General features: G+C 26.2%; 56 protein-coding genes (2 of these 56 only partly in view). 22 read left to right on the forward strand and 34 right to left on the reverse strand.

What is annotated here, in order from left to right; all coding sequences use genetic code 11:
- Positions 1–1909 carry the 3' portion of a mechanosensitive ion channel family protein gene (locus tag D3Z07_RS06220; RefSeq protein ID WP_122893358.1) on the forward strand. 17 nt of this gene lie to the left of the window's left edge, so 1909 of the gene's 1926 nt are visible here — the last part of the coding sequence; its start codon lies off the left edge, out of view; the stop codon is at positions 1907–1909.
- A 10-nt stretch (positions 1910–1919) separates the two neighbouring features.
- On the opposite strand, the gene D3Z07_RS06225 is transcribed toward D3Z07_RS06220, so the two are convergent.
- Both D3Z07_RS06225 and D3Z07_RS06230 read right to left on the reverse strand, forming a co-directional pair.
- Positions 1920–2333, reverse strand: coding sequence for a hypothetical protein (locus D3Z07_RS06225; protein WP_122893359.1), 414 nt, complete (start codon positions 2331–2333; stop codon positions 1920–1922).
- A gap of 9 nt (positions 2334–2342) precedes the next feature.
- Entirely contained in the window at positions 2343–2624 is a 282-nt protein-coding gene (locus D3Z07_RS06230; protein WP_076084537.1) for a hypothetical protein, read from the reverse strand.
- 176 nt (positions 2625–2800) lie between these two features.
- On the opposite strand from D3Z07_RS06230, the gene D3Z07_RS06235 reads away from it, so the two are divergent.
- Together D3Z07_RS06235 and D3Z07_RS06240 are read left to right on the forward strand one after the other, a co-directional pair.
- Positions 2801–3268 (forward strand): DUF3015 family protein, encoded by a 468-nt coding sequence (locus D3Z07_RS06235; protein WP_122893360.1) that lies wholly within the window; start codon positions 2801–2803, stop codon positions 3266–3268.
- A 55-nt stretch (positions 3269–3323) separates the two neighbouring features.
- Positions 3324–5165, forward strand: a complete 1842-nt coding sequence (locus D3Z07_RS06240) for an Lnb N-terminal periplasmic domain-containing protein (protein WP_122893361.1) — start codon at positions 3324–3326, stop codon at positions 5163–5165.
- On the opposite strand, the gene D3Z07_RS06245 is transcribed toward D3Z07_RS06240, so the two are convergent.
- The 6 genes from D3Z07_RS06245 to D3Z07_RS06270 form a co-directional block, all read right to left on the reverse strand.
- Positions 5166–6440 (reverse strand): Y-family DNA polymerase, encoded by a 1275-nt coding sequence (locus D3Z07_RS06245; RefSeq protein WP_122893362.1) that lies wholly within the window; start codon positions 6438–6440, stop codon positions 5166–5168.
- 100 nt (positions 6441–6540) lie between these two features.
- A complete protein-coding gene (locus D3Z07_RS06250) occupies positions 6541–9195 on the reverse strand; it encodes a cache domain-containing protein (RefSeq protein ID WP_122893363.1) in 2655 nt (884 codons plus the stop codon).
- Positions 9196–9463: 268 nt separating this feature from the next.
- Positions 9464–10003, reverse strand: coding sequence for a rhomboid family intramembrane serine protease (locus D3Z07_RS06255; protein WP_076084522.1), 540 nt, complete (start codon positions 10001–10003; stop codon positions 9464–9466).
- Complete coding sequence (locus D3Z07_RS06260) at positions 9984–10595, reverse strand: hypothetical protein (protein ID WP_122893364.1); 612 nt, start codon at positions 10593–10595, stop codon at positions 9984–9986. Before D3Z07_RS06260 ends, D3Z07_RS06255 begins: the two co-directional genes overlap by 20 nt.
- 9 nt (positions 10596–10604) lie before the next feature.
- A complete protein-coding gene (gene lon, locus D3Z07_RS06265; RefSeq protein ID WP_122893365.1) occupies positions 10605–13022 on the reverse strand; it encodes an endopeptidase La in 2418 nt (805 codons plus the stop codon).
- A 29-nt stretch (positions 13023–13051) separates the two neighbouring features.
- Complete coding sequence (locus D3Z07_RS06270; protein ID WP_122893366.1) at positions 13052–13708, reverse strand: outer membrane protein assembly factor BamD; 657 nt, start codon at positions 13706–13708, stop codon at positions 13052–13054.
- A 95-nt stretch (positions 13709–13803) separates the two neighbouring features.
- Here D3Z07_RS06270 and D3Z07_RS06275 point away from each other — a divergent pair, with 95 nt between their 5' ends.
- From D3Z07_RS06275 to D3Z07_RS06290, 4 genes are read left to right on the forward strand one after another with little or no spacing between them, the layout of a single operon-like run.
- A complete protein-coding gene (locus D3Z07_RS06275; protein ID WP_076084510.1) occupies positions 13804–14568 on the forward strand; it encodes a pyrroline-5-carboxylate reductase in 765 nt (254 codons plus the stop codon).
- Positions 14555–14842, forward strand: coding sequence for a hypothetical protein (locus D3Z07_RS06280; protein WP_076084507.1), 288 nt, complete (start codon positions 14555–14557; stop codon positions 14840–14842). Before D3Z07_RS06275 ends, D3Z07_RS06280 begins: the two co-directional genes overlap by 14 nt.
- On the forward strand, positions 14832–15176 hold the full coding sequence (locus D3Z07_RS06285; RefSeq protein ID WP_076084504.1) for a hypothetical protein: 345 nt from the start codon (positions 14832–14834) through the stop codon (positions 15174–15176). Before D3Z07_RS06280 ends, D3Z07_RS06285 begins: the two co-directional genes overlap by 11 nt.
- Positions 15173–15505, forward strand: a complete 333-nt coding sequence (locus tag D3Z07_RS06290) for a hypothetical protein (RefSeq protein WP_076084501.1) — start codon at positions 15173–15175, stop codon at positions 15503–15505. Before D3Z07_RS06285 ends, D3Z07_RS06290 begins: the two co-directional genes overlap by 4 nt.
- On the opposite strand, the gene D3Z07_RS06295 is transcribed toward D3Z07_RS06290, so the two are convergent.
- Positions 15498–16097, reverse strand: a complete 600-nt coding sequence (locus D3Z07_RS06295) for a non-canonical purine NTP pyrophosphatase (protein ID WP_076084498.1) — start codon at positions 16095–16097, stop codon at positions 15498–15500. The two genes, D3Z07_RS06290 and D3Z07_RS06295, sit on opposite strands and share 8 nt — an antisense overlap.
- A gap of 74 nt (positions 16098–16171) precedes the next feature.
- On the opposite strand from D3Z07_RS06295, the gene D3Z07_RS06300 reads away from it, so the two are divergent.
- The 3 genes from D3Z07_RS06300 to D3Z07_RS06310 all read left to right on the forward strand — a co-directional run bounded on the left by D3Z07_RS06300 (position 16172) and on the right by D3Z07_RS06310 (position 20416).
- The gene (locus D3Z07_RS06300) at positions 16172–17485 is read left to right on the forward strand and encodes an MFS transporter (protein WP_076084495.1); all 1314 of its coding nucleotides are present in this window, start codon (positions 16172–16174) and stop codon (positions 17483–17485) included.
- 67 nt (positions 17486–17552) lie between these two features.
- Positions 17553–18194 (forward strand): transglutaminase-like cysteine peptidase, encoded by a 642-nt coding sequence (locus D3Z07_RS06305; protein ID WP_076084492.1) that lies wholly within the window; start codon positions 17553–17555, stop codon positions 18192–18194.
- A gap of 11 nt (positions 18195–18205) precedes the next feature.
- On the forward strand, positions 18206–20416 hold the full coding sequence (locus D3Z07_RS06310) for an EAL domain-containing protein (RefSeq protein WP_122893367.1): 2211 nt from the start codon (positions 18206–18208) through the stop codon (positions 20414–20416).
- Here D3Z07_RS06310 and D3Z07_RS06315 read toward each other — a convergent pair whose 3' ends face one another.
- Positions 20417–21214 (reverse strand): ABC transporter ATP-binding protein, encoded by a 798-nt coding sequence (locus D3Z07_RS06315; protein WP_076084486.1) that lies wholly within the window; start codon positions 21212–21214, stop codon positions 20417–20419.
- Positions 21215–21575: 361 nt separating this feature from the next.
- On the opposite strand from D3Z07_RS06315, the gene D3Z07_RS06320 reads away from it, so the two are divergent.
- The 3 genes from D3Z07_RS06320 to D3Z07_RS06330 all read left to right on the forward strand — a co-directional run bounded on the left by D3Z07_RS06320 (position 21576) and on the right by D3Z07_RS06330 (position 22560).
- The gene (locus tag D3Z07_RS06320; RefSeq protein WP_076084483.1) at positions 21576–21824 is read left to right on the forward strand and encodes a hypothetical protein; all 249 of its coding nucleotides are present in this window, start codon (positions 21576–21578) and stop codon (positions 21822–21824) included.
- A 71-nt stretch (positions 21825–21895) separates the two neighbouring features.
- On the forward strand, positions 21896–22150 hold the full coding sequence (locus D3Z07_RS06325; protein ID WP_076084481.1) for a hypothetical protein: 255 nt from the start codon (positions 21896–21898) through the stop codon (positions 22148–22150).
- The gene (locus D3Z07_RS06330) at positions 22147–22560 is read left to right on the forward strand and encodes an ester cyclase (protein ID WP_076084479.1); all 414 of its coding nucleotides are present in this window, start codon (positions 22147–22149) and stop codon (positions 22558–22560) included. Before D3Z07_RS06325 ends, D3Z07_RS06330 begins: the two co-directional genes overlap by 4 nt.
- A gap of 79 nt (positions 22561–22639) precedes the next feature.
- On the opposite strand, the gene D3Z07_RS06335 is transcribed toward D3Z07_RS06330, so the two are convergent.
- Positions 22640–22996: a hypothetical protein gene (locus D3Z07_RS06335; protein ID WP_076084477.1), complete on the reverse strand. Its 357-nt coding sequence runs from the start codon at positions 22994–22996 to the stop codon at positions 22640–22642.
- A gap of 157 nt (positions 22997–23153) precedes the next feature.
- Between D3Z07_RS06335 and D3Z07_RS06340 the strand changes: the two genes are divergently transcribed.
- Positions 23154–26240: an efflux RND transporter permease subunit gene (locus D3Z07_RS06340; protein ID WP_076084475.1), complete on the forward strand. Its 3087-nt coding sequence runs from the start codon at positions 23154–23156 to the stop codon at positions 26238–26240.
- 25 nt (positions 26241–26265) lie between these two features.
- Here D3Z07_RS06340 and D3Z07_RS06345 read toward each other — a convergent pair whose 3' ends face one another.
- Positions 26266–27027 carry a hypothetical protein gene (locus D3Z07_RS06345; RefSeq protein ID WP_076084473.1) on the reverse strand — a complete coding sequence of 254 codons (762 nt, stop codon included), beginning with the start codon at positions 27025–27027 and terminating at the stop codon, positions 26266–26268.
- Positions 27028–27051: 24 nt separating this feature from the next.
- A complete protein-coding gene (locus D3Z07_RS06350) occupies positions 27052–29667 on the reverse strand; it encodes a valine--tRNA ligase (protein ID WP_076084471.1) in 2616 nt (871 codons plus the stop codon).
- A gap of 146 nt (positions 29668–29813) precedes the next feature.
- Here D3Z07_RS06350 and D3Z07_RS06355 point away from each other — a divergent pair, with 146 nt between their 5' ends.
- Entirely contained in the window at positions 29814–31292 is a 1479-nt protein-coding gene (locus D3Z07_RS06355) for a sensor domain-containing diguanylate cyclase (RefSeq protein ID WP_076084469.1), read from the forward strand.
- A gap of 7 nt (positions 31293–31299) precedes the next feature.
- Here the strand turns inward: D3Z07_RS06355 and D3Z07_RS06360 are convergent, their stop codons facing one another.
- The 6 genes from D3Z07_RS06360 to D3Z07_RS06385 form a co-directional block, all read right to left on the reverse strand.
- Positions 31300–33351 carry an ATP-dependent helicase gene (locus tag D3Z07_RS06360; RefSeq protein WP_076084467.1) on the reverse strand — a complete coding sequence of 684 codons (2052 nt, stop codon included), beginning with the start codon at positions 33349–33351 and terminating at the stop codon, positions 31300–31302.
- A 268-nt stretch (positions 33352–33619) separates the two neighbouring features.
- Positions 33620–34183, reverse strand: coding sequence for a protein-methionine-sulfoxide reductase heme-binding subunit MsrQ (locus D3Z07_RS06365; protein WP_076084465.1), 564 nt, complete (start codon positions 34181–34183; stop codon positions 33620–33622).
- Positions 34183–35142 carry a protein-methionine-sulfoxide reductase catalytic subunit MsrP gene (gene msrP, locus D3Z07_RS06370; protein WP_076084463.1) on the reverse strand — a complete coding sequence of 320 codons (960 nt, stop codon included), beginning with the start codon at positions 35140–35142 and terminating at the stop codon, positions 34183–34185. Before msrP ends, D3Z07_RS06365 begins: the two co-directional genes overlap by 1 nt.
- 80 nt (positions 35143–35222) lie before the next feature.
- The gene (locus tag D3Z07_RS06375; protein WP_122893368.1) at positions 35223–36416 is read right to left on the reverse strand and encodes an NnrS family protein; all 1194 of its coding nucleotides are present in this window, start codon (positions 36414–36416) and stop codon (positions 35223–35225) included.
- An 86-nt stretch (positions 36417–36502) separates the two neighbouring features.
- Positions 36503–37039 (reverse strand): thiol peroxidase Prx-SUH, encoded by a 537-nt coding sequence (prx-suh, locus tag D3Z07_RS06380; RefSeq protein ID WP_076084457.1) that lies wholly within the window; start codon positions 37037–37039, stop codon positions 36503–36505.
- Between the two features lie 91 nt (positions 37040–37130).
- Positions 37131–37955, reverse strand: coding sequence for a CvfB family protein (locus tag D3Z07_RS06385; protein ID WP_076089198.1), 825 nt, complete (start codon positions 37953–37955; stop codon positions 37131–37133).
- Between the two features lie 215 nt (positions 37956–38170).
- Between D3Z07_RS06385 and D3Z07_RS06390 the strand changes: the two genes are divergently transcribed.
- On the forward strand, positions 38171–40243 hold the full coding sequence (locus D3Z07_RS06390) for a PLAT/LH2 domain-containing protein (RefSeq protein WP_076084454.1): 2073 nt from the start codon (positions 38171–38173) through the stop codon (positions 40241–40243).
- 31 nt (positions 40244–40274) lie between these two features.
- Here the strand turns inward: D3Z07_RS06390 and D3Z07_RS06395 are convergent, their stop codons facing one another.
- The 7 genes from D3Z07_RS06395 to D3Z07_RS06425 are packed head-to-tail and all read right to left on the reverse strand — an operon-like array spanning position 40275 to position 45468.
- Positions 40275–41072: a metal ABC transporter permease gene (locus D3Z07_RS06395; RefSeq protein WP_076084451.1), complete on the reverse strand. Its 798-nt coding sequence runs from the start codon at positions 41070–41072 to the stop codon at positions 40275–40277.
- Between the two features lie 8 nt (positions 41073–41080).
- Positions 41081–41827 carry a metal ABC transporter ATP-binding protein gene (locus tag D3Z07_RS06400; protein ID WP_076084448.1) on the reverse strand — a complete coding sequence of 249 codons (747 nt, stop codon included), beginning with the start codon at positions 41825–41827 and terminating at the stop codon, positions 41081–41083.
- A gap of 35 nt (positions 41828–41862) precedes the next feature.
- Complete coding sequence (locus D3Z07_RS06405) at positions 41863–42606, reverse strand: ElyC/SanA/YdcF family protein (RefSeq protein ID WP_122893369.1); 744 nt, start codon at positions 42604–42606, stop codon at positions 41863–41865.
- Complete coding sequence (gene amrB, locus D3Z07_RS06410) at positions 42607–43398, reverse strand: AmmeMemoRadiSam system protein B (RefSeq protein WP_076084443.1); 792 nt, start codon at positions 43396–43398, stop codon at positions 42607–42609. It abuts the gene before it with no gap.
- Entirely contained in the window at positions 43399–43944 is a 546-nt protein-coding gene (gene amrA / locus D3Z07_RS06415) for an AmmeMemoRadiSam system protein A (protein ID WP_122893370.1), read from the reverse strand.
- An 8-nt stretch (positions 43945–43952) separates the two neighbouring features.
- Positions 43953–44879: a ferrochelatase gene (gene hemH / locus D3Z07_RS06420; protein ID WP_083657090.1), complete on the reverse strand. Its 927-nt coding sequence runs from the start codon at positions 44877–44879 to the stop codon at positions 43953–43955.
- Complete coding sequence (locus D3Z07_RS06425) at positions 44866–45468, reverse strand: ATP-binding cassette domain-containing protein (RefSeq protein WP_122893371.1); 603 nt, start codon at positions 45466–45468, stop codon at positions 44866–44868. Before D3Z07_RS06425 ends, hemH begins: the two co-directional genes overlap by 14 nt.
- Positions 45469–45658: 190 nt before the next feature.
- Here D3Z07_RS06425 and D3Z07_RS06430 point away from each other — a divergent pair, with 190 nt between their 5' ends.
- Positions 45659–45946: a c-type cytochrome gene (locus D3Z07_RS06430; protein ID WP_122893372.1), complete on the forward strand. Its 288-nt coding sequence runs from the start codon at positions 45659–45661 to the stop codon at positions 45944–45946.
- A 29-nt stretch (positions 45947–45975) separates the two neighbouring features.
- On the opposite strand, the gene ccoS is transcribed toward D3Z07_RS06430, so the two are convergent.
- Positions 45976–46212: a cbb3-type cytochrome oxidase assembly protein CcoS gene (ccoS, locus tag D3Z07_RS06435; RefSeq protein WP_122893373.1), complete on the reverse strand. Its 237-nt coding sequence runs from the start codon at positions 46210–46212 to the stop codon at positions 45976–45978.
- 8 nt (positions 46213–46220) lie between these two features.
- Entirely contained in the window at positions 46221–48659 is a 2439-nt protein-coding gene (locus D3Z07_RS06440; protein WP_122893374.1) for a heavy metal translocating P-type ATPase, read from the reverse strand.
- Between the two features lie 100 nt (positions 48660–48759).
- On the opposite strand from D3Z07_RS06440, the gene D3Z07_RS06445 reads away from it, so the two are divergent.
- Positions 48760–50382 carry an EAL domain-containing response regulator gene (locus tag D3Z07_RS06445; protein ID WP_122893375.1) on the forward strand — a complete coding sequence of 541 codons (1623 nt, stop codon included), beginning with the start codon at positions 48760–48762 and terminating at the stop codon, positions 50380–50382.
- 3 nt (positions 50383–50385) lie between these two features.
- On the opposite strand, the gene gmk is transcribed toward D3Z07_RS06445, so the two are convergent.
- The 6 genes from gmk to D3Z07_RS06475 form a co-directional block, all read right to left on the reverse strand.
- Positions 50386–51000, reverse strand: a complete 615-nt coding sequence (gmk, locus tag D3Z07_RS06450; protein WP_076089196.1) for a guanylate kinase — start codon at positions 50998–51000, stop codon at positions 50386–50388.
- Entirely contained in the window at positions 51000–51818 is an 819-nt protein-coding gene (locus D3Z07_RS06455; RefSeq protein WP_122893376.1) for a hypothetical protein, read from the reverse strand. The genes gmk and D3Z07_RS06455 overlap by 1 nt, the downstream gene beginning before the upstream one ends.
- The gene (locus tag D3Z07_RS06460) at positions 51815–52498 is read right to left on the reverse strand and encodes an ABC transporter ATP-binding protein (protein WP_122893377.1); all 684 of its coding nucleotides are present in this window, start codon (positions 52496–52498) and stop codon (positions 51815–51817) included. The genes D3Z07_RS06455 and D3Z07_RS06460 overlap by 4 nt, the downstream gene beginning before the upstream one ends.
- A gap of 38 nt (positions 52499–52536) precedes the next feature.
- Entirely contained in the window at positions 52537–53580 is a 1044-nt protein-coding gene (tsf, locus tag D3Z07_RS06465; RefSeq protein WP_076084422.1) for a translation elongation factor Ts, read from the reverse strand.
- A 2-nt stretch (positions 53581–53582) separates the two neighbouring features.
- A complete protein-coding gene (gene rpsB / locus D3Z07_RS06470; RefSeq protein WP_076084419.1) occupies positions 53583–54368 on the reverse strand; it encodes a 30S ribosomal protein S2 in 786 nt (261 codons plus the stop codon).
- Between the two features lie 167 nt (positions 54369–54535).
- Positions 54536–55249: an NYN domain-containing protein gene (locus D3Z07_RS06475; RefSeq protein WP_122893378.1), complete on the reverse strand. Its 714-nt coding sequence runs from the start codon at positions 55247–55249 to the stop codon at positions 54536–54538.
- A gap of 118 nt (positions 55250–55367) precedes the next feature.
- Here D3Z07_RS06475 and D3Z07_RS06480 point away from each other — a divergent pair, with 118 nt between their 5' ends.
- The 4 genes in view from D3Z07_RS06480 to D3Z07_RS06495 are tightly spaced (at most 3 nt apart) and all read left to right on the forward strand, a layout consistent with a single transcriptional unit that may run on beyond the window.
- A complete protein-coding gene (locus D3Z07_RS06480) occupies positions 55368–56321 on the forward strand; it encodes an AAA family ATPase (protein WP_122893379.1) in 954 nt (317 codons plus the stop codon).
- Positions 56322–56324: 3 nt separating this feature from the next.
- On the forward strand, positions 56325–57158 hold the full coding sequence (locus tag D3Z07_RS06485; protein ID WP_083657088.1) for a DUF58 domain-containing protein: 834 nt from the start codon (positions 56325–56327) through the stop codon (positions 57156–57158).
- Positions 57158–57553: a hypothetical protein gene (locus tag D3Z07_RS06490; protein ID WP_076084410.1), complete on the forward strand. Its 396-nt coding sequence runs from the start codon at positions 57158–57160 to the stop codon at positions 57551–57553. Before D3Z07_RS06485 ends, D3Z07_RS06490 begins: the two co-directional genes overlap by 1 nt.
- Positions 57546–57671 carry the 5' end (the start) of a VWA domain-containing protein gene (locus D3Z07_RS06495; protein WP_076084407.1) on the forward strand. The gene runs 780 nt beyond the window's last position, so only the first 126 of its 906 coding nucleotides appear in the window; it begins with the start codon at positions 57546–57548; its stop codon lies off the right edge, out of view. The genes D3Z07_RS06490 and D3Z07_RS06495 overlap by 8 nt, the downstream gene beginning before the upstream one ends.

The following is a 57671-nucleotide window of genomic DNA, read 5'->3' on the forward strand; positions in this document are numbered from 1 at the left end:
TTACAAAATATTTTTTACATTAATACTACCTATTTTAATGTATTCAGAAGATATTCAAAAAGAACCTATAAAGCTAATCACACCTGATACAAAAGTAGAAGTTAAAAAAGAAGAAATAAAAAATGATACAAAAGAAACAACAACAGTTGAAGCAATTGCCACAGTTGCAAAAAGTTCAATAGAAAAGCAAATAGAAGAACAAAATAAACTTTTAAATTCTGTTATAGAAAATATCAAAAATGAAACATATTTAAATGATGCAATAGATGAAAAAGAGTACAAAGAGCAAATAGACTTCTTAACAAAGAAAATAAATATAAACAAAATCGAGAAAAATACACTTGCAGTTAAAAGAGATGAACTAAGAAGAGAAACTCTAAAGCAAGAATATAAATATGAAAATACTTTAAAAAATATAATAATTGCAAAACAAGAATACAAAGATAAAAAGTATTTTGAAAATATTTTAAAAGAAAATATAAAGTATTTAAATACTTTATTTTATGAAAAGTATACTACTATTTATGAAACAGAATCTAAAAATAAAAACACTATTTCAATTGCATTTACACAAAACTATATTGAGCTTTATAATCAGACTCATTTACAAACTTATGTTTTAACTTATCTGCTTGAAAATATGTCTTTATATAGAACTACAAACTTTTTTATTGATGAATTTAACTTACAATATCTAGTGAACCAAATCGACTCATTTTATGGGATATCATTTGTTTCTGGTCTTACATCATACTATTTAAAGTTTTCTATTGGTGAAATAGCTGTTGTAATACTAATTATGTTAGTTCTAAGATTATTAAACCTTAAAATAATTAGTTTAATTGCATCCTTAATAGCTAGATTTTTTGTAAAAATTGAAGATGCCGATAGTGAAGTAATTAGACAATATTTAAGAATGTCAATTGACGCTCCTTTAAAATATGGTTTATATTTATTAGGAATTCAAATTTCAGTTTATATCTTAATAAATGATCAAGAGCTTATTGCAAAAATTATGCCATGGATTTACACAACATATATGGCACTTCTTACATGGGGATTATATGCAATTTTAAATAATAGTATAAATATTTATGCACATACACTTTTAGAAAAATATCCTAATGTTAGAAAAGAGATGATTGTATTTATTTTAAGAATTATTAAAATTATTCTTATTTTATTAGTTATTCTATTTTTATTTACACAATTAGGTATTGATATAAAAGCTATTGCTGCATCACTTGGAGTTGGTGGTATCGCCATTGCTCTTGCATCTAAAGATACACTTGCAAACTTTTTTGGTTCTTTAAATATCATGACTGATAATTCATTTTCACAAGGAGATTGGATTAGAACTAGTTCTGTTGAGGGAACTGTAGTTGATATTAGAATGAGAACAACAAGAATTAGAACATTTGATAATGCAATGATTACCGTTCCAAATACAGAACTTGCCAATACTTCTATTATGAACTGGTCAAAAAGAAAAATTGGTAGAAGAATTAAAATGAATCTAGGTGTTACTTATCAAAGTAAAATGGAAGATGTTGTGCAATTAAAAAATGATATTTTTGAAATGCTGGATAATCATCCTCATATTGCATCAGTTAAAAATTCACAAGTTAGTCACTCAAGAAGATTTGAAGCTATTAAAAAAGAAGACTTAGATGGTGTGAAAAGAACTCTTTTAGTCTACATAGATGCTTATGGTGCTTCTTCTATTGATATTATGATTTACTGTTTTTCAAGAAGTCCAAATTGGGAAGATTGGTTAGCAACTAAAGAAGATGTATTGATTAAATTAGATGAACTTGTTAAAAAGAATAATTGTGATTTTGCATATCCTACACAAACTATTATGTTAAAGAATGATGATGACGAGTTAAGTATGAATACAGATAAATAGAAATTAATTTCTATTTATCTAATAAAACATCTGCTTTAGTTTTTAACTTTTTTTTATGTAAAAACTGTTTTTCCCGTTCTGTGAATTTTTCATTTGAAGAGAAAATATCTTTTTTCTCTTTCTCTTTTTCTTTTGTTTTTACTTCTTTCTTTTTAGATACTTTTTCTTTTTCATCTTCTTTATTAAACATCGTTAAAAGTAAATAAATAGAAAAAACTATATTAAATATTATAATAACCCATTTAGAAATCAATACTATTTCTAAAAACTCTAGCTTCTTTTTTAGTGTTAAATATTGAACAACATCAGCATATATTGAGTTTGCAAACAGTGCAATAATAAGAAGCAATACTATTAAAACTATTCTTTTTCTAAACTTGATTAAGTAGTACCAAAAAAGTGCAGATTTTACTTGTTTAAACATAATAGCCTACTATACAAAAAAGTTTAAACCTAAAGCAGCAAGTGCAACTACTAAAGATTTTGTCTTTAAATCATCAATTATTTTTCGCTCTTCATCAGCAATAATAACCTCTAACTGCTCATCATTATAATCATCAAATGTTTTATGGTTTTCCATTAATCTAGCTTTAGTAGCAAGAACTGCTTTTTCTCGTATTTTAGAATTTACAGCATCTTTTAATTTTTGGCTTTTTAGTTTTGGATAATCAAATGCTTTATTAGCATTTTCTTTTATAATTTGTTTCAAACTCATTTATTTTTCCAATTAATTTGTTTTCGTCATTATATCATTTCAGTATTAATGAAAGGATAACTCTTATTATAATAATTAAAATGTATTTTATTATTTTATAATAATTGATTAAGGAACTTACAACTATAATATTTGTGTTAAAAATAATTTTTAATAAATCATCACTAAGGATACAAATGTTTACAAAAACAATAAAATTATCATTAGCTGCAATTACTGCATTAATGTTATCAACTGCGCAAGACTCTCAAGCTAGAGAATTTGCTGATATATATACTGAATGTGGATTAGGTGCAATGATTGCACCAAGAAACGAAGCTGTAGCTGCTGTTACTAATGTTACTTGGGATTTAGGAACAACTGCAATTTCTTCAAATATCTCTTCTGAAGATACTTGTAAAGGTGGTCAAGCAAAAGTTGCATCGTTTATTAACGATAGTTATGAAAATATTGAAAAAGATTTAGCAAGTGGAAATGGTGAGTATTTAAATACACTTGCTTCACTAGCAAAAAAAGACACTCAATCAAATGAAGAGTTTATTTCTACATTAAGAGCAAACTTTTCATCAATTGTTGCTAGCAATGATTATAGTGAAATGACTACATACCAAAAATCACAAAAGTTATATAATACTATTTATTAGTAGCTTTTAATTAGTTAATATCTAGGTTTTACTAGATATTAGCTAGAATTATTTTATGACAAAAATCAAACTCTTATTCTTATTTCCTTTTTTTTATTATTACTGTTTTGCAAATAATATTACAATTAATCAAAATGAACTAAATTTAATTTCAAATGATAAAATGTGGCAAAAATTACTTCATATTAAAAATAAAAAAAGTGAAATAATATCTAATGACTTTTTTATAAGTAAAGAAAAAAATCATTTATATAAAAAAGAATTAATAGAAACAATCAATGCCTATACTTCAAATAATCTAAAAAAAGACAATACACATCCTTTATGTAAATACCCTGCAAGGTACCATTGGTTATCAAAAAAACTTGATTTTATTAATTATGAAGTTCCAAATTATTGTACTCATCTTAAGAAATGGTCTGTATATAAAAATACTCAATCAATATCATTAATGCTGGTTAGTGGATATTTAGGAAACCCTGCTTCAACATTTGGGCATTCTTTTATAAAACTAAATTCAAAAGAAGCACAAAATACAAATAATTTGTTTGATTTATCTCTAAATTTTGGTGCTTTAGTTCCTGATAATGAAGCAATAATAAAATATATATTCAAAGGAATTTTTGGTGGTTATGAAGCAGGTTTCTCAGATAAGTACTTTTATACTCAAGATTTAATATATTCGCATAATGAATTTAGAGATATTTGGGATTATGAATTAAATTTAAATACTTTTGAAAAACAATTAATAGTATTTCATTTGTGGGAAATTGTAGGTAAGAAATTTAAGTACTATTTCTTAGATAAAAACTGTGCCTATAGAGTAAGTGAAATAATAGAATTAATAAAAGAAGAACCAATAATCCAAAATGCTAAATATTGGTATGCTCCTGTTGAAACATTTCATAAATTAGAAGAAATAAATAAAAAGACACCTATTTTAAAAAAAGTTAAATATATTCCTTCTTCACAAAAAGTAATTTATACTAAATATTCAATGCTTGAAAAAATTGAGAAAAAATTTATTATAAAAGCAATTAAAACAAATTATAAAGATTTAGAGATTCACCTGCAAAAGTTAGAAAAAGATGAGCAAATAAATATTCTAGATTTTCTATTATCATATGAAAAATATCTTTTAATAAAAAATCCAGAAGTAAAAGATAAAAAAATATTAAAAAATAAACTTTTATATTTAAGATTATTACTTCCAATAAAAGAAAATAAAAAGATAAAAATTAAAGAAAAAAAATCACCAGCTATGGGAAATAAACCTATGATTTTAGGTTCGTCTTTTACAAGCTTATCAAAAATAGGTTCTTATCCTACTTTAGATTTTTCAATATTTGCAATTGAATCATTAGGTCAAAATAGTCTTAATTTCAATGAATTGATAGTAGGTAATACATCAATTGCTTATAAACCTAATTCTAAAGAGAATTTATTTATAAATGAATTCTCTTTAATAAAAATTAAAAAACTAAATAGAACAGCTTTAGATTGGGAAGAAAGTTTTAATCCATCGTGGAGACTTAATATAGGAAGTAAACTAATTGAAAAGAATTCTAAAACAACAAATGATATTTTTATAAATGCAGGAATAGGAAAAACATTTGAAATATCAGAAAATATAACTTCTTATTATATACTTGATGCAAGTGTACACTCAAAATTTCCATATATTACAGTTAAACCAAATATAAATTTTGATTTTGATTTTAATAAATTAAAAAATAGTTTGGAATTTGGATATGAAGTAAACCCTTATAATAAAAATACAAATGAATACTTAAAAGTTTCAGCACAATATAAAGTATTAGATAATTTTTCAATTGCCATCTCACATGAAAACAGTTCATATTCAAAATCAAATGTCAATCTAAAATGGTTTTTCTAATCATTCCTTTTTTATTTCATTAGCACTTTTTATAATATCAATTCCATACTTATCTCTTAGTTTTTGCATTTGATTTGTTAAAGCACTTTTTTTTGCATCACTTTCATGCTCAAAAAGATTATATGTATATTCATTTGCTCTTGCAAAGTTTGATACTGTAATATTAAGTTGCACAACTCCATGACTTGGATGATTATCGTTTTTTATAAAAAGTTCTTGCATATGATTTTTAAAGTCAAGTTCATTAAATACTGTATTCACATTTATATAATCTTTTGATTTTATATTTGATTCATATTTTATTTTTATTGCATAAGTTAAGGGGTTTTTTTTAGATTTTTTAACCAAAAAACATAGATAACGGGCAAGAATTACAACTCTTCTTTTTAACTCAAACCTATCATATATACAGTCAAAAGTTCGCCCTATTCCTATTGATTTTTTTTCTCTAAAAGTTGTTAATTTATTATCTCTTATTCCACAAACTCTATTGTAAAGCTCAATTCCTGGTTTTTTCCATGAATAAAAAAGCTTTTGATTACTTTTGATATCTCCAAGAGTTTTAATTCCATAACCTTTTAGTCTTTCTTGAAAACCTTTTCCAATTCCTGGAAACTCTGATATTGGAATATTCCGTATAAAGTTACCAATATTATCTTTGCTTACGTATTTAACACCATCTGGTTTTGCATATTCTGTGATTAATTTTGATAAAAATTTTGTATTTGCAATCCCTATTGAAATAGGAAGTCCTAACTCTTTTTGTATTTTATCTTTTAAATTATATGCAAATTGAACTACTTCATTTTCATCAATATAACCACTTAAATCTCCAAAAAATTCATCTATTGAAAACTGCTCAACCAGTGGAATTTCTTTTATTAAAAGCTCTTTTAATTTTTGTGATAAATCATGATACAAAGGATAGTTTGGTGAAAGCATCTTTAAATTTGGACATAATTTTAAGGCTTCATTTACACTCATTGCAGTTTTAACACCATAGGCTCTTGCTTCGTAAGAAGAAGTAGTTATTATTCCTCTTATTTTTCCATTTTCATCCACAAAGTATTCTTTAAAAGTTTTTTGTCCTTCATTTGTTAAAATTGAAGATACAAAAGCACCATCATTTGATGAGATTTTTCTTATTTCTTTTTTTGTTGAAAAAATATTTAAATTACTTCGTCCTCCAACAGCAACTGGAATATGAAATAAACTATCATCGATAGTTCTATGTGCAGATACAAAAAAACAATCTAAATCTAAATGAATAAACAATACACTCTCCTACTTTATAGCTTGTATTATATTCAAGATTTTTTGTTTTTAGTTTTTTTATTACAAAATGCAATAAATTATAAAAACTGTTTAAAAGAGTCTAAGAGACAGGCATTTCAATCGTAAATTTTGCGCCCACACAATCAATATCTTTATATGTAAAATTCTCATTACAAACACTGATTTCACCATTTAAATGATTCTTTACAATATCTTGACTCATATATAAACCTATTCCTGTACCTTGTGATTTATATTTTGTAGTAAAGTAAGGTTCAAAAATTCTATCTATAATATCTTCTTTGATTCCTTTTGCATTATCTAATATTTCAATATATATTGTTTTATTTTTTCTATAAGTACTAATAAAAACTAATCTTTTTTCTTCTTGATTTATTAGAAGCGCATCTCTTGCATTATTTATAACATTGATTAAAACTTGTATTAGTTCATTTTCTATTGAGGAAAGCTTTAAAGATTTTATATCTTGAATAATTTCTATATCTTTTGATATTAATTGTGCGTTTAATAATTTTAATGTTTTATTAAAGGTATCTAGAATATCAAATTCATTTATTTTATTATTATTAGGATTGAAAAAGCCTCTAAAGTCTTCAATTGTTTGAGAAAGATATTGAGCAGAATCGTTAATCATTGTTAAAGATTCAATTAATTGTTCATCACTTAAGATATTCATTTCTTTTTGTAATTTAGCACCAGTTGATGCAGTAGAAATTGTTGATAATGGTTGTCTCCACTGATGTGCTATATTTCCAAGCATCTCACCCATTGCAGCCATTTTACTTTGCTGTGATAGTAATTTATCTTTTTGTATTTTATCAAGTTCTAATTCTTTTATTTTAGTAATATCTTGAATAGTTCCAAACATTCTTAAAGGAATGTTCTTATCATCAAATATCATAACTCCTAATCCATGAACCCATTTTATTTCTTTTGTTTTTTGATTAATAACTCTATATTCTTTATCAAAATCAGTTTTATTTGCTACAATAGTTTTAAAATAATTTAACATCATTTCTTTATCATCTTCAAAAACAAGTTCAAGCCAAGTATCAAAACTTCTTTTAAACTCTTTATTTATACCCCAAATATCATCAAGTACAAAAGAAGAAGTAAAAACATTTTTTTCTATATCAAAATCATAGTGTCCAATTTTTGAAATTTTTTGGGCATTTAATAAGTCATTTTCTTGTTTTCTTATTTCTGTAATATCTTGTACAACTCCAAATAGCTTGACTACTGTATCATTTTCAACAATCGTATCACATATAACTAATAATATTCTAATTTCATTATCTTTTTTGATTCTATATTCAAATGTAACTGCTTTTTTATCTTCAAGACATTTACCAACAACTTTTCTATGAAAATCCAAATCTTCTTCTAGAACTAAAGATTCAATAAACTCTATATTTAAAGGAGTGCCTTTTTTTATTCCATATATCTCATAGTTAATATCTGACCAAATTGTGATATTCTTAATAGCATCCCATTCCCAAATACCAAGATGAGCAATATTTATTGCATTATCTAATTGTGCTTTTAACGTAATTAATTTTTCATTTTGAGTTTCTGAATCTTTTTTATACTTTAAAAACTTTTTTTCTAGCAGTTTAGTCACAAAATATGAGAAAAAAAGAAAGAAGAATATTGCAATTAACCCATAAAAAATAACCTCTTTTTTATATTTAGAATATCTTTCTTCTTCTATATTTTTCATATTTCTTATAAAATTATTTGCATTAGAAAGTTTAAAACTCGTCAATATAATCCATTGCCAATCATCTATTCTTTTTGAATACGTGATTTTTGTTTCTTTTGTTTCTTTATTTTCTAGTACTTTTGGCTTTATATAAAGATAATCTTCAATATCATCACCTTTTTCTGTAATTAATTTTTTAAACATATTACTTATATGAGAAAATCGTTTTTCATCAAAAATATTAGCATTAAGTACTTTTTTAGATGGATGATAAAGAATATCACCTTTAAAGTTAATAACAAAAGGATAAGCATCATTTTTATATTTTAAATTTGAAATATAATTTAACATCTTCTTTTTTAAAGAATTTTGGAAACTATCCTTAAATGTACCAGTAGTAATAATCAAATCATAAGGTTCAAAGCTTTTTACTATACCAATCTTTTCAAATTCTCTTGAATCAATATTTGGTTTAAGAGAGTACCAATTAAAGAAGCCTTCACCTTTTGTTTTAGCAATATTAATTGCTTTTTGTACAGAATAAGAGCCCTTTGCATCTTTTCTATTAAGAACACTTGTACCTTCATATTTTTTAATAATTGGATGAAGAATATTAATTCCTTCAATTGTATGAATAGAAAAGTAGCCATTTCCATTATCAAATCTTAAAGGATCAACTGCATCTTTTATTTGCTTGATTATTTCAGCTTTTGATTTTTTATCTTTATTCTTAATATATATATTTAGCATTAAATTATGTATGTTATTAATTCTATATTTTAGATCTTTTTGTAATTCTTTTTCAGATGTACTTTGTAGTAATTTGGCATAAGTATAAATAATATCAATATTAGATTTTATTCTTTTTTTTTCTGAAAACATAAATTGTTTTTCAATATTATTTTTTTGTTCTTGTATTTCTATTTTTTCTTCATTAATAAGTACTACAATTATAATAAAACTCATTAGCAATACTGTAAAAGCAGGAAATATTTTAATAATCAATAATAAACTTTTAACTTGATTTTCCATAATGAACACCTAACTTTATTATTACTTATTATAACTAACTTTAGTATAATTAAGTGATTATATAGCACAGAAAAGATAGTATTCAAGAAAAAGGATATAAAATAGCACCTTGTAAAAATTGTAAAAGAGAAATCGAAACTAAAAAAAGACAATGCCCTTATTGTGGGATATTAAACCCGACAGTAACATTAAAAGATATTTTTATTGCTTTAGCTATTGTTTTAGTTGTTATGGGAACTGTGACATATTTTATGCAATAAAAGAAAGTTTACTTTCTAATTACTGCATAAATAAAACCAAGAGCTAGACCAATAAAGTGTGCATACCAAGCAATTGGAAGTCCAATAAGTAGTGGTGCCACAGAGATTAGTAAAACCCAAGTAATTATTCCACTTCGTTGAGCTTTATCATAAAAAGCCACATAACCTAAGAGTGCACAAATAGCACCTGAAGCACCTACAAGATTTACATAATTATCTAAATAATAAATATAAGCAAAAGATAAAATTGATGTTAGTATTCCCGTAACTAAATAAAGTGTTACTAACTCTTTAGCTCCTCGTCCTCTTTCAATTAAATTACCAAATTGATATAAAACAAACATATTCATTCCCAAGTGAGCTATTCCTCCATGAGAGAACATAGATGATAAAGGTTGCCACCAAAAATCATAAACAGTAAAGTACATATTTAAACCTAAATATAAACCACCTTTTTCTATATTAATTTGAACTATATACATTAAAATTGTAATAATAATTAATATATTTGTAGCTGTGAAATCTTTTTTACTTATACTTTTTAGCATGATTTTTATATACCTTTATTGTGCAATCTATAATCGATTGTATCTCTTTTTTGTCATAAAACTTGAAGTCTTTTGAGAATGTAAAAATCTCAATAGAATTAGCTCTAAATGATGTTTTTATAGTTCCAGCTTTAAACTTAATTTGTTTTTTTAAATCAATCTTTTTTTCTTTATCATTTTCTATTATTTCATAATTTATCTTTAAAAACTTTTTTATATCTTTTTTAGCTTTGATATTTATAGCTTGTGTGAAAAAGGAGTCAAGCTCTTCTATTTGGATAAACTCTTCTATAATAGATTTTGAGTTTAAAGATTTAATATAGCCACCATCAAGTTTATAATAGCCTTTTGATAAAGCTAATAAGGAATTGTTTAAAAGTTTTTGATTAAATAGTTTTGAGCTTGAAGTTTCATCTTCACACTCTAAAGCACTTACATTTATTTTTTCTAAGTGCATTTTATCTTCGGTAGGATTACTTTTGTCATCTCGTATGAATTTCATATAAACAACTAAAGTAATTGTAATCATAATAATAGAAGCCAAAGTAAAAAAGTTGTTTATTATTGTACTTTGTCTTCTATTTTTTTTCATTAAATTCTCTTAAAGTAAAGCTTCTTTAAGAACATCATCTATTACATCTACTGGCTTAATTTCCATAGCTTTTTTAACTTCTTCAGGGATATCTTCTAAATCTCTTTCATAGTTTTTTCTAGGAATTAATGCTTTTGTCATCTTAGCTTTAAATGCAGCAATTAGTTTTTCTTTTAATCCACCAATTGGTAATACTTTACCAGAAAGAGAAAGCTCTCCTGTCATTGCAATATCAGATTGGATTTCACGTTGTGATAAAATTGAAGCAATTGTTAATGCCATTGTAATACCAGCACTTGGTCCATCTTTAGGAGTAGCACCTGCTGGAATATGTAAATGGATATCAAATCTTTTATAAACTTCACTAGCATCTACTTTAGTTTTATCTTCTTTTTCTTTTGCAGTTTTTGGAATAATTGAGTCATCAATTTTTAATGCTCCAGTATCTATTAAAACTTTCACAACAGAATAAGAAATTCTAGATGATTCTTTCATAACATCACCTAAGTTACCAGTTACAGAAAGAATACCTTTTCCTTTTAACTTAATCGCTTCACATTTTAAAACATCTCCACCAACAGCTGTCCATGCAAGTCCATTTGCAATTCCAATTGAGTTTTTCTTATCAGCAGGGTCAATTTCAAAAATTGGATGTTCTAAGTAATCTTTTAAATTCTTAGTAGAAATTGTAACTTTTGTAACCTTTTCATCTTCAACTATCTTTTTAACGGCTTTTCTAAATAGTTTAGAAAAAACTCGTCTTAGGTTTCTAACCCCTGCTTCTCTTGTATATTTAGAGATAATCATTTCAATAGTTGCTTTTGATAAAGATACTTCTGTTTTCTTTAATCCATGTTTTTCTAATTCTTGAGGAATTAGATAATCTTTTGCAATATGATATTTTTCATTTGGTGTATATGAAGAAATTTCAATAAATTCCATTCTATCTCTAAGAGGTGCTGGAATTCTTCTTGCATCATTTGCAGTTGATACAAAAATAGTTTGAGATAAGTCAATTGGGAAATTTAAATATAAATCTCTAAACTCATTGTTTTGTTCTGGATCTAAGATTTCTAACATTACAGCTGTTGGATCACCTCTGTGATTAGCTCCTAGTTTATCAATTTCATCTAAAACCATAACAGGGTTCATTGATTTTGCATCAACTAAACCTTTAACAAGTCGTCCTGGCATTGCTCCTACATAAGTTCTTCTATGTCCTCTTAACTCATTTACATCTTCCATTCCACCAAGTGCAATTCTTACAAGTGGTCTTTTAAGTGCTTTTGAAATTGAGTTTGCTAAAGATGTTTTACCAACACCTGGAGGTCCAACAAAACATAAAACTGTTCCTCTCGTTTTTAAGTTTTCAACTTTTCTTTTTTCAAGTAATTCTTTTACTGCAAAAAATTCAGAGATTCTCTCTTTTGCTTTAAATAATGAATAATGATCTTTATTTAACTGTTCTTCTACATTTGTAACAGAAATTTCTTCATCTGAATATTTACCAAATGGAATATCTAATACTTGCTCAATATATGTTTGTAAAAGTGAAGCATCAGGAGAATCTTGGTGCATTCTTCCTAATTTTTCAATTTGTTTTTTTACTTCTTTATAGCCATCTTTTGGCATATGTTTTTTTAGTTTTTTTAATTTCTTAGAATAAAGTTTTATTTCTTCATCTTTTTTATTATCCGTACCAAGCTCTTTATTTATAGCTTTGATTTGCTCTTTTAAGAAGTAGTCTTTATGAGTTTTTTCAATTTTTGAGTTTACTTTTTGAGTAATCTCTTTTTGTATTTTATAAGATTCAATCTCTTTTTTAACAACTTCTATAATATCTAATAATCTTTGTTCAATATCTGTTTGCGCAAATAAAGCGTAAGCTTCATCTTTTTTAACTTTTAAAACAGAAGAGATTAAATCAGCAATTCTAATTGCATCATCATTTTCTTCAATAGTTTTTATTAAATCTGCTGGAAATTTTGCATTTAATCTTGAAAGTTTTTTGATTTGTTCAATTAACACAGAAATTACAGATTTTGTACTTTCTTCATTGAATTCTTTATTTTCTAGAATATCAACATTTACAAAAAGAGGATTCTCTTCGTTAAACTCTTTGATACTTCCTTTTGCTAATCCTTGGAAAAGTACTTTTATTTTACCATCAGGTAGAGATACTTTTCTCATTATATTTCCAACAACACCAACATCATAAAAAGAATCTTTTTCTCTTTTGTCTTCATGTCCTTGTTTAGAAACTGCAACAATAACTAATTTGTTCTCTTCCATTGCACTTTCAACTGCTTTTATATTTTGTTCATTGCTTAAAAACAATGGTGCAATCATAAATGGATATAAAAATATTTCATCTTCTATTATTAAGGGTATATCTTGTGGGAAATTATCGTAATTTTCTAATTCCATGTGTTTTTGCTCCTAAAAATTTATTATATTTATTCAAAAATTGATCTGTAATATGGAACATCTACAGCTTCAATTTCTTTTGGGTTAACCCATGATTCTTTTACTTTTTTATTATAAAATTCTGCTGCTAATTTTTTATCTTTTTTCTCATAAAGCTTTGCAATTGATAAATCAAGTGAAGCTTTTGCCATATATAATCTTGCATTCATTGTATCAACTAAAGGCATATATGGTGAACGAGTGTATTTTGTTTTAAAATCTGCAATTTCTGTAATTGTATTTTCAATCAATTCTTGATTTCTTAATTGATAAGTAAATCCTAAAAAGTTTGCTTTAATTTTTAAATATCTTGCATAATCAATATTTTTACTAAGTGCGAATCTTTTGATGTATTCGTCTAAATAAAAGTTTGCAAGTGAATATTCTTCCTCATCAATATGACCATTTACTAAAATTAGTAAAGAAGTAGCAATTAAAGGTGAGTTTCTATGTTCACTCTCTAAAGACGTGTATGTATCATCTGCTTCATCAAGATTTCCATTTGCTATTTGTGTTAGCATTTTATTGTACCAATAAAGTGCTGGTTTATTGTACTCTGTAACTTCATTTTTGCTAGAACAAGCTGTAAAAACAAAAACTGATGCAAGCACTAAAAATAAACTTTTAATTTTTGAATTATTAATCATATAAATATCCTTTATTATTAAAGCCAATATTTTATCGAATACTTGCTTAGGAAATATCTGCTATAATTATTAAAAATAATTTAAAAGGCGATTTAATGAAACTTACTTTAATAGGTAATGGGATTATGGCTCAATCTTTAGCTAGAGGATTAGTTAAAAATCATGAAGTAGAAATGATAGGTAGAAATGAGAATACACTTAAAACAATACAAGAACAAATACCACAAATCACAATAAAAACACTTGATGATCAAGAAAATATTGAAGGTAAAAATATAATATTTTGTGTAAAACCTTATGCTTTAGGAAGTGTTTCTACAAGGCTAGTAGGTGAGTGTGATATTCTATTTTCAATTTTAGCTGGAACTAAACTATCATCATTAAAAAACCAAATAAAATCAAAATATTATGTAAGAACTATGCCAAATATCGCAGCATCAGTTCAAAACTCAATGACAACAATAACAGGTGATAATGAAGCTAAAAATATCGCACTTGATATTTTTTCATCAATTGGTAAAACATTATGGGTAAATACAGAAAATCAACTTGATATCGCTACTGCAATTGCTGGCTCTGGTCCTGCATATTTAGCTCTTGTGGCAGAAGCACTTACAGATGGTGCTGTAAATGCAGGCCTTGAAAGACATTTAAGTAAAGAGTTAGTTCAAGGTCTGTTTTCAGGAACTGCATCGTTATTAGAAAATTCTCACCCTGCAATTATTAAAGATTCTGTTATGAGTCCAGGAGGAACTACAGCTGCTGGGTATACTAAACTTGAAGAAGGAGCAGTTAGAGATTCAATGATAAAAGCTATTAATGCTGCTTATTCAAAAGCAGTTGAACTTGGTAAAAAATAGCTTCACACTATTTGAAACACTTTTAAGTATTACTATACTTTTTATCATAATAAGTGGGTTTTTAAACTCATCTTATTATGATGAAAAAGCTTTAGAAAATTCGATCAAACTTAACACTCTTGAAAATAAATTTAATACAAATGACTATTCAAGCTTTTCAAAAGATAATGAAGAAATTACAATTATCAAAAACCTTTCACAAAAAGAGAAAATAACAATAAGCAAATATAGTTTTGAAAATGAAGATATAAAGATTTTTAAATATGAAAAATAGTTTTACAATATTAGAAATTATTCTAAGTATTTTAATTTCATCTCTTGTAATTATTAATACAAGTTATTTTTCAAATGAGTTATTTCAAACAAACAAGAATATGCAAAAAGTCGAAGAATTAAAATTAGATTTACTCTCAACTAAGATATTTCTACAAAAAAACAATCAAAATTTAGAAAATACTCTTTCTTATTCAAATGATACTATTTATTTTAAAACTAATATTTTATTAAAAGATGTTAGTGATTTTACTATTTCAAAAAAAGAAAATTATTATGAAATCACACTTGAGTTAGAAGAAAAAATAAAAGAGAATTGGAAAATAAGATTATGAAAAAATCTTTTACTTTACTTATTACTATATTTCTTTTATCAATATTTTCATATTTAGCTATTTCTATTTTAGAAACAAAGTCTTTAAGAAATACAAATTTACAAAGTCAATATTTATATTTACAAGCAAGTAATCATAAAGAATTTTTAAAACAGTATATTTATACTTTGCAATTAGATGAGTTAAAAAACTTAACACATTTAGAAATTGAAGATACTAATTTTGGAATTTATTCAATCATTAAAAAAGAATCAAACTCTTATGAAATAGATTTATTTGTAAAATCAAAAGAGTTTGATATATCTTTACATGAAAAGATATTTAGATAATTACATCTAATACTTTTTTTGCAAGATTTAAAGCTTTTGTTCTGTGTGAGAAATCTTTTTTTGCTTCATAACCAAGTTCTCCTAATGTTTTATCAAATCCATTAGCTATAAACATAGGATCATAACCAAAACCACCCTCACCTTTTTGTTCATTTATAACATTTCCATGCATCCATCCATGAACTGTATAAACTTCACCTTGATATACAATTGCAATACAAGCAGTATAAAAAGCAGGCGTTTTTTCTAAAGTTTTTAAATTCAAATTTTTGATTAATTTTGCATTATTTTCTTTATCACTTGCATTAACTCCTGCATATCTTGCTGAGTAAATTCCTGGCTCATTATTTAAAGCAGGAACTGTAATTCCTGAATCATCAGAAATTACTATGATATCACTAAATCCTTTTTCAAGTAGTTTGTCATATATAGTTTGAGCTTTTTTAATTGCATTACCTTTGAAACTGTTCTGATCTTCAATAATTTCAATATCACCTAGAATTTCTTTAAATGCTACAACTTCATCATTTGGCATTAATTTCTCAAATTCTTTTATTTTTCCTTTGTTTCCAGAAGCTAAAACTATTTTCACTCTTATCCTTTCAACCTATTATTATAATTAATTATATATAATCGCTCTAAATTATATTATATTTAGGATTACAGATGATTAAATCAGTTTTACCACTTAGTGCAATTATTGCTCTAAGATTTTTAGGTCTATTTTTAGTACTACCAGTTATTTCAGTATACGCTATAAATTTAGAAGGCTCTACAACTACTCTTGTAGGTATTGTTGTTGGAGGATATGCATTAACTCAAATGATTTTTCAAATTCCATTTGGAGTAATGAGTGATAAATTAGGAAGAAAAGGAACTATTATAACTGGTCTTTTACTCTTTGCGATTGGTTCACTTATTTGTGCAATATCAACAGATATTTATACATTATTGCTTGGAAGATTCTTGCAAGGTGCAGGAGCAATTGCAGCTGTAATTACTGCAATGATTTCTGATTTAGTAAAAGAAGAACAAAGACCAAAAGCAATGGCTACTATGGGTATGTTTATTGGTATTTCATTTGCTGTTTCTATGTTAGCAGGTCCGACTCTTGGTGCTGCTTTTGGGATTGAAGTATTATTTTATATTACAATGATTTTAGCACTTGCTTCAATTTTTGTAATTGTTAAATTAGTACCAAATCCTCCACAAATTACTCATACATACAATGGAAAAGCAAAGCTTTCTTCTGTTTTAGGAAATAAAAATTTAATCAAAATGAATATTACAAACTTTTTACAAAAAGGTTTAATGACATTTGCTTTTATGATCATTCCAATGGTTTTAATGAAAAACTACGAGTGGGTTTTATCTGACCTTTGGAAAGTTTATCTTCCTGCAATGATTTTTGGATTTATCGCTATGGCACCTGCTGCAATTATTGCAGAAAAGAAAGGTAAGTTCAAAGAGATTTTAGTAATTGGTATTGCATTATTTGCTATTTCTTACTTAATTATAGGGTTTTCTTCATCTACTTTAGTATTTATTATTGGTGTAGTTGTATTTTTTATTGGTTTCAATATGCACGAACCAATCATGCAATCACTTGCAACAAAATTTGCAAAAGTTCACCAAAGAGGATTAGTACTAGGAATCTTTAATTCATTTGGTTACTTAGGTACATTCCTAGGTGGACTTGTAGGTGGAATATTCTTTGAAAGTGCGGGAATGTCTTCTATAGTTATTGCAATAACTATTATTTGTATTTTATGGGCTATTTTAATTATTACTATGCCAAATCCTACAAAGAAAAAGTTTTTATATTTACCTTTAGATAAGTATGACTTAGAAAAAACTTCAGTATTAGAAAATAATGATGCTATTGATGAGTGGTACATAAACAACACTGAAAACATTATTGCAATCAAATATAATGATGATAAAATTAGTGAACATAAAATCAAAGGTTCATTAATATAACTTTTTAAATACCTAGTTTTAATCTTTACTATTATAAAATAAGAATAAAACTACAAGAGGAGAGAAATTGAAAAAAATATTATTTATATCTTTTTTGATTCTCTCTGCTATTACAATTTCTACAATTGCTTCAAAAACTTTTTTTATTTCAAACTCTAAACTAAATTCTATATCTAATAAATACGGTACAAAAGCTAAATCTCGTGTAGAGTTATGGGATACAATGCTTCAATCTTCAAAAAATGAAAAAATACTAAACAAATTAAAAAATGTTAATGATTTTTTTAATAAGATTAGATATAAAACAGATCAAAGACATTGGAAAAGAAAAGATTATTGGGCAACTCCGTTTGAGTTTATGGGTACAGCTGCTGGAGATTGTGAGGATTATGCAATCGCTAAATATTTTAGTCTTAGAAAAATCGGAGTTCCTGATAATAAACTTAGAATCACATATGTAAAATATAAAAGAGTAAGAAGTAAATTTGAACAAGCACATATGGTTTTAACATATACACACAAACCAGGTTCAACTCCAATTGTTTTAGATAATATTAATAAAAAATTAAAACTTGCAACAAAAAGAAAAGATTTAAAACCCGTATATAGTTTTAATGCAAGTGGTTTATGGCAAGCCAAAAACAAAGGTTCTGTAAGAGTAGGAACAAATAACCTTAGATCTTGGAAAGATTTAATGAGTAGAATTTAAAAGGAAATAAAATGTCTTTATCAAAACAACTTTATATAATAATTGCTTTCATATTTTTTATGATTTTTACTGGTAATTTTATTATTAGTGTTAAAAATACAAAAGAGTACTTAGAAATAGAATCTATAACTAAAGCACAGGATACTGCAACATCTTTAGGAATGGGTTTAAAATCATTATTAAAAGATAAACAAGACCCTGAGATTGAATCAATAATTACTGCAATTTCAAATAGAGGTTTTTATAAAGAAATAAGATTAGTTGATGCATCTTTTACAATAAGTGAAACACAACTAATTAGAAATAGCGTAGATTTAGATGATTCTTTATGGAAGATTTCAGATTTAACTATTGATAATTCTTTTGGAAAAATAGAGAAAATAACATCAGATAGTGAACTTTCTAAAGAGTTGTCTGAACTAGAGAATGAAGAGATAGATGAATCGCAAATTGATATAGAAGAAGATACATATTCTTATATTCCAAGTGCTGAATATACAAATGGAGGAAAAATTACATTTAATTTTACTGCAATTAATGAAAACGGTATGAAAGTTAATACAAGTTCAAAATTAACAATTCAAAAAGTTATAGCAAAAGCTACAAGAGCTGTAAAATTTGATTATGTACCTAATTGGTTTATTGATATGATTCCAATTAAACTTGAGGAAAAAAGTAGTGAAATTAGTGATGGATGGAAAACAACAGCAATTATTTATGTAAGTGCAAATCCAGGTGATGCTTATGCAAAATTATATCAACAAGCTAAAAGTGGAATAATATATTCAATTCTTGCTTTTTTATTTTCAATGTTAATTTTATTTATTTTTGTTCAATACTTACTAAAACCTTTAAAAAGAATAGAAAAACTTGCAAATAGTATTGCTGTTGGTAAATTTGGAATAATAGAAAAACTTCCATGGACAACAGAAATTAAAAATGTTGCAATTGCTATGAATGATATGTCTTCAAAAATTGAAGCTATTATAAATAAACTAAACAATAATTTAAAAAATAGTTCAGAAAAACTTTCAGTGGATGAGTTATGTGGACTAAGTTTAAAACAAAGTTTTGAAACTGATATGAAGAATATGTTTATTCACAAAAAAACAGGTTATGTTTTTGTAATTAAAATATTTGACTTAGCAACTTACGCAAAATCACATACAAATAAAGAAGTAAATGCTTTTATAAAAGAGTTTGGAAGTATTTTAAAGAATACTTCAATTAAAGATAAAAAAACTATTGCTTATAGATTTTTTGGTTCAGAATTTGCAGTGATTGGAGAAGGTTTTTCTTATGAAGATAGTATTAAATTCGCTAAATCTTTACAAGAAAGTTTAGGAAAATTAGCTCTTGAATTCGGGAAAAAAGAAATTGCTCATATAGGAGCAACACCTTTTAATCCAATAGGAACAACACCTGAAATGCTACAAGCTGCAAATGAAGCTTATCAAAAAGCAACACTAATTGGAGCAAATGAAGCTTATATTAGAGATTCAAATGATTTATCAAGAGATATGGAATCATGGAGAGATTTAATTTTTGATATTATTGATAACTCTAAATTTAATGTTAAATATATAGGGGATGCTACATTATTAAATCATTCAAATGAACTTGTTATGCAAGAAGCATTTACAAGTGCTTGTGATAAAGATGGAATGGATATCCCAATAGGAACATTTGTATCTATTGCAGAAAAATATGAAAAGATTATAGACTTAGATAAAAAAATTGTGTCTAATGTAATTAATCATATTTTAGAAAATAAAATAAATCATAATATTTCTATAAACCTTTCATTAGAATCTATTAACAATACTGCTTTTATTGCTTGGATAGCTCGTACAATTCAAAATAATAATAAAATTGCAAAGCAATTAGTATTTTCTATTACTGCATATGCAGTTGCTAAAGATATGGATAAATTCAAATTTTTTGCAGATGAAATACATAAATATGGTGCAAAGATAATTATAAAAAGATTTGAGAGTAAATTTATACCACTTGATAATATTAAAGATTTTAACCTTGATTATATAAGATTAGCAAGAGATTATACTTGTAATATCTGCAATGACAATTCTAAGCAAAATTTTGTTGAAGCAATTCAAGAGTTATCAACTTTATTGAATATAAAAGTTTTTGCAGAAAATGTAAAAGATGAAGAAGACTTAGACATTATTAAAAGTTTTAGCCTTTATGCAGCAAGTAGATAACTACTTGTTTTTTATATAATATTTTTGATTCTCTTCTTCAAGTTTAATATCAACTTCAAAAATCTCTGAAAGGTTTTTTGAAGTTAAAATATCCTTCTTTTCACCTTGTTTAAAAATCGTTCTATTATACATTAGAGCAATATGTGAAACTTCAGGAAAAATTTCTTCAATATGGTGAGTAACTAAAATAATTGATGCAGTTGAAGATAACTTTCTGATAAACTTAATAAAGCTATTTTGAGCTTTAATATCAAGTCCTACAGTTGGCTCATCTAAAATAAATGCTTTTGGTTCGTGAATTAAAGCTCGTCCAATAATACATCTTCTTAATTGTCCAGTACTCATTTGATGAACTTTTTTATCTTTAATTTGAGGAATTTCTAAAAAATCTAAAACTTCTAAAGCTTTTTTATGTTGTTCAATAGTGAAATCCTGATGCTTAAAAACCCCAATAGTACTAAAATAACCACTTAATATTACCTCATAAGCACTAAGAAAACTTCCATGCTTTTCAAAGTAATTATGTAAATCATTTGAAATGATTCCTAGATTCTTTTTTAAATCAAATATACTCCATCTGTCTTTTCCAAAGACTTCTTTTTTAAAAGGGTATTTAGTATTAGGGTATAAATCATTTGATATTAATTTTATTAAAGTTGATTTACCACTTCCGTTTGAGCCTAAAATTGTCCAATGCTCACCCTCTTTTATTTGTAGATTTATTTTTTCAAGTATTGGTGTTACTTCATAGCTTACATAAATATTTTCAAAATTTAGTATTGTAGTTTTTTCTTTCATTAACTCACCTTTTTATGTTTTATAAAAAAACATTTTTTTTTAATATTTTTAGAAATAAAATAGATATATCTTAAAATTTATTATTATAAAAAGATATCTAAAGATGCCTTTAAATTGGGCTTAAAATAATTTTCAAATAACTTAAGATTTTTTTCAGGTTTTTTCTTTTTTTTATAGTTTATAATATCGCATTAGAATAAGAAGAAAGTTTTCTGTATTTTCAGACACTCTATTTTGCATTTGGCCGTGCGTTAAAATTCAAGTATCTGAAATTTTTGTTGTACTCTGTTAAACTTGAGTACTTTTATACTAACAAATGAAACTTATACATAAGTTAAATTTAGTAAATATAGGAGTTTAAATGTTAAAAAAAATCTCACTTGCACTATTTGCTTTCGCAATATTATTAAGTGCAAATACTAAAAATATCGACAATATTGATTGTGATGAACAATTCGAATCTTGTATTATAAAGTGTGACAATACAAATAATGATGATTGTATAGAAAAATGTGAACAAGAATTAGACAAATGTCTATTTGAAAAAGAAACAAATCAAGAACAAGACCTTGAAGAAAATTCACAAGAAGATAATAATAACTTTAAGTAAATTTAGTTTATTTAACTTTTAGCCGTAAAACTTTCTTATTCTATATAATATAAAAAGGAAAGAACCAAAAAATGTTAGCTCAATTAGATTTATCTATCAAATATGAATTATTAAGTGCAAATATTGATGAAAATGATGTCCTGTACATTATGGATAGAGTTAAAAATAGATTAACTGAAGAAAATATTGATTATGAATTGCAAAAACTAGGCTATGAAAAGTATTTTACATCTGATTATAATGAGTGTGATGAATATGCATTTCTAGATATACAGTTTATTAAAAATAAAAGTGAAGTTATAAGAATTAAAAGGATTGAAGAATGAAAAAATTAACAAATAAAGATTTAGTGAATTTATACTATGAAGAATTATGGAATAAAAAAAACAAAGACTTTATTAACACTCTTTTTGATGATAATATTTCGTTTCATGGATCATTGGGTTTATCGGCTAATGGAAAAAAAGAGTTTGAAGTATACATGGATATGATTCATACTGCAATTCCTAACTTATTTCATAGTATTGTTGATATTGTTGTAGGTGAGGATACTATTGCAGTAAGAGCTTTATACACAGGAAAACATTCTGGAAAATTATTAGATTATGAAGCAACGAATAATAGACTTATTTATAATGGTGCAACATTTTTTAAATTCGAAGAAGGGAAAATAAAAAGTGTTTGGGTATTAGGTGATTTAAATACTCTTGTAAAACAATTAAAAAATGAACAATAATATTAATACTAAATTAAATCGATAGCTTCTAGACTATCGATTTAACTAATTTTTTCTTCAAAGCTTTTTATCGTATATTCTAACTCTGTGATTTTATTTTATTAAAATTTTCTTGATGTTCAATATTATTTAAAATAGATTCTTTTTTATTATCAAGAATTTTAAATAAATTACAGCTTTTTTCACTTATTATTAAGTAACAAATAATACTACCATTAAGCATTAAAAAAGTTATAACCCAACTTATAGGTTGTACTAAATCCCATCCTATTGTCCAAACAAGAACAATAAATAAAGTTTCTAAACCAATTAAAGTACAGAGTAATGTTGATTTATATAAACTATATTTTTTATTTGATTTGATTAAAATATCATTTTCTATTTGTTTTAGATACTTTAGCTTTCTTTTTTTATCTTCTAAAGATTCTTCAATCATATTATGTACTTCTTTAATTTTTTTATTTTATTCTATCAAAAAAAATTTAATTTAACTTATTGATATTATTTATTGCAAGTTAATAACTTCCACCAATAATATTAATACTACGTTAATAAAGATATATTATAATTCTTTGTATTAAATAAGGATTATAATGTTTGATAAAATTTTAAGATTTTTTGTAGAAAATTCAAGAGTTAATTATACTCTATTTATATTAGTATTTGCTATTGGACTTTGGTCTTATACAAAAACACCAAAAGAAATTTTTCCAAGTTTTGAACTTGATATGATTTCAATTAAAGGCTCTTATAGTGGAGCTTCAGTTGATATACTAGATAAAATGGCTGTTGTTGAAATTGAAGATAATGTAAAAAATATTGATAGTGTTGATACAATGTCAACAATCATAAGCCCAGGTTCATTTACTATTGTTTTAGAACTTAAAAAAGGTAAAAATAAATATAATGAAGCAGATAAAGTAAAAGATGCTATTGCACTTGTTCAATCTAACCTTCCTTCTGATATGGATGAGCCTACTGTAAATGTTTTAGATCGTTCAAGAGCACTTATAGATATTACACTTACATCAGAAAAATATTCGACAGATGATTTAAAACCCTTTGCAGATTCTATTAAAAGCCAAATTCTAGGAATTACTGGGATTAATGATGTTACGATATTTGGAGATTCAGATAAGTACTTTGAAGTCTTAATTGATGATAAAAAAATTGATGCATTAGGGCTTAATAAAAGTGAAGTATTCTCTGCAATTTCTACTTTATCATATATCTTTCCAGTTGGAAAAATTGAAGACCCTAAAAAGCATTACTATATTTCCACATACAATGGTGCTAAAAATGCAGTAGATTTTGGAAATACTTTAATCAAGGTTTCAAATACAAATATTTATGTAAAAGATATTGCACAAATCTCTAAAAAGTATGAAGACTCTTCAACTCTTTACTCTTTTAATGGACAAAATGCAATCTCTCTTGCAGTTGAACAGTCAGATACTGCTGATGCAATAGTACTTGCTCAGAAGATAAAAGATTTGCTTCCTTCAATAAACAAAAAGAACCCAGATATAACGACTACAATTGCTGATGATAATAGTGAAAGAATTACTGATAGGTTAAATATTGTTGTATCAAATATCTTATTAGGAATAATCTTAATTACTATTTTAGTAATGATTTTAATCAACTTTAGAATGTCTGCAATTATCGCACTTGGTATTCCAACATCTTTTGTAATTGCAGCTATTTATATGTACCTTAGTGGCTATTCTATAAATATGATTTCACTTGTTGGAGTTTTAATTGCAATTGGTATTGTTGTTGATGATGCTATTGTTGTAAGTGAAAATATCCAACAACATATCGAAGAAGGAATGGCTCCAAAAGATGCAGCAGTAAAAGGTGCTAGTGAAATGGTTAAGCCTGTAACTGTAGCATCACTTACAACACTATTTTCCTTTCTTCCTGTATTAATGATTAGTGGAACAATGGGTGAAGTTATGAAGCTTATACCAATTGCACTTAGTGCATTAGTTGTAGCTTCTCTTATTGAATCATTTATTTTCCTTCCAATTCATGCAGCACATGCTTTAAAAAATGGTGCAAAAGTTACCTCATGGGAAAAAGCTAATAAAGTTTATAATGCAATTATTCATTTCTTTATGAATTGGAAAAAAACATTCCTTATCATTTTTGTTATACTTGTGCCTTTTGCAACATATACAGCTATTAAAACATCTAAATTCCAAATGTTTCCAAAGTTTGATGCAACAGATGTAAAAATATCAATGAAAGCAGACGCAAATACAACACTTGAACAATCGTTTAAAATAGTGCAAGAAATTGAAAAAGATTTAATGCTACAAAAAGATGAATTCTTTATAAGAAGTATTGATTCAGTTGCAGGATATAGAAAAGATACAGGAAATAATACAGAAAGATTTCCTTATACTATGTATATGACAGTGGAACTACAAAAGCTAAAAGCTTCAAATCTCTTAGATAGATATGTTACTCCATATTTAAGTTTTTACTATGATGATGAAGGAAGAACAAGAACTTTAAAATCAAGACAGATTGCTACAAAATTAAAAAAGTTCTTAGATAAACAAAATTATAAAGAAAAATATCAACTTGAAGAAATAGGTGTATTAGAGCGTAAAGTTGGACCTATTAAAGCAGATGTAAAAATTGGTTTGGTTTCACATGATAATCAAAAAGTAATCAAAGCCATAGCAGATTTAACTGATGAGATTAATAAATTAGATGGTATAAAATCTGCATCAAACTCTTTAAAATTTGGTATTGATGAGATTAAATTAAAAGTGAATCAATATGGTGAATCTCATGGAGTTACTGAATCCTTTATAGGTTCATATCTTTCAAATCTTTACTTATTAAAGAAAAAAGGTGTTTCATTTGATGATAAAGAAATGCTTGATATTAAAATCAAATCTAAAAATAAAGATGATTTTGAAGCTTTTAAAAATACACAAATTCCTCTAAATGATGGTTCTTTTGTAGCCTTAGAGCAAGTTGTTGAACTGAATACAATAAGAGCTTTTGAGCAGCTTTTAAAAGACCAAGGTGAGAAAAACTTTTATTTCTTTGCAAATGTTGACCCTGATATTATAACTTCAACAGAAGTAATTGAAAAACTACAACCATTATTAAATCAAATAAAAGAAGATGGGATAAAACTTGTATTTAAAGGGGAAGCTCAAAAGAAAGAAGAATTAAAAAGAGATATGCTTCTAGCTTCTGCTCTTGCTATTATTTTAATCATGCTTTCTATGCTTTATTTATTTAATTCATTTAGAGAAACATTTATAGTTATGAGTATTATTCCCTTCTCTATTTTAGGAGTATTAATAGGACATAAAGTAATGGGACTTAACTTATCAATGCCTTCAATGATTGGAGCACTTGGACTTGCTGGAGTTGTTATTAATGATGGTATTATTATGATGACTTATCTTAAAAAAGCGAAAACGCTAGAAGAAATATTCCAAAAAGCTACGAAAAGATTTAGACCTATTATTATTACAACAATTACAACTTTAATTGGTATGAGTTCATTAATCTTCTTCCCAACAGGACAAGCAGTTATCTTCCAACCAATTGCAATTGCTTTAGGATTTGGACTTGCTTGGGGAACTATTCTAAACTTAGTTTATTTACCAGTTTTATATACAATCTCTCATAAACTAAGAAAATCATAAAAAAGTAAAGTAGAAATACTTTACTTTATAAGATAAAAATAAAGCTTTTAATAGCAGAAGTACTCATAGCATAAGGTTCAATATTTATTTTTCTTAAAGTATATTCTACATTTAAAAGTATTCTTGAAAATAAGATTTCAAAAGAAAAGTTTGAATGCTTATAAATACTCTCTTTATTAGCTTTAATATACTCTAAATTTTTTATAATATTTAAATCACTATCATCTTTTTTTAGAAGTTCTAATTGCCAATTATTTTGCCAGGTATTAAAAAGATATCTACCTTTATTATCTTTGTTAGTTCTAATTTTCCATCTTATAACTTGTAAATATTTATATAATTTTGACAATTCAATTTTATTATATTGAAAAGCTGTGAATTTATGATTTCCGCCTAAGTTGTAAGCTTTGTGTATTAATTTATAAAGTCCTAAAATTAAGAAATCATTTCTATTTTCTACTTGCTCATTCAAAAAAGCATAATGTAAATATTCATTATATGTTTGTAACTCTTTTCCATCTTGCAATATATTTATGTAGTCTTGATTTGTTTGAATTTGATGAAGAATATTTTTTGATAAAGACTTATTATATGAGCTTGGATTTCTTAAATCTAGTTTCTTTTTATATTTTAGTAAAGAAGTGATTGTTTCATTTTTATAGTTTGTAATTTCAGAAGCTGCATTACTTTGAGCAACACTTTTTATACTATCTTGGCTAAAACTACATCCATAAAAAAGAAGTACAAAGATAAGGGAAAAAGAATATTTTATTAGATTTCTTGCCATTTTGTACTCCTTTAAAAGACTATTTTATGAAATAGTCTTTAATTCATTTTCTATTTTTTCTAATTTATTTTTTGCATCTTCTAATGCTTTTCTATTTTCAGCAATAACAGCTTCAGGTGCATTTGCTACAAATCTTTCATTTGATAACATTCCATTTAGCTTATCAAACTCTTTTTGAGTTTTTGCTTGTTGCTTAGTTAATTTATCAATAATTGGACTCATATCAATTTCTGAAGTTGGTAAGTATACTTCTAAATTATTTGATACATCTGTAATTGAGTTTTCAACTTTTGCATCTACAAACTCTATATTTTCAACTTTTCCAAGTTTTTCAATAAATGGACGTGCAACTTCAATATCAATTTGCTTATCTAGTTTGATATAAGCTTTTGCAATCTTTGAGTTACCCATATCAATTACAACTTTAGCACGTCTTACAGAGATAATAGCTTCTTCAATTACTGCAAACATATCTTCCATATCTTGATTTTTTGCAATATCTTTAGGGAAATTATTAATCATTAAAGAGTCACCCTCTTCAAGAGTAGTTCCTGATAATTTATGATACAAATAATCTGCAATAAATGGCATAAATGGTGATATCATTTTTAGTGTTTCTTTGAAAATTGCACCAAGTTCTAAAATAGAATCTTTTGAACCTTTTGAATATTCAATACCCCAGTTACAAAACTCATTCCATACAAATTTATAAAGAGTACTTGCAGCTTCATTGAATTTGAAAGTTTCTAAGTTATCTCTTAATTCATCAACAGACTTACTTAGTCTACTTTGCATATATAAACCAAGTGCAGTTTTAATTTCAATATCTTTTAAATCAGGGAAAGTATCTATATTTAATTGTAAGAAATTAGTTGCATTATAAAGTTTATTTGTAAAGTTTCTAAATTGCTCTAAATTCTTTTCTCCAAGTTTAATATCTCTACCTTGAATAGCTAAATATGCAAGTGTAAATCTAATAATATCAGCAGAATGCTCTTCAACCATATCAAGTGGATCAATTACATTTCCTTTTGATTTAGACATTTTTGCACCTGTTTCATCTCTAACTAAAGCATGCATATAAATATCTTTAAATGGTAATTCACCTTGGAAATGATCACCCATCATCATCATTCTAGCAACCCAGAAGAACATAATATCAAAACCAGTAATTAAAAGTGAATTTGGATAGAAGTCTTTCATATCTTGAACTTCATTATATAACTCTTCTAATTTTCCATTATTTCCCCAACCTAAAGGACTCATTGCCCATAAAGCAGATGAGAACCAAGTATCTAAAACATCTGGGTCTTGAGTATAGTGTTTTTCTCCACACTTTGGACACTTTTCTGGCTCATCAGATTTATCAGCCCATTGATGATTACAAGAGTCACAAGTAAACACAGGAATTCTATGTCCCCACCATAATTGTCTAGAAATACACCATGGTCTTAACTCATCCATCCAAGCTGTATATGAATTAATCCAATGTTGTGGATGGAAGTTATTATGAGCTTTTGTTTTATCAATTGAAGATTTTGCCATTTTTTCAGACAAGAACCATTGTTGAGAAATAAATGGTTCAACAATATTTTTACATCTATAACAATGCCCTACTTGATGAACATGGTCTTCAATTTTTACAATATATCCTGCATTTTCAAGTGCTTTTACAATAACAGGTCTTGCTTCTAATCTTTCTAGTCCAGCAAACTCTCCACAGTAATCATTTAAAATTCCTTTTTCATCAAATACTTTAATAAATTCTAAGTCGTGTCTTTTTCCTACTTCATAATCATTTTGATCATGAGCAGGAGTAACTTTTACAACACCAGTTCCAAATTCCATATCAACATGAGAATCAGTAATAACTTTGATTGTTCTATCTGTTAAAGGTAATAATACTTCTTTCCCTACAATTGAAGAATATCTAGAATCATCAGGATGAACCATAATAGCAGTATCTCCAAAATATGTTTCAGGTCTAGTAGTAGCAACTTCAAGCTCTCCACTACCATCAGCAAACTTATAAATCATAGTATAAAACTTACCATTTACTTCTTCATGTTCAACTTCAATATCAGATAATGCACCATCGTGTGTACACCAGTTAACCATATAGTTATTTTGAGAGATATGACCATCATTGTATAAAGATACAAAAGCTTCTTTTACAGCTTCTTTTAAACCTTCATCCATAGTAAATCGCTCACGTTTCCAAGCAGGAGTAACTCCTAATTTTCTCATTTGATGAACAATATTCCCACCAGATGTTTCTTTTTGAAGCCATGCACGCTCTAAAAACTTTTCACGTCCCAATTCTTCTTTTGTAGTACCTTCAGCAAGTAATTGTTTTTCAACAACATTTTGTGTTGCAATTCCTGCATGGTCTGTTCCTGGTTGCCAAAGTGTTTTAAAACCATCCATTCTTTTATATCTAGTAATGATATCTTGTAATGTAAATGTAAGTGCGTGACCAATATGTAAACTTCCTGTTACATTTGGTGGTGGCATCATGATAGAGAAGTTCTTACCCTCTTCTTGGATATCTTTATTTCCTTCAATTTCAAAATAACCTCTATCTTCCCAGATTTTATAGTAATTATCTTCTACTTTTGATGGTTCGTATTTTTCACTCATTAAAAATCCTATATTGCTTTATTATTCGCGATTATATCTAAAGTATATTTAATAATACAAATTATCTATTTACATAAAGCAATAATAAGATATAATAATCAACTAAATAGAAATAAATAATATTTAAATTATATAGGATGATATATATGAATATAAACTTTATAGACAAAAATAAAACAATTACAACTATCTTATTAAGTTTATTTATTCTTTTCACATTTTCTTCTTTTATATTAATAACAAATAAATATCAAGATATTGAAAAAGAAATCAATACTAAAGATATTTCTAATCTTATATATAAAATTCAATCTCAGCTTGAATTTAATCATAAATTAGCCTTATCATTTTCCACTTCAGATGAAGTCTATAACTTTCTTGAAAATAAAAACCAAAATTACATTTTTAAAAATTTTAGAAAAGGTTCTTATACCTTAGAAGATGTAGGTTTATCTTATTATATTTTAACGAATAAAGAAAATAAAATAAAATTTTCTACATATAAGAGAGGAACACAAATAGATGATATAAAAAACTTTGAAGTATTTATTACAAATGATTCAAAAGAATTAAATACAATTAATAAAGTTATTATTTATAAAAGTGAAGCATATTATTTATCTAAAACACCTGTTTATAAAACAGATTATGAAAATATTTCAAATGGATTTTTGTATACAGGTTCAAAAATAGATATAAAAAAGTTAACCAATCTTTCTCATAGTTTTAATAATATTAAATTCATATCAAATTCAAAAATAAAACCTCAAACTAGTAAGTTAAACAATAAAGAAACTTCTTCATTCAAAACTATAATTCATAAAGAAATAAAAAATAATTTAAATTACAATGAGATATCTTTTTACAATAATCATAAAGATTTAATATTTACCATTAGAGTAAAAAGTATAATAAAAAATATTAATCATACAAAAGAAATATCATTAATAATATTTTTAGGTTTAGCAAGTATCGCAATTTTTATTTTACTATATATTAGTACTTCATATAGAAGAGAATTAAAATTACAACAAGAATCAATAGCTTTAAAAATACAAGAAGAAGCTAAAGAATTAAAGACAAAAGTTCAAGAACTTGAAAAAGCAAATAAAAAACTATATAAAATAGCACATACAGATTTTTTAACAAAAACAATGAATAGAAGAAGTTTTTTTACTCATGCACAGAATCATTTCAATTTTGCAAAAAAGAATGATGAAATATTATCAGTAATTATGATTGATATTGATAACTTTAAAAAATTTAATGATAAATATGGTCATAGTGTGGGTGATAAAGTACTAATTCTTTTTGCAGATAAAATTAGAAATCTTATAACAGAAAAAACTATTTTTGGTAGATTAGGTGGTGAAGAGTTTGCTTTAATCGTTAAAAATACAAATCTTGAAGATACAATAATAAAAGCTGAAAAACTAAAAAAGAGTATTGAAGAAATAAAATTAGTTATAGATCAAGAAAGAGTTAAGATCACAGCTAGTTTTGGAGTTAGTGATAATAGTAATTGTAACAATATAGATGAAATGCTACAACAAGCAGACACTCATTTATATAATGCGAAAGAATCTGGAAAAAATGTCGTAAGATCTAGACTTAACTTTTGTTAAGTGATATTTAAATAGAAGTTTTTTCATCCTCTTTAATTAACCCAGCTTCTCTTAAAAAAGGAGATGCAATAAAAGACATCTTTTTTATTTTATCAAACTTTGCATAAGATAAATAAAGTACATCTTTAGCACGTGTAACAGCAACATAAAAAAGACGTCTTTCTTCTTCTAAGCTTCCGCCTTTACTCATAAGTTTTCTATTTGGAAATCTACCATCCATTAAATCAATTACATAAACTTCTTTAAACTCTAAGCCTTTACTTGCATGAACTGATAATAAATTAACTCCATCGCCCTCACTCATCTCAGAACCACCTAAAATCATTGAATTAATAAACTTTGATAACTCTGAAAAGTTTCTTGATAAGTTTTTTAAAAGCATACATTTACGATTTATCTTAGCAAGTGATTTTGTTTTTTGCATAGGATTTACTGTTCCATCTTTTGCAGTTGCTCTTTTAGTTGATAAAAAATCTTTTAATTTTGAATACATCATTGAAGAATTGATACTAGAAACTAATGATTCAGGGTTTTTTGTTCTTCTTAAATGCTTCATTAATAAATAAAAGTCATAAATATATTTACCACCATCAACACTTAATTTGGGATGTTTTAAGATTGGATTTGATAAAAATGCTTCTTCAAAACCACAATCTTTAAACTTTGAAACAGAACCTAACTCTAAAAAATCATCAAATAAACCAAGTTGTCTGTTTTTAACTTTATTAGTATCATATGGATTATTGATATCAGGATTTGGATGAAATAAACCTCTTAAAATATCTCCATCACCTAATTTTATAAGTGCATCAAAAACATCTTTTGCAATTGCTTTTCCAATTCCTTTACCATGTTCTAAAACGTGGATAAATGCCATCATATCATTGTGTGACATTTGCATAACTAAAACATCTAAAATAAACTTCACTTCAACAGAATCAAAGAATGACATTCCACCTTTTCTTTTTGCTGGAATTTCATATTCACGTAGGTTTGCTTCTATTCCGTCTGCACTTGAGTTATTTCTATAAATTATCGCAATATCATTATGAGGTGTTTGGCTTTTTGAAATAAGTTCAGAGATATATTGATATTGTGCGAATAATTCATTAAAAGCTAAAAGTTTTGGTTTTATAGTTTCATCTGTTCTAATAACTTCTAAGTTTTTATCATAAATTCTTTCATTATGTTCAATTACTTTTGTTGCTAAATCCAAAATAGGTTTAGTAGAGCGGTAATTTTTTCTTAATGTAAAAACTGTAGCATTATCATATCTATCTGAAAAAGTTGAAATAATTCCAATATCAGAGCCATTAAAAGCATAAATACTTTGGTCATAATCACCAACACAAAACAGTGAGTTTGGTTTAAAACCATCAAGTAATCTACCTTGTAGTGGATTTGTATCTTGATATTCATCTACTAAAACTTCTTTAAAATCAAAGTCTTGTGTTTTTAAAGTTTCTAACATAATTGTTAATAAGTCATCAAAGTTTGCATAGCCATATTTGATCTTTAAAGCATTAAACTCATCAACAACATCTTCATAAATTAAAGTATATATTTCATGTGATGGATTTTTGTCTTTTATCCATGTTCCAAAATCTTCACCTGTATTTGAGTTAAGATAAAGTGAATACATATCATATAAATATCCACCGTCATATGGATTAGCTTCATCATCTCTATCGTAAAATACTCTTTTCTCATAAACTGATTTAAATAGTGTTTTTAATTCATTTGGTTGTTTTAAACTGATATTAATTTCTAGTTGTTTTAATAATTTATAAGAAACCGAGTGAAAGGTTCCTGCCATAATTTGCTTTGCAATATCTTTTCCAAAAAACTTTGCAACTCTTTGTACCATTTCAGCTGCTGCTTTATTAGTAAAAGTTAAAAGTAATATTTCTTCAGGTTTTGTTCCATTATTAATTAAGTTTGCGATTCTTCCTACAATTGTAGAAGTTTTTCCTGTACCAGCACTTGCAATAATCAGGTTATATCCCTTTGGACAAGTTGCAGCACTTAATTGTTCTTTATTTAGGTTAGATAATGGCATTTATTAGTTGATTCTTTATAGTAGTATTTATATTTGAAATAGTAGCATAAAAGACTTATTGTTGATTTAATTATTGAAGTATTTATAAAAAAGAAAAGGTGCCATGAGTCATGACACCTTTTACACAAGGAAACATAAAAAATTATTTTTATTTAAGAAATCTATCTTAAAAATTTATTTGAATAAATAAGTCGCTGCGTCAACTTATCTATGAGAAAATTATACACAGTCACTATTAACTAAAATATAATAAAAAATTAATGAATAGTTAACTTGTTAATTTTTTATTCTTTTCTACTATTTTTTGTAAAAGTTTACAGTAAGCAATTATAAAAATCATTACGATATAAATTAGTTGAAGTATAGTTATAGACTTTTGTGCCATTACAAAATGTATTGTAATTAAAATCAAGGCTAAATAAACTAATTGATGGTACTTACTATACTTTTTAAACAAATTTTTTGTAGAAGTAATTGCCATAAATAGAAGTATAAAAAATGCAATCATTCCAAGATAAATAAATGGCTTATCAAGTGTTTCATCAATTATAAAAAATATATCTAAATCTGCATCAAAAACTACAAAATTAATTAAATGTAAAAAAGCATAAAAGAATCCAAAAAGTCCTATTAGTTTTCTATATTTCATAAAATTTATTTGCTTTTTAAATAGCGAAATAAGAATTGACACAAAAAGTATAATCGTTGAAGTTACTCCCGTAAAAGTATAAATATATTTAATAGGATCAACTACATTTTCAAAAATTAGAATTTGTGCACTTAATAATACTAAAGGAGAAAGCATTATTAAGTATATTAAAAATCGTTTCATTAGATAAACTTTCTTAAATCCATTCCCTTATACATATGAGCAACTTCTTTTTCATAGCCATTATACATTAGGGTTTTTTGTTTTAAGAATTTTCCTAAAACTCTCTCTTTCTTTTGTGACCATCTTGGATGATCAACATTTGGATTTACATTTGCATAAAATCCGTATTCTCTTTTATTTGATCTTTGCCAAGTATTTAAAGGTTCTTTATCTACAAAAGATATTTTAGAAATTGATTTAATTGATTTAAAACCATATTTCCAAGGTACAACTAAACGCAGTGGTGCACCATTTTGATTAGGCAAAGTTGAACCATAAAGTCCTGTTGCTAAAAATGATAATTCATTCATAGCCTCATCCATTCTTAAAGCTTCAACATAAGGATAATCAATACTTGCAAATACACCACGAGCTTGGTCTGGAAACATTTCATCATCATATTTTGTCTCAAATCTAATATACTTTGCACTTGATAGTGGTTTTGCAAACTTAATAAATGAAGCTAGTGAAAAGCCATTCCAAGGAACAACCATTGACCAACCTTCAACACATCTAAATCTATAGATTCTCTCTTCAAGTGTAAAGTTTTTACTTAAATCAGCTAATTGTATTTTAAATGGTTTTTCAACTAAACCATCAATTTCAATTTCCCAATCATCAGTTTTTAAAGTATGTGCTAAATCTTTTACACCTTTTTTTGAAGTTGTAAATTCATAAAAGTTATTGTATGTTGTAATTTGTTCATAGGTATTTAGTTTTAAATTATTGATATTTTTATCTTTTAGATATTTTAAATTAGGTACAGGAATATTGTCTTTTGCTAAAGCTTCTATTAAAGCTCCAGAAGCAACTAGAGAAGCAGCTCCTAATTTTAGGAAAGTTCTTCTTTTATTAAATAGTTCTTCTGGTGTAACTTCACTTGAAGGAATATCCCAGCTTGGTTTTTTTATTATATTCATAATTTACCCTTTAACTTTTTTATATTATTTATTATATATCATTAGTGTAAAGGGTATGTTTAGAAAGAACTTTTCTTAGATTATTTACCTTTTAAAAGAATAGTAAGATATTTACTTGACCAAATAATCAATCCAGCAACCAATAAAAGAGCCGTTAAATTTAGTAAAAATATATAATTTAAATCAAAATTTAAAGAAAAAGAAGTGAATATTCTTAAAAATGCAATTATTTGAATTGCTATAAATATTGTTATAGCAAACTTTCCAGCATAAGGTGTAGTTCCAGAATGCCCTAAAACAACTCTTGTTCCAAAACCAACTAATACCGTCACAAAGTAACCAAGTGCTAGTGTATGAATTACAGCTTTTTCAAAAATAATACTAGGATCATATAAGTAAGCTAAAGATTCAATAACTGATATTAAAAGTGCAAAAGGAATCCAATAAAGAGATATAAATAAAACCCACATTATTGCAGTAACTTTAAATGTTGGTAAATTCCATTTTATAAGCTCTCTTAAAAAAACAACTAATAATGGCACATCAGCTAAAAGATTAAAAGCAGGATTTCCAAGTGATAGAAAAAAGATTTTTAAAATTAGTAAACCATAAACTATAGGTAATAGGTTTTTAGATTTATTAATTACATAAGTAGGTACTTTTGTTTTTGTAAAAAAAGGAATCATTCTTTGAGAAACAGTAAATATAATCATAAATAAAAACAAATAAAAACCACAATTTATAGCAAAAGTAGAAACTGTTAATGAATATTTAAAATCAATAGAACTTATTATAAAAAGTGCATGCATTACAACTCCTGTTAAAAAAGCTATTAAAATCCATTTTGTATCTTCTTTAATTGGTACTATACTTTTTTTATGAATAGAATATAGTAAATTAAAACTAAGTATTTGAGCAATAAGCATTAAAATTTGAAAAATAAAAGTAATACTAGGAACAAAAATAAGAGATAAAAGTATTCCTACACTACTAGCAAAATATAATAAAAATTGTTGCATATAAACTTTAGGTAAGATTTCTGCTTGCGATAAAAACCTTGGGAATACAACAAAAAGAAAACCTAAGAAAAATTGAATAAATACAACAAAAATCATTGTATAAGCATGATAAGTTAAAATTGAATCATCTAAGATTAAAACATTTGAGAATGTTGCTATAAAAAGCATCATAAAAAGAATAAAAAATATAATACCATTTGTAAAAAATGGCTGGTGAGGTTGAGAAGAAAACTTCTTATACCAAGTTGCTAACATATTGTCTCCTAAAATAAAAAGGTCACAGGAAAGTGACCTTTTGTGATTTTTAGAAGTATATCAAATCGTGATTTTTTAAACCTTGATTATTGACAAGTTCCACAACAAGAAGTTGAAGTAGCATCACTTAATGCTGCTAATGCTGCATCATAATTTGGCTCTTCAGTAATTTCTGGACAAATTTCTTTGTATGTAATTACTCCAGATGCATTGATAACAAAAATTGCTCTACAAGTAACTCCAGCTAATGCTCCAGATGCAACTAATACACCATAAGATTTAGCAAATGCTTTTGCTCTAAAATCAGAACCAACAGTTAAGTTTTCAATTCCTTCAGTTGTACAAAATCTTCCCATTGCAAATGGTAAGTCCATAGAAACTACAATTACTTCTGCATTTTCCATTTTTGCAGCTTCTTCATTGAATTTTCTAGTTTCAGCTGCACAAACAGGTGTATCTAAAGATGGAACAACTACAACTACTTGTGATTTACCATTTTCTCCACCAACTTGAACATCAGATAAATCTTTTGCTACAACAGTAACTACAGGTGCTTTATCACCAACATTTACTTCTGCTCCACTTAACTCTACTTCATTACCTTTTAATTTTGTTGTTGCCATATAATTTCCTTTTATTTTTAATATTTCTTGACATTATAATAAATTCGGATAAATTTTGTCTTAATTGTGCGCAATCAAGTTGTAACTATTACTATTTAACTCTAATACAATTACTTTCTAGGACAATTTTCTCTTCATTTAACAGTTTTGTAAGCGTTGCTTTAAAAGCTTTTTTACTAATACCAAAAACTTTTTTGATATCTTCTGCATCACTTTTATAAGTAAAATCAAGTTTTCCACCATTTTTCTTTAAAATCTCAAAAACTTTATCGTCTTTTACTTTTTTACCAATTTCTTGAAGTGAAATATCTAATTTATTATCATCTCTTATTTTTTTAATATAAGCTCTTTTTCTATCACCAAAATAAATATTTTCAAATATTTCAGTATGGAAAATCATTCCATCGTATAAGTCATTTACAATTACTTTATATCCAAGTGGAGTTTTTGAATAAACAAGGATTTCCACCTCATCTTTTTCACTTAAGTCTTTTATATTTTGCTCTAAAGTATATTTTTCTGTAGCAATAAGTCTATCAGTTTTTTCATCAAGAATCATTTTTAAAACTTTTTTATGACCTTTATGAAAAATACTTCTTTGTTTATTTTTAGGAACTAGAATATCTTTTGGTAGCCCTATATCAACAAAAGCTCCAAAAGCAGCAGTATCTACAATTTCTAAATATGCAAATTCATTTACATATAGGTATGGGTCAAGTGTAGTTGCAACTAATCTATCTTCACTATCTGTATAGATAAATACATCTAAAAAAGAACCTAGTTCCATTTCATTTGTTACATAAGCATTTGGAAGAAGTACTTCTTCTTTGTCTTCACTAATTAAGTAAATTCCCGGTTCGCTTTTTCTATATACTGCTAGTTTATTTATTTCACCAACATATATATGTTCATTTATTAACTGTTCTTGATTTTCTGTCATTTTTAGTAATTCCGTTTTGTTTAATTTTGTCCATTATAGCTAAATAAAACTTTCTTAAGCTATTTAATAATTATATAACATATTAAGATATATAAGAGTAAAATTAGAATAAGGAAACAGTATAGCTAAACTATTAGTTTAGCTTATACTATAGGTGTTTTAAACAACAGTCCAAATCATAAGGAAATATCATGTCAACAGAATTCTATGCCCTAAAATATAACAAAACAAGACAAGTCAAAATTACAAACGATGAAGAAAACAACTATGAAAGACTAAGACTTTACGTAAATGGCGCACCTTATTCAGTAAATGCAAAAGCAGGCTCATATGTAGGATGTGGAATTGATGCTGCACATAGTTTTATGGGTTATTTTGTTAATGCAATACCAAGAAGTAGAATTAAAAAATATGTCAAAGTTACATCAGGACCAAGTGATTTTAGAAAGTATGCAAACAAACTTCTTTTAGGAGGTATAATTTTTAATCCAGGAGATGATTATTTTACAACTCCTGCACAATTAGCAGTGGGGCTTGATAAACTTACTAAAAAAAATTTAACTTCTAGAAAAGATATTGAAAACGACACTATAAGACATAATAAAGGCACAAATAGTTCTATTATACAAAAAGTTAGACATCACTTAAGAAGAGCTATTCCTGTAGTTGCACTAATTAGTAAAGGTAATCATTGGGTAACAATTGTAGGAATGGATTGTAAATATAAAACTAATGGTGATATTGATGTTGAAAAGACATGTGTTTGGTATTTAGACTTAACTTCAGGAGAAGATTGTTACGCTAAATTTATTGATTTAAAAATATTAGGATGGAGTAGTTTTTGGGGAAGACAATATGCATCAAGTTATGTTTCAGGAACAGTAATTAGTTTAAAAAGTGATTCTGTTTTATATGCTGATAAGTGGTCAAAAGGTTGGAATAGTAAGATATATGAAGTAAAAGGTAAACAATACTTATTTTTATTAAAACCAAGTAATGGACTTGTTCATATTCATAATATAAAAGCAGATGGAAGTATTGGAAGAAACATACAAACATATGATTGGACTAAGGGTTGGAGTAATATAAATTTCTATACAGTTAAAGGGAAAACTTATCTTTTTTTAATGAAAGCAGGAAAAGGTGATGGTTATACAAATGGACTTGTTCATATAAACAAAGTTAATGATAATGGAACAATTGATAAAGTCATAGAAAAACATGACTGGCGTTCGGGTTGGAATAAAATAGAGTTTTTTTATTTTAAAAATAAAACTTATGTAATCTTAAACAGAGATGATGGGACAGTACATATTAGAGTTATGAATAGCAATGGAACACTTGGAGAGAAAGTAATTGAAGAAGCAAATTTTTTAAAGAATTCTAAATCTATTGTAGGTACAGATATTCAAGTAATTGAAACTGAAAATGCTGTTTATATTTATGGAATTAATAATACAGGTAAAAGAACAATATATTCTCAATGTAAATTTTACTTAAAAAATAAAAAATTTAATTTTGAACAGATAGATACGCAAGATTGGTCTACAGGATGGGTTAGAATGAATATATTTAAAGCTTCTGAGAAAAAATCTTACTTAATTATAAGTAAAGGTGTAAGTAGAAATGGAATTATGCATATTCATAAAATCAACAACCTTAAAAATGATGCAAAAATTGGAAAACTAATTGATGACAATTATTTTAGAAACAAATTTGTTATGGGATTAGTACCAATGGAACAATGGAGTAATATTCAATACTTTAAAGCAAGAAATACAAAATTAAAACTATTCTTATTAGATAAATACAGTGGTAGAGTAAGAGTTATTAATATGAAAAATAATGGAGCTTTTGAAAATGATTTAGTACCTAGCAAAGAGTTAAAGTATTACAATATTGAAATAAATACAAGTAATGAAAAAAATGCAGGTACAAGTGCAAAAGTATTTATTACTTTAAAAGGTGATAATTGGGAAAGTCCCGAGTATCATATTGATACAATAAGTGATGATTTTGAAAGAGGTTCTCGTACAATTCAAAATATTCCTGTAGATAAATATTTTGGCGAAATTAAAAAAGTTATGATTAGACATGATAATAGTAAATCAAAACCAGGTTGGCATTTACAAAGTATTTATATAACAGAGGGTAATTCAAAAAATAAATGGTCTGCAAGAGTTTATAAATGGTTTGCAAAAACTGTTGGAGATAAAAAAATACAAAGAGAAATTACTTTAGAAAAGATGCCAAAGAAAAATTAGTTAGTAGAAAATAAGTAGCTATTAAAGCTACTTATTTTCTTTTTATAAGTTTTACAAGTGTAAGTATTACTACAGCTGAGATGATAATACTTGCACCTGAGGATATATCATAAAGATATGAAATCACTAAACCACTAAGTGTAAAAATACTTGCAAAAATTGAACTTATTATCATCATTTGAGATAGTTTATTTGAAAATGCTTCTGCTAAATAGGTAGGAATAGTAAGTAAAGCAATCACTAAAATAAGCCCAACAGCTTTAATAGCTGCAACAACACATAATGAAGCTAATACTAAAATTAGTGTATAAAAGAATTTTGTATTAATTCCTCTTAATTTTGCAAACTCACTATCATAAGATACAGCTAATATTTCTTTATAAAAAAACATTACAATAAGAACAATAAATACATCTAAAACTGTCATATAAATGATATCATCGCTTGAAACTGCGATTATTGAACCAAATAAATAGGACATCAAATCCACATTATAACCAGGTGTTAAATCTACAAAAATAATACCAATAGCCATACCAAAAGCCCACATCATTCCTATAATTGCATCTGCTCTATTTCTATTGTTTAAAGTCAATATCGCAATTATAACAGCAGTAATTAAAGCAAAAACAGTTGCACCAAATAACACAGGTAAACCTAGATAAATTGCAATCCCAATTCCACCATAAGAGCTATGTGCAATTCCACCTGTTAAAAAAGTAATTTTGTTTACAACAACAAGTGAACCAATTATTCCAGCTGCTATAGAAATTAATAAACCAGCTAATAATGCATTTTGAATAAAATCGTATTCTAATATTTCTAACATTTCATTTCCTACTGAAGTTTATGATCACAACAAACTTGTGTTTTTCCTAAAGCTTTTAAAAGCTCAACTTCACACAAGTGGTCATCAACAGTATGTATATCTTTTTGTATACTTTCTAAATTATGATAAACAAGATTTTTATTTACATGAGCAACATTATTTGCATAGTTTAATAAAACAGAAATATCATGACTTACTACTACTATACAAATTGATTTATTTAACTCTTTTAGTAATTCATAAACTTCTTTTTGACCTTTTACATCAATACTAGCCGTTGGTTCATCTAAAAGCATTACTTTTGGATTTGCACATAATGCACGTGCAATAAAAACTCTTTGCCTTTGACCTCCACTTAAATCACCAATTCGTCTATTTGAGAAATCACTCATTCCTACTTTTTCTAATGAGTGCATAGCACAAGAAATATCTTCTTTGCTATATCCAAAAAGCTTCTTTTTATTTCCTATATGTCCCATTAAAACTACTTCAAGTGCAGTTATAGGAAAATCAATATTTAAGTTAGTATTTTGAGGAACATAACCGATTAATTCATTTTTGATATTTTTTGATATTTTTCCATTTTGAGGTTTTAATAAACCCAAGATTAGTTTAAGAAGTGTAGATTTACCGCCACCATTTGGTCCAATAATTGCTAGAAAATCATCATTATTAATTGTTAGATTTATATCTTCTAGTACTTTATAATTCTCTTTATACGCGTATGATAAGTCTTTTATATTTAAAATTTCCAATATTTACCTTTATTTGCAACAAAGTCGCAATTGTATCAAATATATCCTTTAATATAAGCCCATGCTAATCCTAGATATTCATGAAAAGCTACTTTTACCTTATATAAATTCTCACTAGCAAAGATAGAACTATAATCTTTTTTATCCTTTCCTAAATGATATGTAGCAGCGGCAATAGGATTTAATCCAAGCTTTTTAAATAATAGCATTGACCTTTTCATATGTGATGCACTTGTAACTAAAATAAAAGGTTTACTCCCTATTATTTTTTTAGCTTGTATTGCTTCTTCTCTTGTATCTTTTGGTTTATCCATCTTTATGATATTTTTATCTTTTATTCCTAAATCAACAGCAAGAGATTTACTCATAGTTGAATGATAATTTTTATCAAAGCCTTTGTATCCTGATACAATTAATTTAGCATTATCAAGTTTTTTAAAAATTCTTATTCCTTCATTTAATCTAACAACTGCAACTTGATTTAATTGTGAAGTAATACTTAGGTTTTCATTTGTAATATGACCGGAACCTAAAACTAAAACATATTGAACTTTTGGAATTTCTAAAAGTGCTTTGTGCGAGTTTTCTAAAGGATTTATAATTGCATTTGAAACTATTTGTGAAGATAAAAGTGTAAACCAAAGAAGTGCAAAAAAAGAAAATACTTTTGCTTTCTTGTATGAATTAGTAATTAAAAAATAAAAAGCAATAAATAGTAAAAAAAGACCAATAGGAATAGGTAATAAAAAAGCAGAAATAATCTTTTTAAGTAAAAACATTTAACTTCCTACAATAGCTGATAAATAACCTACAACTCTTGTTTTATCATTATTAACATCACAACTTGTAGAATAATCTAAAACTTTAGTATTTAAACTATTTTTACTAGATGATTCAAGTAAGGCTTTTATTCCTGTTTTTCCACAAGCTTCACAATTTTCCAATTTACTTAAATCTTTTTCATTTATTGCACTTATACAATTTTCATCAATTTTTTTTGCAATTTGCAATGGGTGAAAATGGCTTAAATCTGTACTGATTACAAGTAAGTTATTTTCATCTTTTATTAGCTCATCAAGTAATAAACTAAGAGTATTAGAGTCTTGATTTCCATAAACTATTTCAATAATTTTTGCATTTGGAAAATAGTATTTAATAAATGGAGCTTGTGTTTCACTTGAGTGTTCAAAAGCACACTCTTCATTTGTAGTTAAAAAATCATATCTTTGCATTAAAGCTTTTGAATATTCTAAATCAATTTCAATATTTCCCAAAGGCGTTTCATAAAAATTATCAAGACAAATACTTGAACCTTCAAAGTAAGTATTATGAGAAGGTCCTATTACTATTATTCTTTTAGGGTTTTGTTTTGAAGCAGTATTAAAAGATAGATTACAAAGCTTTCCACTGTATATATACCCTGCATGTGGATTTACAATTGCATTTATATGTTTAAATCCATTATCTTCATTTTTATTAATATTATTAGAAAAACTTTTTATTAACTTTTCTAGTTCATCTTTATCATTTGGATAAAAACTACCAGAAACTACTGTTTTTCTAATACTCATTTATTTTACTTTTATAACTTCATAAACTAAAACATCAATATTTTTGTCTAAACAATCTTTATCAAAACTTCCTTTGATAATCAGTTTTTCAAAAAATTCTTCAAAATTTTGATATTGTTCCCAAACTTGTGGTAAAAAAGTAGAACGCTCTTCTTCATCCATTAATACAACACCATGAAGCCCTACTTTTATTTTTGATTTTAAATCAGCTTTGTCTTTGTACTCTAATTTAATCGCAGGAGTTAAAATAGATATTTCTAAGTCTATTTTTGCAAACTCTTCTTCTGATAATTCTAAAAATCTAGGATCTAAAAAAGCTGCATTATATGCATTTGAAATTAAATCATCAATTAACATGTCATAAGCTTCTAAGCTTCCAATACATCCTCTTAATTCTCCATTTAAATTAAGTGTCACAAAACAAGCTGCAGGTTCATCTAAAAAAGGATATTCTTTTATAAGTTGCTCTTTATCAATTTTAAAACTTTCGTCAAACTTACATGCAATTGCATCATTTGCAATTTTTAGTAATATATCTTTATTCATAAAAACCCTTATTTAATAATATCTTTTATTGCTTCTATAAATTCATCACTATCATTAACGCACTTACAAACTTTATAATCACCAACACCTATTTCTTCTGCTATTTCTCTATACTCTAAATCAAGTTCAAAATCTGTTTCTGAATTATCAACAATAAAAGCTAGAGGATAAATAATCACATTCTTATCTTTGAAATCAACTAAAGCATCATCCAAACTTGGTTCTAGCCATTTTAAAGGACCTACTTTTGATTGATACGCTAAAGATACAGAATTAAACTCATAACCTTTTTCTTTTAACATATTACTTAGAATCTCGACATGTTCATTCATTTGTTTTTCATAAGGATCACCTGCATCAACTATTTTTTGAGGTAAACCATGAGCTGAAAAAATTAAGTTATACTCTTTTGGAGTATCAGTTTGACTCATAATTTCATTTACTATACAATTATTAAACTTTTCATTTTTATAAAAAGTTTTAATTATTTTTGTAGTAAATTTATCATCTGAATATAATTCAAAATCTTCAAGTGATGATTTTGTTGTTGTAGTTGAAAATTGAGGATATAAAGGTAGTATTGTAATATCATCAATACCATCTTCTTCCATTTGTTTTATTACATCACTTGCAAAAGGAGCAGTATATCTCATAACTTGATAAGTTTTGTATCCTTCAAGATTAGCATTTAATTTATCTACTAATTTTTCAGTTAACTTATGTAAAGGAGTTTCACTTCCTATTTCTTCATAATTCTTCCATGCAGAATTTAATCTACTTTTTACAATCATTGAAGCAACTAAACCTCTAAAAAAACCACATTTAATAGTTAATATATTTCTATCATTAAACATATTTGTTAAAAAAGTTTTTAATTCATCTTTACTTCTAGCTCCACCCATATTAAGTAAAACTAATGCTTTATTTGTTTTCATTTTCATCTAACCTTATTATTTTATCGCTACACCATTCTGCCATTTGTTCATCATGTGTAATCAGTAATATTGCACACGAATCTAAATATTTTATAAGAAGTTTCATCACATCATATGCAATGATATTATCAAGAGCAGATGTTGGCTCATCTACTAATAATAGTTTTGGTTTCATTAAAAGAGCTCTTAAAATTGAACATCTTTGTAATTGCCCACCACTTAACTCATGTGGCTTTTTTAAAAGTAACTCATAATCTAAATTTAACTCTTTTAAAAAGCTTTTTAATTCATCATTAAAATCTCTTTGTACAACATCTTTTATTTGTTCTATAATTGGATAACTTGGGTGAAAAGAGTTATATGGATCTTGAAATATCAAACTTAGATTTTCTTTTTCAATAGTTCCACTTTTTGCTTTTAAAGTTCCAATTATAAGTTCAAAAAGAGTTGTTTTTCCACTTCCACTTTTTCCAAAAATAGTAACAAGTTCACCTTGTTTTAAAGACAAAGAAAAGTCTTTATATATTGGATTATTTTCTTTGTATGAGAAGTTTAGATTTTTTATATTTAAAATGAATTCTTTGTTCAATAAAATACCTTTATATTAAAAATATACTATATAAAAAAATGCCTTTACATTTGCAAAAATATTTTTCTTACACAATTAGTCTACAATTATAGGTAACACTTATATTAATACTTAACTTATAATTTTAATTATTAAGCTAGGGAAAATAAAAAAAAAGTTAGAATGTAGCTTTAAAATTCAAGGAGAAAAAATGAAAAAAATCGTATTAGGTTCAATTTTAGCAGCAGCAGTTGCATTCGCAGCAGCTCCAGCGTCTTATAGTTCTTGTGTTGCATGTCATGGTGCAAAAGGTGAAAAAGCATTCGCAGCAACTCCAACAAAAATTCCAGCAAACTTAACTAAAGCAGAAGTATCAACAGCTTTAAAAGGTTATAAAGATGGTTCTTATGGTGGAAAAATGAAAGGTGTTATGAAAGGTAATGTTATGAGACTTACTGATGCTGACATCGCTGAATTAGCAGAATATATCGGTAAGTAATTACCAATAGAATAAGGAGATTTATCTCTTTATTCTGCTTCTTTAGCTTTTTCTTTATTTAACATATTCTCTTTAGCTTCTTTAATCTTTTTTTCTTTTTCAATTGCATCATTTAAATCTTCTGTACTATCAAACAACATTCCATCTATTAATTTATTTGAATCATCAAATTGTCCAGTTTTTGCCGCCCAAACAAAGATGAGTAATAAAGCTGCAGAAATAATTATTCCTACTATTAGCATAAAAAAAAGTGTGTCATTTATCATATATATTCCTATTTTATTTTAATTCTAAGTGAATTTAGTACAACAATTAATGAGCTTAAACTCATAGATAAAGCTGCAACTAAAGGTATTACGTATCCAAACATTGCAAAAGGTATTGTAACTAAATTATATAATAAAGAAATACCAAGATTTTGTTTTATAAATTTATATGTTCTACTTGATATTTCAAAAGCATCTTTTAGTGAAGTTAAAGATGAATTTAATAAAACAATATCAGAAACTTCCATAGATATATCAGCAGATGTTCCCATTGCAATTGCAACATTTGCATTTGATAAAGCAATACTGTCGTTTACTCCATCACCCACCATTATTACTATTTTATCTTCTTCTTTTAATTTTTTAATAAAATTAGCTTTTGAAACTGGTGTTTGAAAAGCATGATAATCTTTAATGCCTAATTGTTTAGCTACACTTGATGCAACTTTTTCATTATCACCTGTTAGCATTATTACATCAATATTATTTGAACTTAAATAAGAGATTAAATCACTTGCATAATCTTTAACTTCATCAATTAGTTCAAAACTTGCTATCACATGATTATTTATTGCAAAAATATAAACACTATTTTCAAGATCTAAATCAAAGTTTATATTTTCATCTTTTACTAATTGCAAGTTTCCACCAAGAAGTTTTAATTTATTTCCATTTTCATCTTCATATATAGCTCTCATTCCTCTTGCATCAATATTTTTAATATCATTTAATTTTTTACTATTTAAATTATATTTATCTTCTAAATATTTTTTTAAAGATTTACTAATTGGATGAGTTGAAGAATCAAGTAAGGAATAAAGTAAATCTAAATTTTGTTTACTATCATCAAATATTGTTGCTTTAGAAACTGAAAGTTCTCCTTTTGTTAGAGTTCCGGTTTTATCAAATACTACTGTGTTTGCTTTTGCTAAAGATTCAATGAACTTAGCTTCTTTAAATAACAAACCTTTTTTTGCTAACTCAGAGATTCCTATTAAACTTGCAATTGGAGTAGCAAGAGCAAGTGCACAAGGACAAGCTATTACAATTACAGAAATTGCAACAATAAATGATTTTTCAAAATGATTAGTTCCTTCATAATCAAAACCTAAATCCAGCCCAAAAAAATACCAAACCAAAAAAGTCAAAATTGATAAAGATAGAATACTTACTGTAAAGCCACGAGATACTTCATTTGCCTTATCTTGTATTTGTGGTTTTGAATTTAATGAGTCTTCAAGTAGTGTTACAATTGAAGAAAAAGTAGAGTTTTTAAAATCTTTTGTAACTTCAAAATGAATAAGATTATTTGTATTAATTGTTCCACTATAAACACTATCACCTATTTTTTTATAAATAGGAATTGATTCACCTGTTAAACTAGCCTCATCAAAAGAGCCCTCACCTTTAACAATTACTCCATCAACAGGAACTTTTTCTCCTGTTTTAATTTCAACAATATCACCAATATTAATACTATTTAATGCTACAAGTTTTTTAGTATTACCTTCTATAACTGTAGCTTCTAAAGGCAGAGATGATTTGATTTTATCAAGAGTATCAACTGCAGATTTTTTTCCAATTACTTCAAGATATTTACCAACTAAAACAAAAGTAATAATCATAGCAACTGAATCAAAATAACTCTCGCCCTTTGCTCCAAATAATATAAATAAAGAATAAATATAAGTTAAAGTTGCCCCTGAACTTACTAAAAAATCCATATTTAATATTTTATTTTTTAATCCAAAATAAGCACCTTTAAAAAATACCCAACCAGAATAAAAAAGCACTGGGGTAGATAATAAAAACTCACCAATATGAATCATATGCATTACTTCAGGTGTAATTCCTGTAAAAAATCCAGTATATTTTGCAACACTAAGCATCATTATATTCATACTTGCAATTACAGCAACCATCATTTTAATAAAATATTCTCGTTTAGCTTTTACAGCATTTTCATCTGCTATTGAAGAATCATAAGCGTAAGCGTTGTATCCAATAGATCTAATTCTTAAAATTATATCTGATAACTTTAATTCATCGCCATCCCAAGTAATTTTTGCTTTATTAGTTGTAAAATTTATATTTGCATCAAGTAAGCCTTTTGTATCATGAAGTATTTTTTCATTTAGCCAAACACAAGCAGCACAATGAATACCTTCAATAATTAAATCAACTTCATTAAACCCATCTTTTGTTATTTGTACATAAGTATTCATAAAACTAGGAGTATCAAATTTTGAAAGATCATCATTTTTTAAATTTAAAGGAGGAGTGATTGTCTTATTCCCTAATTTATCATAGAAAGAATCTAAGCCATCACTTTTGAGTAAATGATAAACTCCTTGACAGCCTTTACAACAGAAATTTAAATCATTTTCTTTTATCATTATTTCATCATCAAAACTTAAGTGACAATGATTACACTTTACTTGGGACACGTATAAATTCCTAATGTAGATTTTATTATTTAATCAATTTTTACTTACTTATTATGTTTATTTATGATATTATACCTTAATAACATTGGAGTGATTCTTAATGATAAACAATATATCTATACTAAAAAATATTACTATATTATATGCAGAAGATGAAAAAGATTTAAGAGAAGTAACTCATCAAATCTTAAAAGGCTTTACTAAAAAACAATATGTAGCGAAAAACGGTCAAGAAGGTTTAGAGCTATTTAAAGAACATGAAAATGAAATTGATTTAATTATTACAGATGTAAATATGCCACTTCTAAATGGTTTAGAAATGGTTAAAGAAATTAAAAAAATAAATTTAAATATTCCAATTATTGTTGCCACTGCTTTTTCAAATAAAGAATACTTACTTGAAGCTATTGATATAGGTATTGATAAATATGTTTTAAAACCTATTGATATATCAAAACTTTTACAAGTAATGTCTCAGTCTTTGCTATATCATGAACTAAAAGATTTATATATAGATAACCTAACACATTTACCAAATAGAAATAAACTAAAAAAAGATCTTGAAAATAAAAACATTCAATTAATGGCATTATTAGATATTGATGAGTTTTCTACAATTAACGATCTTTTTGGTGAAAAAAATGGTGATATCATTTTATATGAACTTGCAAATACACTTAAGAACTTTTTTAAAGATAGTAAATTTTCTATTTATAGAATGGATGCGGATAAATTTGCTATTTTATCTTTAGATGAAGAATTAGATACAAGTGCTTTTTATAATTTATGTGTAGCATTTGCGGATAAAATTGAAAAAGATTCTTTATTTATAAATGATGATGAAATTGATATCAATATTACAATAGGTATTGCAAAAGGTGATGGTGAAAGAGCATATAAATACTCACAAAGAGTTATAAATTATGCAAGAGCTAAGCTTCAAAGAATTATGATTTATAATGAATCTTTTAATATACAACAATCCTTTGAAGAAAATATAAAATGGGTTAAACAAGTTAAAGTAGGATTTAGAGATAATCTATTTAAAGCATACTTTCAATGTATTGTTGATACAAGGACAGAAGAAGTATATAAATATGAAGCATTAATTAGATATATAACTAAAGAAGGTAAAGAAATTGCACCAATAAACTTTTTAGATGTTGCAAAAAGAACAAAACTTTATCCTAATATTATTAAGATAATTATCAATGATTCTTTTGAATTAATTAAAAACAAAAAGAAAAGAGTTTCTGTAAATATCTCTTTTGATGATATAGCTAATGATGAAACAACAGCATTTATTTATGAAATTTTAGAAAAAAACAAAGAATATACTGATTTATTAGAGTTTGAAATTTTAGAGTCAGAAGAAATCTCTGATTTTAATCAAGTAACAAAATTTATTTCAAATGTAAGAAAGTTTAATTGTACTGTTGGAGTTGATGATTTTGGAGCTGGATACTCTAACTTTAACTTATTAACTCTACTTGATATTGATTTTGTAAAGATTGATGGCTCATTAATTGAAAATATTACTACTTCAAAAGATTTAGAAATTATTGTAAGTACTATTGCTAACTTCTCAAAAGAGTTTAAAGTAAAAACAGTTGCTGAATATGTATCAAGTGAAGAAATTTACAAGAAGATTAAAGAGTTAGGTATAGATTACTGTCAAGGTTATTACTTTGAGAAACCAGTTGGATACGAAAGTATCAAATAGCTTTTATAGCCAAGATGATACTATTGATTCTTTTGAAAAAAGCTTAGTTTTAATTCTAGCAATATTTGCAATTGAAACTAGCTGTTTTGAAGCTTCTTCTAAATTATCATTTATAATTAAGTAATCATAATCTCTAAAATATTCTACTTCAGCTTTAGCATTTTTAACTCTATTTTCAATTACTTCTTTATCATCAGTGTTTCTACTGTTTAATCTATCTTCTAAAACTTTTAAAGAAGGTGTTGTAATAAATACAGATGTTACAATACTATCAAGTTTATTTCTAACTAATTCATGACCTTGAACATCAATATCAAAGATAACTAACTTCTTTTCATCTAAAGCTTTATTAATAGGTTTTAAAGATGTTCCATAATAGTTTCCATGAACAAGTGCATATTCTAAAAAATTATCATCTTTTATATCTTCTTCAAACTCTTTTTTAGTAACAAAAAAGTAATCAACTCCATCAACCTCACCTACTCTAGGAGCTCTTGTAGTTGTTGAAATAGAAAAATAATAATCATTTATATCTTTATATACTTCTTTTAATAAAGTAGACTTACCACAGCCGCTAGGTCCCGATAAAATTAATATTGCACCTTTTTTTTCATTAATCAATTCTCATCCTTTAACATAAGCCTAATATCAATACTCTCACCTTGTGAAAGCTTATCAATAGTTTCTTGGTTTAGTTTTTCAAGTAAGGGTTTTAATTCATTAATATTATAATCTGTAAGTATTAATTTTAAAAGATTAGCAGAAGAAACTGACTCATCTTTTAAATCAAACTCATACTCTTTTACTTCATCAAGAGCATCATCTATAATATCTGAAATATCTTTCCAATCTTTTTTGTTCATAACAACTTCATTATGAATAACTTCTTCTTTTAAAATATCGTTAATTTTTGATAATTCATTATTATCTAGAATACCACCATTATTTAATGAAGCTAAATTTACAATACTTTCATCATTTTCATCTTCAATATCCAAATAAACATCTTCAGCTAAAGATTCAACATAATCAGTAATAATAGGAACTGTTACTTCTTCATCTTCTTCATATTCATCTAAATCTTGAACATAAGTGCTATTATTGTTTGATGTAGTTGTAACTTCTTCTTTTGAAATAAACTCTATTTGTTCTTTTAATATTTCTTGTAATTTTGTAGGTAAAAAAGGTCTAGGAATTATAAAATCTCTTGATTTATCAAAAGGTAATTCTTCACTTGATATTGCACCAAGCCTTTTTGAAAACTGCTTAATTATATTAAATTTATCATCAATAAAATTTTGATCTATTACGATTAAATCAAATTTTTCATTAACATCATTTGATTTTTGTATTGTTAACTCAATGTTTAACTTTTTACATACAAGTGAAAAAATTTGCTCTATTATTAGCGTTTCACATATCAATAATAAATTCATTTCAACTCCTGTAATACTAAATCTTCTAGTTTATAAACCTTGTCACATTGATAAGCTAAATCACTTTCATGTGTTACAAGTATTAAACCAGCATCATTGTTTTTAATATAATTAAATAGTGTACCCATTACAATATTAGCAGTATCTTTATCCAAGTTACCAGTTGGTTCATCTGCAAATATAATTTTTGGTTTTTTTGTCATTATTCTAGCAATTGAAAGTCTTTGTTGTTGTCCACCACTTAACTCTCCAACACCTTGAGATAATACATGATTAATTTTTAAGTCACTTAATAATTGCATATCTAATTCTTCACCGCTTAAAAGTGTAGATATATCTAAGTTTTCACTAGCAGAAAATCCTCTAAAAAGATAATGTGCTTGAAAAATTATACCAAAATCGTTCCTTCTAATATTTAAAAGTTCTTTTTGTTTTAAAGAATATATTTCTTCATCATTGAATAATACTTCACCTTCTACAGGTTTTAATAGTGATGAAAGAATATTTAAAAGTGTTGATTTACCACTTCCACTCATTCCTATTATTGCAATTGATTGTTTTTTTTGTAAAGATAATGTTATGTTATTAAAAAGTTCATAATCGAACTTGTGAGATATATTGTTTGCTTGTAGTAAAAGGTTACCAGCCATGAGTGACTCATTTTGTTTTAATTCACTCATGTCATGATATCCTTATTTATCAATTTTATTGATATTTACTATTTTCCCATTTGTGCAGCAACTTCTGCAGCAAAATCTTCTTCTTTTTTCTCAATACCATCACCTAATTCATATCTTACATATGAAGTTAATTCAATTGATGCATCAACAGCTTTAATAGCTTCTTCAACAGTCATTGAATCATCCATAACGTATTTTTGAGATAATAATGCGTGAGCAGTATCTAATTGAGAGTTATCTTCAATCCATCTAGCAATTTTACCTTTAACGATGTTTCCAATAATTTTCTCTGGTTTACCTTGAGCTAATAATTCTTCTTTCATAGCAGCTTCTGCAGTTGCAATTGCTTCATCAGTTAATTGAACTCTTGAAACATATTCAGGAATATTTTTCTCTGGTTTACCAAGTCTATGTAACTCAATATTTAATTTTTCAATATCTGCAATAATTGCTTTATTTTCAGAAGCAATAAACTCAGCATCTAAATCTTTATAAGAAATTACAGTTGGTTTCATTGAAGCTGCATGCATTGCAACTTTTTTTAATAAATCAACAGTTTTTTCTTTAGCAGCGTCATCACAAGTTGCAGCTAAAATAACACCAACTTTACCTAAGTGAACGTAACCATTAACAACAGTACCTTCAACATTAGTAACTTTTCTTGCAACAAGATTTTCACCAATTACAGCGATTTTCTCATTTAAGAAAGTTGGGAAATCTTGACCTTCGATTGTTGAAGCAGCTAAAGCTTCAGCATCGTTGATATCATTTGCTTGTGCATGTGCAGTAATTCCATTAGTTAAGTTAAGGAATTGCTCATTTTTAGCAACGAAATCTGTTTGAGAATTAACTTCAGTCATTGTTGCTTTTGTATTAGTATCATTTACTAAAATAGTAATGATACCTTCAGCTGCAACATTTGAAGATTTTTTAGCAGCTTTAGATAAACCTGCTTCTCTTAAATATTTGATTGCGTCGTCAATATTACCTTCACATTCGTTAAGAGCTGTTTTACAATCAAGCATTCCTGCACCAGATTTTTCTCTTAATTCTTTAATTAATTTTGGAGTAGCACCTGCCATAATTATGCTTCCTCAGTCTTTGCTTCAGTTTCACCTTCTGCAACTGCTTCAGCAACAACTTCTGCAGCTTCTTCAGTAGAAACAGGAGCTTCTTCTTCAACTTCTTCTTCTCTAGATGCTTTACCTTCATTCATTGCTGCAGCCATTTCGTTACAGAATAATTGAATTGATCTAATTGCATCATCATTACCTGGAATTGGTAAATCAACAACATCTGGATCACAGTTTGTATCTAAAGGAGCAACAACAGTAATTCCTAATCTTCTTGCTTCTTGAATAGCAATTTTTTCTTTAACTGCATCTAATACAAACATCATGTCTGGAATAGTGTGCATTTCTTTAATTCCACCAAGGTATAATTCTAACTTAGTTTCTTTTCTAGTAAGCATTAATGCTTCTTTTTTAGTAAGTAAGTCTAATTGACCTTCTTCTCTCATCTTTTTGATGATTTCTAATTTTCTAATTGATTTTTTAATTGTTCCGTAGTTAGTTAACATTCCACCTAACCATCTGTGGTTAACGTATGGCATGTTACAATTTTCTGCAGCTCTTTTAACAGCTTCAGAAGCTTGTTTTTTAGTACCAACAAAGATCATTGTTTGACCTTCAGCAGCTCTATCTCTTACTACATTATAAGTGTATCTAAAGTATCTAAGTGTTTTTTGTAAGTCAATAATATAAATATTTTTTCTTACACCGAAAATGAATTTTTTCATTTTTGGATTCCATCTTCTTGTTTGGTGTCCGAAGTGTACACCACATTCTAATAAGTCTTTCATTGTAACCATGACAATTTCCTTGTATATTTTTAATTTGGGTTTAGCCTCTGTATCCCTTAATGCCTAGATAAACTAGTCACAACCCATACCAGGATTGATACATGTGAGGTTTCTAATACGAAATTAGAACCGTGATTTTATCCAAAGAAATTTTAAAGTTAGTTTAAGCAAGTAATTTACCGAAGTTTTACGTATATATGTACATTTGAAGAATCATCATTAAACTCGCGCTCATCAACTAATATATAGTTTAAATCAAATATTAATTTTCCAAGTTTTTCATATCCATAATTTCGTGAATCAAAAGATGGATTATTTTTATTTATATAATTACCTACATTTGATAACCTTGCCCATCCATCATCTTTTGAAACTGCATTAATTGCTGAAACAATAATAGGTCTTAAACTTGAAGTATTTGATTCTGATTTTTGAGTTGGTACATCATTTTCTCTCAAGATTTCTGTAAATACAAATTTATCACATGCAGCAATAAAAGCTTCAGGAGTTTTTTTCTCTCCAAAACCATATACAACTAATCCAGCTTCTCTTATTCTTGTTGCAAGTCTTGTAAAATCACTATCAGAAGAAATTAAACAAAAACCATCTAAATCACTTTCATGTAAAATATCCATCGCGTCAATAATTAAAGATGCATCTGTTGCATTTTTTCCAGTTGTATAAGAAAACTGCTGAATAGGTTGAATAGCATGTTTATGCAAATAATCTTTCCATTTTTTTAAGTTTGGTGTTGTCCAATCTCCATATGCTCTTTTAATACTTGCTGTTCCAAATTTTGAAACTTCTGCTAGTAATTCTGCAATTACTGAAGCTTGAGCATTATCTGCATCAATTAATACAGCTAATTTATCACTTTTCTTTTCAGACACTATAAATCCTTTTTAGGTTTTAATAATTTTACAATATAAAGCTTTAGGTTAAGTGATTTAAATTTTATTTATATGTAATTAGCTAAAATAGAAAATTATAAAAAATCAAGGAAGAAATTTGAGTCTTCATGACAAACTATCAAACTTAAAAAAAGAGATTCACAAAGGTGTAATAGGCCAAGAAGAAATGATAAATTCTATTCTTATAGGATTACTTACTTCTGGACATATATTATTAGAAGGTGTACCAGGACTTGCTAAAACAACAGCAGTAAAAGCAGTAGCTGATTCTATTGATTTAGATTTTAAGAGAGTTCAGTTTACGCCTGATTTATTGCCAAGTGATATTATTGGTGCTCAAATTTATGATATGAAAACAGCAGAGTTTAAAATAAAAAGAGGCCCTATTTTTACCAACCTTTTACTTGCAGATGAGATTAATAGAGCACCTGCAAAGGTTCAATCAGCACTACTTGAAGTTATGCAAGAAAGACAAGTTACAATTGCTGATGATACTTTTAAAGTTGATACTCCTTTTTTAGTTCTTGCTACTCAAAACCCAATTGAACAAGAAGGTGCTTATACACTACCAGAAGCCCAACTTGATAGATTTATGTTTAAAATTGTTGTAGATTATAATAACAAAGAAGAAGAGTATGAAATAGCAAAAAAAGTTACTATGAACTCTTTTGAAGAAATTTCAAAAATAATTGATAAACAAACCTTACAAACATTAAAAGATGAAGTTTTAAATATTCATATAGATAAAGAACTAGAAGAATATATAGTTGATATCATTGATGCATCTAGAAATCCAAAAGAGTATGACTTAGAAGAATTAAGCGATTTAATACATTTTGGAGCAAGCCCAAGAGCTACAATTGATATGTTTAAAGCTGTAAAAGCAAATGCTTTTATTCGTGGAAATGATTTTGTATCCCCTTTAGATATTACAACGGTTATAAAAAATGTTTTAAGACATAGAATAATTTTAACTTATGAAGCACAAGCAAAAGAAATAACAGTTGATTCAATTATTCAAAAAATTATTGAAAAAGTTAGTATTCCATAAGCTATGAATCAAGCTTTAAAAAAAATACTCATAAAAACTAAAAAACAAGTTTTTTCAGAAATCATAGGAAACAATATCTCTTTTTTAAAAGGAGAAGGATATGATTTTTGTGAACTAAAAGAGTATGAGTATGGAGAAGATGTAAAAAATATTGATTGGGTTATTTCTGCAAAAATGCAAAAACCTTATGTAAAAGTTTTTCATGCACAAAAAGAATTAAATATAAAAATTGTATCTTTTTTAAATGGTTCTACTTATTTTGGAACAAAAAAATTTAAGCAAGAAGTAATAACTCAAATTGCTTCAATGTTAGGATTTATTTGTGTAAAACAAGGTGACCCTTTTGCTTCATATATTGCAAATGAAACCTGTGAACTTTGTACTAAAAAATCTAAAAAAATATTTAATGTAAATTTTATGGCAGAACAGCTTTTTAACTATGATGTAATTGGAAAAAACATTGATTATGAATTTATTACAAATGATTTATTTAAGAAGATCCATCATAAATCAATAATTTTTTTAATTGGAGATTTTTTTGATATTGAAAAATTGGATTTAAAACTATTATCAAAAAAACATGAAATATTTGCAATTATTGTAAGAGATAAATTTGAAGAGAACCCAAGTGAACTTGGAAATGTAAACTTCAATGACCCAAGTACAAATCAAAACTTTGAAGGTGTTTTAAATTCAAATACAATTAAAAACTATGTAAACAAAGTAAAAGAAAATGACCATAAACTTTTTTCTCATTTACAAGATAATGCAATAAGATTTGTAAAAATTTATACACATGAAGATGCAACAAAAAAACTAATAGGACTATTAAAGTAATGAATGAAGATATTACTTCAAAAATACATGATATAAAAGATATTGTAGAAATTCCTGATAACTCTATATTTATTTATTATGGATTAATATTTTTAGGCTTTTTACTTTCTTTGATAATAGTTTTAGCCATTATAAAATATTTTAAAAATAAAAAAGTAAATCAAAGAAAGATTTATTTTGATATTTTACAAAATATAGAGTTTAAAAACTCAAAAGAAGATGCTTACACTATTACAAAATATTTACGACTTTTAATCAAGAATGATAGAGAAAAGATATTAGCAAATGAGTTAATAAATGAGTTAGAAGAGTATAAATACAAAAAAGAAGTACCTCAAATAAGTAATAGCATTAAAAATAAACTAAATACAATTTTAGGGATAATTGATGTTTAATAATCTTTCTTTTGAATTTCCGTATCTTTTATTATTGATTTTAGTATTTATTTTTTGCTCTATTTATTGTAAAGCAAAAACTCCATCATATTTAATTCCTCATTTAAATATATTTCAA

This window comes from Arcobacter peruensis (genome assembly GCF_003711085.1).
Lineage (GTDB): Bacteria > Campylobacterota > Campylobacteria > Campylobacterales > Arcobacteraceae > Poseidonibacter > Poseidonibacter parvus.

Bases quoted from the DNA above. Each gene is read 5' to 3' on its own strand.
- D3Z07_RS06225 (WP_122893359.1), bottom strand. From the start codon at position 2,333: ATGTTTAAACAAGTAAAATCTGCACTTTTTTGGTACTACTTAATCAAG.
- D3Z07_RS06230 (WP_076084537.1), bottom strand. From the start codon at position 2,624: ATGAGTTTGAAACAAATTATAAAAGAAAATGCTAATAAAGCATTTGAT.
- D3Z07_RS06235 (WP_122893360.1), top strand. From the start codon at position 2,801: ATGTTTACAAAAACAATAAAATTATCATTAGCTGCAATTACTGCATTA.
- D3Z07_RS06240 (WP_122893361.1), top strand. From the start codon at position 3,324: ATGACAAAAATCAAACTCTTATTCTTATTTCCTTTTTTTTATTATTAC.
- D3Z07_RS06250 (WP_122893363.1), bottom strand. From the start codon at position 9,195: ATGGAAAATCAAGTTAAAAGTTTATTATTGATTATTAAAATATTTCCT.
- D3Z07_RS06255 (WP_076084522.1), bottom strand. From the start codon at position 10,003: ATGCTAAAAAGTATAAGTAAAAAAGATTTCACAGCTACAAATATATTA.
- D3Z07_RS06260 (WP_122893364.1), bottom strand. From the start codon at position 10,595: ATGAAAAAAAATAGAAGACAAAGTACAATAATAAACAACTTTTTTACT.
- lon (WP_122893365.1), bottom strand. From the start codon at position 13,022: ATGGAATTAGAAAATTACGATAATTTCCCACAAGATATACCCTTAATA.
- D3Z07_RS06270 (WP_122893366.1), bottom strand. From the start codon at position 13,708: ATGATTAATAATTCAAAAATTAAAAGTTTATTTTTAGTGCTTGCATCA.
- D3Z07_RS06275 (WP_076084510.1), top strand. From the start codon at position 13,804: ATGAAACTTACTTTAATAGGTAATGGGATTATGGCTCAATCTTTAGCT.
- D3Z07_RS06285 (WP_076084504.1), top strand. From the start codon at position 14,832: ATGAAAAATAGTTTTACAATATTAGAAATTATTCTAAGTATTTTAATT.
- D3Z07_RS06290 (WP_076084501.1), top strand. From the start codon at position 15,173: ATGAAAAAATCTTTTACTTTACTTATTACTATATTTCTTTTATCAATA.
- D3Z07_RS06300 (WP_076084495.1), top strand. From the start codon at position 16,172: ATGATTAAATCAGTTTTACCACTTAGTGCAATTATTGCTCTAAGATTT.
- D3Z07_RS06310 (WP_122893367.1), top strand. From the start codon at position 18,206: ATGTCTTTATCAAAACAACTTTATATAATAATTGCTTTCATATTTTTT.
- D3Z07_RS06315 (WP_076084486.1), bottom strand. From the start codon at position 21,214: ATGAAAGAAAAAACTACAATACTAAATTTTGAAAATATTTATGTAAGC.
- D3Z07_RS06320 (WP_076084483.1), top strand. From the start codon at position 21,576: ATGTTAAAAAAAATCTCACTTGCACTATTTGCTTTCGCAATATTATTA.
- D3Z07_RS06325 (WP_076084481.1), top strand. From the start codon at position 21,896: ATGTTAGCTCAATTAGATTTATCTATCAAATATGAATTATTAAGTGCA.
- D3Z07_RS06330 (WP_076084479.1), top strand. From the start codon at position 22,147: ATGAAAAAATTAACAAATAAAGATTTAGTGAATTTATACTATGAAGAA.
- D3Z07_RS06335 (WP_076084477.1), bottom strand. From the start codon at position 22,996: ATGATTGAAGAATCTTTAGAAGATAAAAAAAGAAAGCTAAAGTATCTA.
- D3Z07_RS06340 (WP_076084475.1), top strand. From the start codon at position 23,154: ATGTTTGATAAAATTTTAAGATTTTTTGTAGAAAATTCAAGAGTTAAT.
- D3Z07_RS06345 (WP_076084473.1), bottom strand. From the start codon at position 27,027: ATGGCAAGAAATCTAATAAAATATTCTTTTTCCCTTATCTTTGTACTT.
- D3Z07_RS06350 (WP_076084471.1), bottom strand. From the start codon at position 29,667: ATGAGTGAAAAATACGAACCATCAAAAGTAGAAGATAATTACTATAAA.
- D3Z07_RS06355 (WP_076084469.1), top strand. From the start codon at position 29,814: ATGAATATAAACTTTATAGACAAAAATAAAACAATTACAACTATCTTA.
- D3Z07_RS06360 (WP_076084467.1), bottom strand. From the start codon at position 33,351: ATGCCATTATCTAACCTAAATAAAGAACAATTAAGTGCTGCAACTTGT.
- D3Z07_RS06365 (WP_076084465.1), bottom strand. From the start codon at position 34,183: ATGAAACGATTTTTAATATACTTAATAATGCTTTCTCCTTTAGTATTA.
- msrP (WP_076084463.1), bottom strand. From the start codon at position 35,142: ATGAATATAATAAAAAAACCAAGCTGGGATATTCCTTCAAGTGAAGTT.
- D3Z07_RS06375 (WP_122893368.1), bottom strand. From the start codon at position 36,416: ATGTTAGCAACTTGGTATAAGAAGTTTTCTTCTCAACCTCACCAGCCA.
- prx-suh (WP_076084457.1), bottom strand. From the start codon at position 37,039: ATGGCAACAACAAAATTAAAAGGTAATGAAGTAGAGTTAAGTGGAGCA.
- D3Z07_RS06390 (WP_076084454.1), top strand. From the start codon at position 38,171: ATGTCAACAGAATTCTATGCCCTAAAATATAACAAAACAAGACAAGTC.
- D3Z07_RS06395 (WP_076084451.1), bottom strand. From the start codon at position 41,072: ATGTTAGAAATATTAGAATACGATTTTATTCAAAATGCATTATTAGCT.
- D3Z07_RS06405 (WP_122893369.1), bottom strand. From the start codon at position 42,606: ATGTTTTTACTTAAAAAGATTATTTCTGCTTTTTTATTACCTATTCCT.
- amrB (WP_076084443.1), bottom strand. From the start codon at position 43,398: ATGAGTATTAGAAAAACAGTAGTTTCTGGTAGTTTTTATCCAAATGAT.
- amrA (WP_122893370.1), bottom strand. From the start codon at position 43,944: ATGAATAAAGATATATTACTAAAAATTGCAAATGATGCAATTGCATGT.
- hemH (WP_083657090.1), bottom strand. From the start codon at position 44,879: ATGAAAACAAATAAAGCATTAGTTTTACTTAATATGGGTGGAGCTAGA.
- D3Z07_RS06430 (WP_122893372.1), top strand. From the start codon at position 45,659: ATGAAAAAAATCGTATTAGGTTCAATTTTAGCAGCAGCAGTTGCATTC.
- ccoS (WP_122893373.1), bottom strand. From the start codon at position 46,212: ATGATAAATGACACACTTTTTTTTATGCTAATAGTAGGAATAATTATT.
- D3Z07_RS06445 (WP_122893375.1), top strand. From the start codon at position 48,760: ATGATAAACAATATATCTATACTAAAAAATATTACTATATTATATGCA.
- D3Z07_RS06455 (WP_122893376.1), bottom strand. From the start codon at position 51,818: ATGAATTTATTATTGATATGTGAAACGCTAATAATAGAGCAAATTTTT.
- D3Z07_RS06460 (WP_122893377.1), bottom strand. From the start codon at position 52,498: ATGAGTGAATTAAAACAAAATGAGTCACTCATGGCTGGTAACCTTTTA.
- tsf (WP_076084422.1), bottom strand. From the start codon at position 53,580: ATGGCAGGTGCTACTCCAAAATTAATTAAAGAATTAAGAGAAAAATCT.
- rpsB (WP_076084419.1), bottom strand. From the start codon at position 54,368: ATGGTTACAATGAAAGACTTATTAGAATGTGGTGTACACTTCGGACAC.
- D3Z07_RS06485 (WP_083657088.1), top strand. From the start codon at position 56,325: ATGAATCAAGCTTTAAAAAAAATACTCATAAAAACTAAAAAACAAGTT.
- D3Z07_RS06490 (WP_076084410.1), top strand. From the start codon at position 57,158: ATGAATGAAGATATTACTTCAAAAATACATGATATAAAAGATATTGTA.